We start from the raw sequence: 56,321 nt of genomic DNA, 5'->3' as shown, positions 1-56,321 counted from the left end.
GGCGGGTGCGGCAGACGCCGCGGTGAACTCGATATAAGCGGTGAACTCGGGGAATGCGAGGATGAGAGCATGGCTGCTGCTCCGGTCGTCACCACGCCGGAACCCGCGGGCGCGGGCGCGCGATTGTTCGGCCGCGACGCCGAACTCGCCGAGCTGGACCGGCTGCGTGAGGCTGCCCGGCACGGGGCGGGTTCGGGTCTGGTGCTCTTCGGCGATCCGGGAATCGGGAAGTCGGCACTGCTGGAGCAGGCACAGGCGCGGGCGTCCGGATTCCGGGTGCTGTCCTGCCGTGGCACGCACAGCGAATCCGTGCTCGCCTTCGCGGGCCTGCACGCGCTGCTGTGCCCGATCACCGATCGCATCGAGGCGTTGCCCGGACCGCAGGCGCGCGCCTTGCACGGCGCGCTCGGGCTGGACTCGCCATCGCTCGCCGACCGCTTCCTGGTCGGCGTCGCACTGCTCACCTTGCTGTCGGATCTGGCCGCCGAACAACCGGTGCTGGTGATCGCCGACGACGCGCAGTGGCTGGACGCCCAATCGGCGCACTGCCTGTATTTCGTCGCCCGCCGCTGTGCCGACGAATCCCTGCTGATGTTGTTCACCGCGCACGCCGATCCGGCGGGCGGACTCGCCGACCAGTTGCCCGCCCTGCACGTGCGCGGCCTCGACGACGACAGCGCGAGAATGCTGCTGCGACAGAGCAATCCCGGCATCAGTGCCCAGCGGATGGCCGACGTGTTGCGCCTGACACTCGGAAATCCGCTCGCGGTCCGGGAACTCGCGACCGCCGAGGACAGCGAGCTGGGCCCGTCGGCCCCGGGCCTGATTCAGGTCGGCCCGCGACTGCACCGGTCCATAGGCGCGCGCATCGCGGCCTTGGCCCCCGCCGCGCGGCTGCTGGTGCTCACCGTCGCGGCCGAGGAAAGCGGCGAAGCGTGGGTTATCCGGCGCGCGGCCGCCGATCTCGCGTTGCCGGACACGGCGTGGGACGAGGTACTGGACGCGGAGTTGATCCGGATGGCCCACGGCCGGATCATCATGCGCCACCCGATGATTCGCGCCGTCACCTATGAGCAGGCGACCGCGTCCGACCGGATCGCCGTGCACCGGGCACTGGCCGAGGTGCTGAGCGGCGCGGACGCCGACCGCTGGGCGTGGCATGTCGCCCGCGCCACCATCGGCCCCAGCGAGACCGTCGCGGCGCTGCTCGAGGAGCGCGCCGTCCTGGCCTGGGACCGAGGCGGCCCGCTGCCCGCCGCCAAGACGCTCGAGCAGGCGGCGATGCTGTCACCGGAGGACGAGGCGGCCGGACGCCGCCTGGCCGTGGCCGCCCGAGCCGCCTGGGAGGGCGGCGACGTGCCCGCCACCCGCGAATATCTCGCCGAGGCCACCGCCCGCACCGGCACCGCCGCGGTGGTGCGAGCCAGTGGCGGGCTGGCCGCGCGCATCGACTACGTCTTCGGCGATTCCGCGCAGGCGTCGGCCGGACTGCTGCGCGCCGCCGAGCTGACCGAACCCGCCACCGCCGACGAATTGCGTTATCTCGCAACGCGCGCAGCCTGGGAGAGCGGGGAACCGGGACTGGAGGAACTGCTGCTCGATCTGCCGCCCGCGCTGGAGACGGCGGCGTGGCGGGTGCCCTCGTCGACCATCGCGCTGGCGATGGGCCGCGCCGTATCGGTCGCCGAGGCGCAGCGGCGGGTGGTCTCGGTGTTGCGCGGGCGTGGCGATGTGGGCTGGTTGTCATCGATCCTGGCGCATTCGTCGGTGGTCGAGTTTGCCCGGGGCCAATGGGACGACGCGACCGCCGATGCCTCCGAGGCGCTGCGGCTCTCGCAGGACATGGGTGACATTCCGGCGTCTTCGGGGATAAGCCTGACCACCCTGGCCTGGTTGGCGGCCGCACGTGGCGACGAGGACGCCGCGGCCGCGCTGGGCGCGCGATCTCTCGGGTACGGGCAGGCCCGCAATTCCCGTATTCAGATCGCCCACGTGCATTGGCAGCTGGGCTTCAACGCGCTCAGCGCGGGCAAAGCCGATGCGGCACTGGGCTTTCTGAGTGCCCTCATCGATCCCGAGCAGTCGGTGCGCCACCCGGCCGTGGCGGCGCTGTCCGCCGCGGACGCGGTGGAGGCTGCGGTGCGTGCGGGGCGCGTCGAGGCCGCTCGCGCACACCTGGCGGTGCTCTCGCGGTGGGCGGCCCGGACCGCGGCACCGTGGGCGCTCGCCTCCGTCGCGGTGTCTCGGGCGCTGCTCGCCGAGGGCCCGGAGGCGGAGACACTGTTCCTGGACGCGCTCGCGGTGCCCGATGCCCCCGATCGGCCCTTCCCACACGCCCGGGTGCAACTGCTGTACGGGGAATGGCTGCGCCGGGCGCGCCGCCGCGCGGACGCGCGGGTGCAGTTGAACGCGGCCCGGGAGACCTTCCTGCGCCTCGGGGCGACGCCCTGGGAGCAGCGCGCCGACGGCGAACTGGCGCTGGCCGGGGATCGCCGCCGCGAGGCCGTCGGCCCGTCCGGCGACGAGCTGCTGACCGCACAGGAGCTGCGGATCGCGCGCCTGGCCGCCGACGGGCTCACCAATCGAGAGATCGCGGCTCAGTTGTTCATCAGCCCCCGCACCGTCGGACACCATCTGTCGCAGATCTTCCCCAAACTCGGACTGGCCTCGCGGGAAGATCTGGCCGCCATCGACTTCGAGCACGGCATGCGCCTCACCTGGTGACGGATTCGGCGACCTATATCTCCTGCGGCTTTCGCTCCTACCGTTCGTAGACGAACCGGTGCACCGGATCGGCCGTGCCGGGTCCGGCCGGTTCGTCACGACAATGAAGGAGAAGATCATGGCCCCGATCATCAATCTGGGTTCCGCCGCAATCAATCTCGCCGACACCATCTCCGGGATCGCCGCGAACGTCACCTATTTGCTGCAGGCATGGGGGATTCTGCCGCACTGAGCCGGCCTCGGCCCGCTCTCATCGAAAGGATGAATCCTTGTCTCTCGCAGGCGAACACGTCGCCGTACTCGGCGGCACCTCCGGCATCGGATTAGCGGTCGCCACCGCGGCCGCCGGCCTGGGCGCCGAGGTCACGGTGGTGTCCGGCAACCCCGACCGGGTCGAGCGCGCGGTAACCGCCACCTCGCACCGACTGCGGGGCGCGGTGGCGGACCTGACCGACGGGGCGCAAGTGCGCACCCTGTTCGAGGATCTGGGTGCGCTCGACCATCTGGCTTTCACCGCCGGCGACGCACTGCTGCAGGGCCGACTGGCGGACCTGGAGCCGGAGGCGATCCGAAAGTATTTCGAGCTGCGCTATTTCGGCCTGCTCACCGCGGTGCAGGCGGCCGCGCCGCGCTTCCGGTCGGCGGGCTCGCTCACCTTCGTCAGCGGTACCGTCGCCACGCGTCCGAGCCCCGGTACGGCGGTGCCCGCGAGCGTGGTCGGGGCGATCGAGGGACTGACCCGAGCGCTCGCGGTGGAACTGGCCCCATTGCGGGTCAACACGATCCAGCCCGGCATCGTGCGTTCGCCGCTGTGGGCGGGAATGACCGAGGCCGCGCGCGATCAGCTGTTCCGGGAGACCGCCGCCGCGAATCCGCTGCATCGGATCGCCGAGCCGTCCGATATCGCGCGCGGCTTCGTCTACTTCATGACGCAGCCGCACGCGACCGGCACGGTGCTGACGATCGACGGGGGCGGGTTGCTCACCTAGCCTGATTCGTGGTTTGCTCTGCACGTCCGATCAATACAGGGCGCACGAAAAATCTGCCGACGAAGGGTGTTTCGGGCAGCGCGTACCCACGGTGCGTGAATCCACTCATGGATCCGGTGCTGCTTCGTCTCGACACGAAGGCAGGAAACATGAGTTTGCGTGTCGTCATCATCGGTGCCGTCGGGGTCGGGTCGGCGGTGCGGCGCAGCCTGCTGCCGCACGCCCGTGTCGAGGACGCCGGGATGCGGCTGATCTACGGCAAGATCCCGCTGGACACCGCGCACCCGCTGCGCGAGCCGGCGCGCGAATTGATCGGCTCGGACCGGCATCCCGAGATCCACCGCATCCTCGGCCACTGGGACAGCACTGAGCCGGATGCGGTCGGCGGTGCACGATTCCGCGGCCGATCCGAGCCCCGCGGATCGGCCCTACCGTCTCCGGCAGGAGGTGATCGACATGCCGAATCGGCTCGACGGCAAGGTAGCCGTCATCACAGGTACCGGAAGTGGGATCGGGAAGGCGTCGGCGCTGCTGTTCGCCGCGGAGGGCGCGGCGGTCGTCGGGGCCGACACCCATGAAGCCCGCGGGGCGAGCGTGGCCGCGCAGGCGCGCGCGTTCGGCGGGCGCATGGAATCGCTGCAGCCGGTGGATCTTTCCCGTCCCGACGGGGCGCGACGGCTCACCGAGTTCGCGCTCGAGAAGTTCGGCCGGATCGATATTCTGTTCAACAACGCGGGTGTCGCCATCCCGGCCCCGGTGGGCGAGATGAGCTACGACTCGTTCGCCGCCGATATCCGCGGGGAGGTCGACATCGTCTTCCACCTCACCCGCGAGGTGTGGCCGCACTTCGTCGCCAATGGCGGTGGCGTCCTGCTGAATACGGCGTCGAGTCTGGCCCGCACCGGCGATCCGATATGGGGTGCGCTCGCACACTGTGCCGCCAAGGGGGCGGTGCTCGCCATGACTCGGCAATACGCGGTCGAGGGGGCCAAGGTGGGCATCCGCGCGAACACCGTCTCGCCCGGTCTGACCCGCACCGGGCAGACCGGCGGCCAGCTCGCGGCGGGCCTGTTCGACGACTATGTCGCGATGATCCCGATGGGCCGGGTCGGCGAGCCGGATGAGATCGCCACGGCGGCACTGTATCTGGTGTCCGACGAGGCCCGGTACGTGACAGGCGCCGACTACGCGGTCGACGGCGGACTGACAGCGGTGTAATCGCACGAACGGGGGCGGTAGGCTCGCCCGCCTACCGCCCCTGTTCGTATGTTCTCGATTCCGTGCGGAGCCGTCCGTTCGCCCGATCCGTCCGGCGGGAACCCGGTCGGCTCAGATCATTCCGAACAGCCGGGCCGCATTGCGATACCCGATGTCGTTGCGCACCGAACCGGGCAGATCGGCCTTGTCGAACCAGTCTGCGGCGTCGTCCATGCTCTCGTACGGGTAGTCGACGGAGAACATCACGCGATCCGCGCCGATCTCGTCGATGGCGTTGCGTAATGCCGGGGTGTGGAAATGACCGCTGGTGGTGAGGTAGAAGTTCGACCTGAAGTACTCGTCCACCGGGCGCTGGTGCGCCCCGAGGCCGCTGCCCTCACGCTGCATGTCCAGACGGTGACGCAGCCGGGGCAGCAACTGCGGCAGGCCTTCGCCGAGATGCCCGAGGATGATGGTCAGGTCCGGGTGCCGGTCGAACAGGCCGCTCATCATGAGACGCACTGCGTGGGTAGCGGTTTCGTGGGCGAATCCCCACGCCGAGCCGATCAGGCTTTCGTAGCCCTGATAGATGCGCCGCCCGCCACCGGGCAGCGGTTCCCGCGGATGCAGGTACACGGGGACGCCCAGCGTCGCTATCCGATCCCAGAAGACCAGTGTGCCTTCGTGATCGAGGTAGCGGGCGATCCGCTTGTCCCGGATCGTGGTGTACCCGTTGACGAGTATGCCTTTCATGCCCAGATCCCCGACGGCGCGTGCGGCCTCGTCGGCGGCGGCCCGCGGGTTCTGCAGGGCCACCGCCGCGAAGCCCGCGAACCGTTCCGGATGTTCGGCCAGGTAGAACTTGGCGATGAAATCATTGGTGTCCCTGGCCAATTCGACGGCGAGCTGTTCGTCCGCCACACCCTGCACCCCTGGCGAGGTGAGCGACACGATGGCGGTGCCGATACCGGCGCGATCCATATCGTCGAGCCGCTGCTCCACATCGAGCAGGCGCCGCTCCACATCGGCCATATAGGCGGGGCCGTTGCGCTCGGCCTCGCCCGTGGAATCCCACAGGCTGTCGTTCGACGGCGTCGAAAGATGTTCCTCGAGAGCGATCTTGCCTTCCATGCGTCCTCTCCGATCGGTCGTCACTGTGGCCGGTTGGACGGCGGCACCGGATGCACGAAATGCTTGAGCTCCATGAATTCCTCGAGCGCCCGGGTGCCGTTGAGCCGCCCGATTCCGCTCTGTTTGAACCCGCCCTCAGGGAACTGGTCGTTGACCACCGCCCAGGTATTGGTCCACACCGTGCCCGCGTCGAGTTGCCGGCCCACCCGCAGCGGGAGGTCGACATCGCGGGTCCACAGGCTCGCGGCCAGGCCGTATTCGGTGGCGTTGGCGCGGCGGACGGCATCGGTCTCGGAGTCGAAGATCTCGAAGGTGGCTACCGGTCCGAACACCTCCTGCTGCACGATCGGGGTGTCGAGATCTACTACCTCCACCAGACTCGGCCGGTAGTAGGCGCCGGCCGCCAGCTCCGGCTCGGCCGGGCGGCCACCGCGGACCACGATCTTCGCGTATTCCTTGGTGGCCGAGACGAATTCGTCGACCCGTTCGGCATTGGCGGCGTCGATCATGGGGCCGATCTCGCTGTCCGGGTCGTCGCCGGGGCCGATTCGCAGCGTGGTCAGCGCGGTGATCAGCCGACGGCGCAACTCGTCGGCGATGGGGCGTTGCGCGAGAATGCGACTGCCGGTCATACAGAACTGCCCATTGAAGGTCGTGATGGCCTTGACCAGAACCGGGACCGCGGCGTCGAGGTCCGCGTCGTCGAAGACGATCATCGGGGTCTTGCCGCCCAACTCCAAGGACATGGGCTTGAGCAACGGGGCCGCCGAGGCCATGATGGCCCGCCCGACCTTCGTGCTGCCGGTGTAGCTGATCACCGCCGTGTCCGGGTGCGAGATCATCAGCGGCGCACCGTCATTGCCGGATTCGGTGAACATGTTCATCACCCCGGGCGGCAGGCTCGGCGTGCCCGCGATGATCTCGTAGAACAGTCCGTTGGTCAGTGCGGTCTGCCCGGGCAGCTTCATCGCCACCGTACAGCCGGCCGCCAACGCGGGCGCGAACGAGCGGATCGCCAGCACCACCGGAGAGTTCCAGGGCGCGATCACCGCGGCCACCCCGATCGGCTGCCGCAGCGTCATCGAGTACATGCCTGGACCGACCTCGGCGGACTGGCCGTAGTCCGATAACGCCAGCGCGCCGTAATAGCGCAGCTTCGGGATCGACAGATCGATCTCGAAAGCCGCGTCCGCCAGTATCTTTCCGTTCTCGCGGGCCAGCAGCGTGATCAGTTCCTCGCGCGCCGCCTCGAGGCGATCGGCCATCTCGAACAGTGCGCGGGCGCGCAGTTGCCGATCATGAGCCCAGGCGGTGCCTGCGAAGGCCCGCCGCGCGGCCTCTATCGCGGCGGCGGCGGTCTCGGCATCGCCGTCGGCGTAGCTGCCCAGCACCGCGCCGTCGGCCGGCGCGGTGGAGGTGCCACGCCGGGGCGAGTCGACCCAGATGCCGTCGATGAAGTTCCGCGCGTGTGGCTTCTTGCGGTGATGTGCCGCACCGTTTTTCGATGTTCTGCCGGCGTCCGGTCGTTTGGCCGTAGCAGTTGCCTTCGCCATGTCTGGCTCCTTTCGGGGGTCGGGTGGACGGGGCTCAGAACGTGGTGGGCACGAACTTGAAGCCGAATTCGAAGCCCAGCCCGTAGCGCTGGCCGAGTTCGATGCCGAAGGCGGTCAACCGTTCCAGCAGTCGCGAATTCGCCAGCACGCCCGCGTCCAGTCCGCGCAGGCCCGTGCCGTCGAGCAGGTCCAGTACCGTTTTCCTGGCCGCCGTGTCGTCGCCGGCCACGAAGGTGTCCATCGGGAGGTCGTCGAGCACCCCCTCGGTCAGGACCGGGGCGGGGACGGTGTTGAACGCCTTGACGATTCGGCTGTCCGGCAGCGCCTTGGCCAGCTCTTCGGCCGCGCTGGTCGACGAGGGCAGGGTGAGCCCGGTGTAGGCCTCGTCCAGCGGATTGGCGATATCGATGACGATCTTGCCGCCGAGGCGCTGCCGGTGGGCATTGCCGATGTCGACGGTGCCCGGATACCAGACAGCCAGCACCACGATCTCGGCATCCAATGCGGTGTCCACATCGGTGGCGCGCACCACGCCTCGCACGCCCGCACCTACCTCGGCCGCCAGATCCCCTGCCTTGCCGGGGCTCTCGTCTCCGATCAGGACCGTATGACCCGCCGCGCCGAGCCGGGTCGCGATCGCCCGGCCCATATTGCCCGCGCCGATGATTCCGAATGTCGTCATGTCGAACCTCCGTGAACGAGGGGGGAATTACTGGGAGGGCACCGAACCTAGGCTCGGGTCACGGGAGTGACATCGGCTGCCGAATGGGTCGACGACTCCGCGCGCCGGACGGCGGGTCGATCGAACTAGGTCAGCGCGTCACAATTCGTCGGGGTCGGTGCACCGGCGAACGCGGTATTCATGAAATTCACCGCTTCGATGCCGAAAGGGGCCATGCCCGGAATGTGACCGAAGCCAGGGTATTCGGAGTACTGCACGCGATCGCCGCCCCGGCAGTATTTCGACGCAAGCGCCCGGACGTCGCCGGATATCGCGAGATCGTCGCCGTAGCCGTCGGTGTTGCCGACGCCGAGCAGCAGGGGCATTCGCGGAATCGACCCGCCCATCACCATGTCGTCGAACAGCTTCTGGAACAGCGGAATCTGCGTGTAGTCCTGATATTGCGGCAGCAGCAGCGCGGACAGGGTGGTCGGGTTCGGGAGGCCACCGTAGGTTTGGCAGAAGTCGGCGACGGTGTTCATCATCCGAATGCCCTCGGGTGACAGATAGGGCGTCAGGTCGACGTTCTCGGCATGCGCGAGCCCGAGCACCATGAGCGACACGGCATTGGCGAAGATCGGGCTCTTGATGATGTAGGGCATTTCGTTCCAGGAATTCACCGGCACCCCGCCCGCGGCGGCGGCGACGATGTTCAGTTCGGGAGCGTACTCCGCGGCCTGCTCCGCGGCGAATTCCGTCGGTATCGACGCACCGGAATAGCCGAGCAGGCCGACCGGAGTGCTCGCGGGGAGATTCAGGACCTGCTCGGCGGCGCGCACACCGTCGAGGGTGGCATCGCCGGATTCGCGGCCCGCCCCGAAATCGAATGTGGGGCCGAGATAATCGGAGATCACGAGCGTATACCCGGCGGCGAGCAATGAGGCGATGATCGGTGCCTCGATGATATTCGGTGAGGTGAGCATCCGGTGCGTCAGCAGATAGGACGCGTCGCACGGCCATCCGACCGAGTTGTAGATCAACTGATACGACACGAGTTTGACCGGTCCGCTCGCCTGCGGCGGCCGCACGATGGTCGTCACCGTCGCCGAGGGCTCGTCGCGCTCGTTCGTGGTCCGGTACAACGCCTGGGTTGCCTCCAGCGGAGCCGAGAAAGGTAGTGGCGCAAGGGATATCGAAGCCGGGCGGGTACGTAGCACCGTTCCCGGCGGTACGTCGGCCAAATTCCCGTCGTAATAGTAGAACTGGTCGTCCGGCATCGGTATCGGTGGTGTGGCGATACTGATGCCGCTGCCCGCCCCGATCACCACACCGGTGACGGCGGCGATTGCCACCAGCCGTTCGACGAGCACGCGTAACCGATCCATGTCCAGCCCTCCTGTGGGGACTTCGGATTTCATGAGTCCTGTGACGGTAGGGACCGCGCCACCGAGGGCATTAGGTCATCGGATCGGTCGGCCGAATGCTGTTTCCCCATTCGATGACCGATTGCAGCCGAACTACCTACATCTCGACCGATGCGGCGTTCGCAAGGGATTCATAGCGTCGTCTTCATGAAATCTTTCGACAACAATCGGATCCGGCCGCCGGCCACCACCCGGCCGCCGGAATCCGGTTCGCTCCGCTCCGCGCCCCGCCCACCCATGGCGTGGGCGGCGGCCGGTCCGCCGTCGCCGCACGGCATCCATCCACGCCCCGCTCCGCCCGTCCGGCCGGGGGGCGAACAGCCCGGGCGGCAGCGGGTGCTGCTGGCCGACGCCGAGCCGACGCGCCGGGAATCGATGGCGCGAACCCTGCGCGCGGCGGGTTTCGTGGTGCACACGGCCGCCGACGGTGCGGAGGCGCTGCGCGCGGTGACCGCCTATCACCCGACGGCCGCCATCCTGGATGTGGAGCTGCCGGTCCTCGACGGCGCGGCGGTCGTGATCGCCCTGCGCCAGACCGGCAACCGCATCCCGATCTGTACGGTCGGCCCGGCGGAGTCGGCCGAGCACGCGGTCGAGATGCTCGAGGCCGGCGCCGACGATCATGTGCTGCGCCCGGTCACCATGCCGGAGCTGGCTGTCCGGCTCAAGGCGTTGGTGCGGCGCGTCGAGAACGGAGCTCGCTCGGGGAGTCTGCTGCGCGTCGGAGAATTGGAGATCAATGTGCCCGGCCGCCGGGTTGCCTATGCGGGCGTGGAGATCACGCTCACCCGAACGGAATTCGATCTGCTCGTCCTGCTGGCCCGCGCCGTGGGCGTGGTGGTAACGCGCGAGCGTCTGCTCGAACAGGTGTGGGGCTACGACCTGAAAACCGGTTCCAGCGTTCTCGACGTATTCATTTGTTATCTCCGCCGCAAACTCGAGGCGGACGGCAGGCCCCGAATGCTGCACACCGTGCGCGGTGTCGGGTATGTCCTGCGCCCGTTCTGACCGTCGTGATTTCCCTTTCATCCGAACAATTCCCAGAGGAGTTCTCGATCGTGTTATCACATCCGATTCGCCCGGCCTCGGCGAGGCTGGCCGTGACCGCCGCGCTGTCGATGCTCGCGCCCTTCGCCGTGGCAGCCGGTCATCCGTCGGCGGCCGTCGACGCCTGGTCGGCCGGCACCGACCCGGCGATCGTGCGGGCCACCCCCGACGGCGATCGCCGCGTGCGGCTGCTGGTGCATTCCGCCGCCATGGCTGAGGACATCACCGTCGACGTGCAGCGCCCGGCCGATACCACGCGCCCCGCGCCCACGCTGTACCTGCTCAATGGCGCGGGTGGCGGTGAGGACGCCGCCACCTGGGAAGAGCAGACCGACGCGCTGGAGTTCCTGGCCGACAAGCACGTGAATGTCGTTGTCCCCGTGGGCGGCAAGTGGTCCTACTACACCGACTGGCGCAATGCGGACCCGGTGCTCGGCGTAAACAAGTGGCAGACCTTCCTCACTCGGGAACTGCCGCCGGTGATCGACCGAACCCTGCACGGCAACGGCGTCAACGCCATCGCCGGGTTGTCCGCCTCGGCGACTTCCGTTCTGCAACTGCCCATCTCGGCGCCCGGCCTCTATCGCGCTGCCGCGGCCTACAGCGGCTGCCCACAGATCAGCGACCCGATCGGGCGTGCTTTCGCGGTCACGGTGATCGGTTCGGGCGGCGGCACCGCCTCGAATATGTACGGGGAGGCAGGCGACCCGATGTGGGCGGCCAATGATCCCTATGTGCACGCGGATCAGCTGCGCGGCCTGAAGTTGTTCCTCTCCAGTGGAACCGGTGTGCCCGGCAGATACGACACGCTCGCGGATCCCAGGCTCGACCGCGAACTACTGACCCTGCTCGACCAGGAGGCGGTGGGCGGCACCCTCGAAGCCGCGGTCAACTGGTGCACCCACAACATGGCCGACCGGCTCGACGCGCTCGGCATCCCGGCGACCGTGGACTTCCAGCCCACCGGCACCCACTCGTGGGGGTACTGGCAGGACGAGCTGAAGAAGTCCTGGCCGGTACTGGCCGCCGGACTCGGGCTACCGGAGTAGTCCATGACGGTCACACTTCGAAAAACTGCCCGAATCGGTGTGCTCGCGACGCTCTTCGCGGGTCTGGCGCTCGGCGGCACCGCCGCCACGGCAGCGGCGCAACCGGTGGTGAACACCAGGCCCGACGGTGAGGTCGGAATCTCCGCTTCGCCCGGGCAGTGGTGGAAATGCGCCCTCTACCACGGATTGCCACCGCAGGTGACCGGGCTGCCGCCGGTGGTGAACTATCCATCCGGGCCGGCGGGCGAGCCCTACACCACTCCCGACGCCACCGCCCGATTCGCTTCGGGCACGGTCGTTCTCGTCGATTGCATCAGCACGGCGGCGCCCACCCTGTGGCTGCAACTCATCCGCACCGAATGAACGGAGAACCCCATGCTGTTGTTGCTGGCTGCCGTCACCTCGCCGCTGTGGCTACCGATCGCCCTCGTGGTGGCCCCGATCGTCGCGCTGGCGGGCGCGCTGCCCGGGTAATCCGATGAAGTGCCCGGATAGCCCGACGGAGTACCGAATCCGCCTGTCCTTCACGCGATCCGGTACGCATCGCGACTACCGCTGTTCCCGCGCCGACGCGGAGCGCTTCGTCGCCCGCTTCGGCGGCACGCCCGATCCTGTGGTGACCATCGCCCCGGGGCCCGCGCCGCATCTGCCACGGCTGCCCCGCGAACCACTCTGGGCATCCTGATCATGAAAGCCGACCGCGCGGACATCTTTCGATGCCCGCGCGGTCGGCGCTATCTATACGGCCGCTGAATCAGTACGGCTGAGTGAGCTGCTGGATCAGCAATGCGATGCCGCCGGCAGCCGCGGCGGCGGAACCCACCGCCGCCGAACCCATGACAGCCGAACCGATAGGACCGATGGAAGAACCCATATGCGTGATCACTCCTTGTGTGAATTGTTCTCGAACAATTCGACGCTAACCGGCCGGGGGTTCACGAGGCAACGATCTGAACTCGAATCTAATTGAAGGCCAATGTAATTGGAAGGTGTACTTGCCGGAGTCTTCGAACTGCCTTGCGTTACAGTTGTTTCGATGGATCATTGCCTGGATAGTTGTTAGTTTCGATGTTGTCGCCGAGAAGATATCCGGCGCACTGTAATTCACCCGATGATAGGAGAGCAACAGCATGCCTGGTTCGTCGATCGGATCCCTGGCCCTCGGTTCGGCCCTCGGTTCCGCCGCCTTGACCCTGGCGGACGTGGTCACCTCGATCCCCGCGAACATCGTCACGATGATGGGCCTCGGAGCCCACTGATCCGGCTCGCCCATTCGGCGACCGTTTCCATGGCCGCTCTCGGCGCCTATGGCTCTGCGACGGCCGCCGAATGCGGCGCATCGGCGTCCTCCCGGTCCGGGTTGTTACCCATGCGGCGACCGATAGCGACGGACCGACTGTGCCTATCGTTGATCGTGGACCCCGCGGATACCCGCGTCGTGGCGATCGTTCCACAACGAGAGGCGAGCACATGGTCGGTAGCAGGTCGATCCCGGCAGCGGTGCACGATGCGATTCCTGCGATTCCTGCGATTCCTGCGACCATGCGGGCAGTGGTGCTGGACGCCCCGGGGCCACCCGAGGCACTGCTGATCCGCGAACTGCCGGTGCCGCGTCCCACGGTCGGCCAGGTGCTCATTAGCGTCGGGGCGTTCGGGCTGAACCGCTCCGAATTGCATACCCGGCTCGGTCTGGCCGAAGGTGTCACCTTCCCTCGCGTTCCGGGTATCGAGGCAGTCGGCATCGTAGTCGACTGTCCTGGAGGTGAGTTGGCTCCCGGGACCCAGGTCGCCACCATGATGGGCGGCATGGGCCGCACCTTCGACGGCGGTTACGCGCAGTACACGTGCGTGCCAGTGGCACAGGCGATTTCGTTCCGCAGCGAACTGCCCTGGGCGACCCTGGGGGCGATCCCGGAAATGCTGCAGACCGCCTACGGCTCGCTCACCATCGGACTCGACGCGCGAGCGGGGCAGAGTCTGCTCATCCGCGGCGGCTCATCCTCGGTAGGTATGGCAGCCGCACTGCTGGCCCGGCGTCTCGGCATGACGGTGCTGTCCACCACCCGCACACCGACCAAGACCGAGGCCCTGCACGCAGTCGGTGTGCACCATGTGCTCATCGACGACGGATCGGTAGCCGAGCGGGTCCGCGAGCTGGTGCCGGAGGGAGTGGATAGTGCCCTCGAGCTGATCGGCACGCCGACCCTACCGGATACGCTGCGCGCCACCAGAATTCACGGCACGGTGTGCTTCACCGGCATGCTGTCCGGGCAATGGGTGGTAAAGGACTTCTACCCGATCGCCTACCTGCCACGCGGCGTGCGCCTCACCTCGTACCATGGAGAGTCCGCTGATCTGCCATCGGCGCTCCTCCAGGAATTCATCGACGCGGTCGCAGCCGGCGAAGTCAGCGTTCCCATCGACCGGATCTACCGCATCGACGCGATTCAGGAAGCGCACGCATTTCTCGAATCCGGACGGGCCGCGGGCAAACTCGTCGTCACAGTGTGACCGCGCCACGCACGACACACGGGTGGTCGCGGCTGAAACTCCTCCACGACCACCCGTGTGCGTAATGCCTGTGTCCGGAGGGGGACTTGAACCCCCACGCCCTAATACGGGCACTAGCACCTCAAGCTAGCGCGTCTGCCATTCCGCCACCCGGACCGGTGTTGCTAGGCAACCTTATTCGATAAAGGCGGGTTTATTGCAAACGTGCAGGACAGCGCGCTTGAAACACTAGTTACGGCTGCGTAGTTACGGTAGCGTACGGGGAGTTGGCGTTGGTTCGTCCCGGGAGAGGGCATCATGGTTCGATCGCTTCACCGTCGTACATCCGGAGATCCCTGCGTGGTGGTGGGGGCAGGGCCGGTCGGGCTTGCCGCGGCGGTCGCGCTGGCGCGGCGGGGGTTGCCTGTGCTGGTGCTGGAAAAGGAACCGCGGGAACGGGTTCGGGCGGGGAGCCGGGCCATTGTGCTCATGTATCCGACGTTGCGGCGGCTGGATCGGGTGGTGCCGGGGCTGGGGCGGGCGGTGTCGGAGGACGGGATCGGGGTTCGGGGGTATGACGCGTTCTATAACGGGCGCAGGGTTTTTCGACATCGGGTGGGGCAGGGGGCGGGGCGGGTGCTGCGCAGTGATCTGATGGCGACGAGCCTGCCGCAGCGGGTCACCGAGCAGCACCTGTACGACGCCTGTGTGCGGGAAGGGGTGCGATTCCGGTGGGGGGCAGGGGTTTCGGAGGTGCGGAGTCGGACCGATGGGGTGGAGGTCGAGCTCGAAACCGGGGAAATCCTCTGCGCCGCTTATGTTGTCGGCGCGGATGGGGCGCGGTCGATGGTGCGGCGGGGCATCGGCGTCGGGATGACGGGGCATACCGACGACACGCCGTTCATCATCGTGGATGTCCGGGAACTGCCGGCTGGGTCCACGCCTCTCGCGCCCGCGCATTTCAGGTATCGCGAACCGCGGTTGGGCGGGCGCAATGTCATGCACATGCCGTTTCGGGGCGGCATGCGAATCGACCTGCAGTGCAACGCCACCGACGACGCCGAGTATCTGGCCACACCGGACGGCATCCGCGAATGGACGTCCAGGGTCGTCGATCCCTGGTACGGCGAGCATGTCACCTGGGTGTCGACCTACCGATTCCATCAGGTGGTCGCTGACTCCTACACCGACGAGCATCGGCGGGTGCTGCTCGCGGGGGAAGCCGCGCACCTGTTCGCGCCCTGGGGCGGAAGGGGTTTGAACTCCGGGGTCATCGACGCCACCGACGCTGCCGACGCCATCGCCACGGCGCTCACCGCCCCCGATGCCGCGGCGGCCAGGTATGCGATCGAACGGTGCGCGGTCATTCGGCGGCGATGGGGCCTGCACAACCGCGACATCTCCTCGCGCGCACTGCGCATCATGCGCGCCACCACCCCGGCCATGCGCACCGGCCGGGATCTCGCCGCCCGTGTGGCCCCGATCTGCTGGCCCGCCGGCGCCTGGCTCGCCAACGGGCCGTTGCAGATCACCCCGCCCCGGCTCGGCTCGCTCGACGTGTACTGAGGAGCCACGCCCGTTCGACGGCGGTGGCCGGGATCCGGCCGTGCGCACTGCCGTAGCGTGTGACCGTGCCGAATGCCCGCCCCCGCCAACCTCGGATGGATCTGGAAGTCCGTCGCGAACAGGTGCTCGACGCCGCCCTGCGCCTGGTGGTGCGGGAGGGCTATGCCGCCACCACCATGGAGGCCGTCGCGCGGGCGGCGGAGTTGGCGAAACCCCGGGTGTACGCGGCGTATCCGGGGCGCGGGCCGCTACTGGTGGCGTTGCTCGAACGCGAACAGCAGCGGATGCTCGAACAGCTCGATATCGCCATGCCGCCCGCGGTGGAACGGGCCGGATTCACCGACACCCTGGCTCGGGCTGCCGCGAATCTGCTGGAGGCGGTGGCCGCGCATCCGGATTCGGCGCGGCTGCTGATCACACCCGCCGCCGACGCACCGGTGGAGGTTCGCGAATACACCTCGCGGACACGAGAATTCGCGCTCGCGAACCTGCGCGGGCTGATCGAGTGGGCGGCGGACCGGGCCGACGGGCCGGGCTCGCTGGATCCGGAGATCCTGGCGGTGTCGCTGCTGGCCGTCGGCGAGCAGCTCGTGCGCCTGGCACTCGCGGATCCGGAGGAGTACCCGGCCGACCGGTTGATCGGATTCGTCCAGCAGGCGATCACCCGGCTCGCCCCCGCCGAATGACCGACCCTGCACACAAGTCCACTCGCGCGGGGGCTCTCCACCGGCCTGGGTTCAGCGCTGCCCGGCCAGTGCCTCGTACACCGTGATCCACTGATCCGGATGCACATGGCAGACAAGGGTTCCCGGGCTGATGCCCGCCCTCGCCAGTGCGGCGTCCACGCCCCGGTACCGGGTGCGCAATGATGCGTCGACCGAGCCGCCCACGCCGGAGAAGCCCAGGTCCACCAGTTCCGTATAGGCCCGCCGGTCCTGGACCAGTGGCTCGGGCCTGCGGGTGATCCGCAGGATCGCCGAATCCACCGACGGGACCGGCCGGAAGCTGTTCCGGGCGATCTGCCCGGCCAGGCTCCAGTGCTGCCACGGCCAGCTCGCGGCCGTCACCAGGCTCCAGCGACCGTAGTCGCCGGTGCGTTTACGGGCGTATTCGAGTTGGGTGACCAGGGTCGCCGAGGTGAGGGCGGGGGCGGTGAGGCACCAGTCCACGATCCGCGCGGTGACGGAGAAGGGGATGTTGCCGACCACCGCGAAGGGTTCGCGCGGTGGTTTCGCCTTCAGGAAATCGCCTCGTACCACACGGATTCCGGGGAGATCACGGGTGCGGGCGGTCAGTTTCCCCGCCACCAGCGGGTCGATCTCGTAGGCCGACACCCGAGCCCCGCGGCCGGCGAGCGCGCGGGTGAGCGCGCCCTGTCCCGCACCGGGTTCGAGTACCTGATCCACGGGTCCGGCCGCCGCGACTATGCGTTCGATGGCCTGCTGGTCCACCAGAAAGTTCTGCGAGAGAACACGTCTGGCCTGATCACGTGGCGTCCGGCCGCCACTCGCCTTGACCTTGTTCTGGGTATGCGAGTAGTTCCGGTACGCCGAATCCTGCGCTAGAAATTTCGCCACAGCGGTTGCCCTTCCGGGTCTTCGAGAATGAACAGGTCTCGAAGGGCCCTGGGCGCGCCTGCGGACGCGAATGAAGCTGTCGGCTGCGTCCGCTAGCGGGCCAGAGCCCGATCACTGCGCACGCGCACGAACATGAAACAGGTACACGACATGCGGCCCACTCTAGAAATGACGCCGCCTGCGTCGCAACGTATTTACCGGTGGCTACAGCTGGTCGAGCATGCCGGGCTGGTAGCTCCCGGCCAGGGTGCGGACGATGACATTGAGCCGGTTGAACGCGTTGATCATGGCGATGGCGGTGACCAGCGCGGCCAGTTGCTCCTCGTCGAAGTGCTTGCGGGCCTGCTCCCAGGTCTCGTCGCTGACACCGTGCTGGGCGTCCGCGATCCGGGTGCCCTCCTCGGCGAGGGCGAGCGCGGCCCGCTCGGCCTCGGTGAACACGGTGGCCTCACGCCACGCGGCCACCAGGTTCAGGCGCACCGAGTCCTCGCCCGCGGCCTGCGCGTCCTTGGAGTGCATATCGGTGCAGAAGCCGCAGCCGTTGATCTGGCTGGCGCGGAGTTCCACCAGTTGCAGGATGGTCTGCGGTACGGCGGAGTCGTGAATCACCTTGCCCACGGCGATGATTCGCTTGAACGCCTTGCCGCCGAAATCGGTGGTCATGAGGTTGATACGGGATTCCATTGTGCTGTCCTCGGTTTCGAGTTCTGCCGTCGTGACGGCCGGACACGCATAGGACACCGGCCGGGCTCGGGTTGTGACAGGCGAGCGGAGTTTCGGTGGATCAACTCGCATCTATTACTGTTACAGTCTGCTACGTAATTAATTTATTGCCTGGTAGGGCACCATGAGAGGGACACGCATGAAGGTCACCGACGTCGAGCGGGGTGGACGGGCGAGCGGCGTCACAGCCCGCGTCGAAGGCGGCGTCGCCGTCCTGACATTGGATCGGCCGCAACGCCGCAACGCCTTCACCCGCGAGATGGGCCGCGCGCTGAGCACCCACTACCGCGCCTGCGACGCCGACGACACGATACGCGCCATCGTGCTGACCGGAACCCCACCGGCCTTCTGCGCGGGCGCCGACCTCTCCGGCGGCGACCGGACCTTCGACTCCCCCACCGCACCGGATTTCACCGCCACACCGGTCACACCCGCGGCCTTCGACCTGAGCAAACCGGTGATCGCGGCGGTCAACGGTCACGCGGTCGGAATCGGCCTCACCCTGGCCCTGCAGGCCGACATCCGCATCATGGCCGCCGACGCGACATACGCGGTCCCCCAGGTCCGTTTCGGCCTCGTCCCCGACGCCATGGCGCACTGGACCCTGCCCCGGCTGGCGGGCTGGTCGGCAGCCGCCGAGATCCTCCTGACCGGGCGAAAATTCAACGGCGACAGAGCGGTTCAGCTCGGACTCGCGAGCAGCGCACTGCCGGCCGAGCAGGTGCTGCCCGCAGCCCTGGAGATCGCGCACGATATCGCCGACAATGTGGCCCCGGCATCGGCGGCACTGTGCAAACAACTGCTATGGGCCACGGCCCGCGACAACCTGGACCCCGAGCAGGTCGCCGCCGCGGAAACCCGCCTGCACCACCGACTCATGGGCAGCCCCGATGCCATCGAAGGCATCCGAGCGCTGCGCGAAGGCCGACAGCCGCACTGGTCCGCGCGCGTATCCGACTACCGGGACACAACCCCTGCCGCCGCAGCGGCACCGGAAGCCACCGGCAGGCGGCCTACCAGCACGCCAGGGCGAAATCCGTGACGCCGTACCATGCACTCGTGACCGCCGAAACTCGCCCGCGGCCGGGCCGCCCCCGCGACAGCGACAAGGACCTCGCGGTGCTCGTCGCGGCACGGCAACTGCTGGCCGAGGAGGGGTACGGGAAGACCACGGTGGTGGCCATCGCGCGCCGAGCCGGGGTCAACAGTCCAGCGATCTATCGACGGTGGCCGACGCGGGAGGCGCTGCTCGAAGAGGCGGTGCACGGGCCGGGGCGGTACGAACTGCCCCAGCCGACCGGGGATCTGCGGGCGGATCTGCGCACCTGGGTGCAGATCTTCCTGGCCCGAGCGGCCAGTCCGGCAGCGCGGGCGGGAGTGCCCGGGCTGCTGGCGGATTCGCAGACCGAGGAGGCCAGGCAGCGGCTGCTCGCCATCGGCGCGCCGGTGCGCGAGGCCTTCGCCGCCATGCTGGACCGGGCCGCCGCGGGCGGCGCGATCCCGCACGCGGTCGACCCCGAGGTCATGTTCGAAATACTCTCCGGCACAACCACCTTTCACGCGCTCGCGCGGGGCGGGAACGATCAGGGCGAATTCGCGGATCGGCTGGCGGACGCGCTCTACGCGATGGCCGTGCACCCCGTGGCGTGAAGGCCGAGCCGAGGTAGTGCACCGAAAGAGTTCAGGTGCCGCGGCTTTCGTCGTTCCCACCGCGCAGCGCCGTGATGAGATCCGCTATGTGCCTGTCCTGCACGGTATATCCGGGGAAGTAGCAGCACACCCGGTCCGCGTAGCCGCCGAAGCGGTCGAGAATGGCTGCGGCACAGTGCTCGGGCGTCCCGTGCACAGCCAGCGTGGCCACCATCGAGTCGTCGATGAGATCCGTCATCGCCGGGTACTCGCCGCGTTTGGACAGGGCATTGAGTTCCGGTTGCAGGTCCGCCCAGCCCTCGACCTCCAGGACCGGGCGGTAGGCGGGGGTGGAACCGTAGAAGGCCAGCATGCCCCGGACACCGCGCGCGGCCTCGGCCAGTTCGTCGGGCGTCCGGCCCACGCCGACAATGACCTGCGGGTAGAGCCGCAGATCGGCGGGTTTGCGTCCGGCCCTGGACAAGCCCTCCTCGACGGCCGCGAGGGTGCGCTCACGAAAGTGCTTGGCGCTGTTGAACGGCATCACCAGCAGCCCGTCCGCGACCTCCGCCGCGGCGCGGGTCATGCGCGGCCCCAGGGCTCCCAGGCAGATCTCCGGCGGGCCATAGGGATTCGGCCCGGGGCTGAAGGTCGGAGGCATCAGGGTGTGCGAGCTGAACCGGCCTTGAAACCGCAACGGCGCGCGGCCCTCCCAGCTGTCGAAGATCGCTTTGACGGCCTGCACGGTCTCCCGCATGCGGGCCACCGGCTCGGACCAGGTTGCGCCGTACCGCTTTTCGATATGGGCGCGCACCTGTGATCCCAGCCCGAGCCGGAACCGGCCGCCACTGAGCGTCTGGAGGTCGTAGGCCAGGTGCGCCAGGTGTACGGGGCTACGCGGCAGCGCCACAGCGATATTCGTCATGAGATCGGCCGGCACGGCCTGCGCCGCCAGGGCCAGGGGCAGGAACACATCGTTCGGCCCTTCGAAGGTGAACAACCCGTCCGCGCCCAGCGCCACCAGTTCCCGCGCTCGCGCGGCCGTGTCCACGAGCGGCCCGTCCAGCCGCAGATCGACCTTCATCGGCCGATTGTCCCTTCGCGCACCGGGCATTGCGCCGCGGTTCGGTAATCCACCCGGAATTCCTTGATGCCATTGAGCCAGCCCGAGCGCAACCGGCGCGGCTCACCGAGCGCCGTGAGGTCGGGCAGGTGATCGGCGATGGCGTTGAAGATCAGATCGACCTCGAGCCGGGCCAGATTCGCGCCCACGCAGAAGTGCGCGCCGGTGCCGCCGAAGGACAGGTGCGGGTTGGGGTCCCGGCGGATATCGAAGGTCTGCGGGTGGTCGAAGACCTCCTCGTCGAAGTTCGCGGAACGGTACATGAGCACCACCCGCTGCCCCTTCGCGATCCGCACCCCGCCGAGTTCGGTGTCCACGAGCGCGGTGCGCTGGAAGGCGGTCACCGGCGTCGCCCACCGGATGATCTCGTCGGCCGCGGTAGCGGGCCGCTCGCGCTTGAAAAGCTCCCACTGGTCCGGGTGTTCGAGGAAGGCGAGCATTCCGTGGGTGATGGCGTTGCGCGTGGTCTCGTTGCCCGCGACGGCCAGCAGGATCACGAAGAATCCGAACTCCTCGGAGCTCAACGCCTCGCCGTCCACATCGGCGTTGACCAGTTCGGTGACGATATCCGTTGCGGGACAGGCTTTCCGCTCCTCGGCCAGCCGCCAGGCGTACCCGAGCATCTCGGTGGCGGCCGCGACCGGATCGACGTGCGCGTACTCCGGATCGTCGTATCCGGTCATCTCATTGGACCACCGGAACACCTCGGCCCGATCCGACTGCGGCACCCCGATCAGCTCCGCGATGGCCTGTAGCGGCAGCTCGCACGCCACCTGGGTGACGAAATCCCCGGTCCCGGCCCGCGCCGCGGCCTCGACGATCAGCTTCGCGCGGGCGGAAAGCTCTGCCCGCAAGCCATTGACCACGCGCGGCGTGAAACCCTTCGAGATGAGCCGCCGCATCCGCGTATGCTCCGGCGCATCCATATTGATCAGCGAAAATCGCTGCAGTTCAACCTGTTCCCGGGAAATATCGTCCTGATACCGGGGAATGGCGGTGTTCGCGAAACTGGAGAATTCCGCACTGCGCCGCGAAACCTCCTTCACATCGGCATGTTTGCTGACCACCCAGAACCCGTCGTCCGGAAATCCCCCCACCTCCGGCGACTGCGGATTCCACCACACCGGCGCCACGGCCCGCAGCTCCGCGAGTTCGGCCACCGGCACCCGCCGTGCCCACATCTCCGGATCCGTCGCGTCGAACCCCTCCGGCAGCACGGGCCGAGCCTCGCGAGCGTTGACCACCGATCCTCCTCGACACCACCGCATAGGTATTTACCTGCGGATAAATACGTAACATACTATTGCGTAATAGAATACAGAGGAGGCTGTTCCCGCGTGGGCACGAATCGAACGAACGGCCTACCGCTCAGCCGCGCGCCGGCTCACAACGCGAAGGTGAACACCGCCGCCACCACCGCGGTCGCCAATTCCACCACGGCACCCAGCACATCACCGTTGAGGCCACCGAACCGGCGCACACAGTGCCGTACCAGCCGCGCGGACACGGCCAAGGCCCCCACGACGGCAATCGGCCCCAACCACCAGTGACCGGTTGCGAAAACCGCTGCGACCAAGGCGATCCCGCCCCAGCCGTACCCCGCCACCGGCGATTGGGTGCCCGCGACGAGCGCGCCGAACCCCGCGCCGGGCGCGGCTTCGATCCCCCGACGGCAGGCCAGCACCACCGCGATCCGCCCCGCCACAACGGCGAGAACGACCGCGAGCCAATGTCCGGCCCCCGCCAGCGCGGCGAACGAAATCGCCTGCACCGCAATCGCGAACACCAGCGCCGCCACCCCGAACGGCCCGGCCCCACCGCTCTTCATGATCTCGCGGGCCCGCTCCGGCGGACCGTAGCTGCCCAGCCCGTCCATGGTGTCGGCGAGCCCGTCGATATGCATTCCCCGCGTGATCAACGCCAGCCCCGCCACCGCCACGAACCCGGCCAGCAGCCAGGAAGCGCCCAGCGCGCCGAGGGCCCACAGCAGTCCGGCCGCCCCGGCACCGACAAGCGCGCCGACCACGGGAGCCCAGGCGATCGCCCGACCGGCCGACCCGCGATCCACCTGCTCCGGACCCCGCACCGGCAGCACCGTCAGCCACGAGAGCGCCAGCCGCAAGCCGTTCACGAGCGGTCACCGGCACCGTGCGGTCGGGGCCCGGCGGCGGCCCGGCCGAATGCAGGGCGCACCGACGACGCGCGGCGCCGGACACCGGGGTCGGCTGCCTCCGGAAAGAGGTCAGGCACTGGCGGTTTCGGTGGCGTCGGCGGTGCTGACCCCGGCTTCGGCGAAGGTCGCCATCTCGGCGAGGGTGGCGACGGCGGCACGGAGCACCGGCAGTGCGGTGAGCGCGCCGGAGCCTTCGCCGAGGCGCATGGTCATATCGAGCAGGGGTTCCAGTTGGAGGCGCTCGAGGGCGATCTTGTGGGACGGTTCGCTGGAGCGATGGCCGGCGACCCACCAGGCGCGTGCGCCGGGGGCCAGCTGATCGGCGACCAGGGCGGCCGCGGTGACCACGACGCCGTCCAGGATCACCGGCGTGCGACGGGTAGCGGCCTGGGCGAGGAAGCCCGCCATGGCGGCGAGATCCGCACCGGATGCGGTGCGCAGCAGAGCAACCGGATCCCGCAGCACGGGACGGGCCCGCCACATCGCGTCCCGGATGGCAGCCGTCTTGCGAATCCAGCCCGCGTCGTCGACCCCGGTGCCGCGGCCGACCGCGATCACCGGTTCCGTATCGGTCAGACCGGCGATGAGCACCGTGGCCGGGGTGGTGTTGCCGATCCCCATATCCCCGGCGACGAGAAGGTCCGCGCCCGAATCGATTTCCTGATCGGCGATGGCGACACCGGCCGCCAGCGATGCCTGCACCTCCTCCTCGGTCAGCGCGTCCTCGCGATCGATGGACCCACTGGAGCGCCGCACCTTGAACCGCGAGATCTCCGGCGCGGTATCCGCGTCGACGGCGATGTCCTCCACCCGCACGGTCGCATCCGCCAGCCGCGCAAGCACATTCACCGCCGCGCCGCCGCTGCGGAAGTTGGCGACCATCTGCGCGGTCACCTCGCTCGGGTAGGCCGACACCCCGTGCCGAGCCACCCCGTGATCCCCCGCGAACACCACCACGCGCGCCCGCTCGAACTGCTTGGGCGGGCACTGCCCCTGGCACGCCGCCACCCAATTCCCCAGCGCCTCCAGCCGTCCCAGCGCACCCGCGGGCTTGGTCAGCCGCGTCTGCCGCTCCTCCGCGGCCGCCCGCACCCCGATATCCGGCCCGGCCACCGGCCCGAACTCCACCGGCCGCGCCAACACCTTCCGCAGCTCCGGACCCGAATCCGCCACCGCCGCAGCCGCACTCACACCGTTCACCAGCTCGGCACCGGCCACGGCATCGGCCCCGCCGAGCGACACGGACGCCCCGGCAGCGGTCTCCGCCGAACCAGGTGCATCCGTCGACGTGCCCGAGAGACTCTGGGCCGCAACGCTGTCTGCGGACGTGCCCGCGACGGCCGTGGCCGACCCGGTGAGCGCGGCGGCTATACCGATGGCATGCGCCGAGTTCGACAACGCGGCGGCTGTGCCGATGGCCTCCGCCGAGTTCGACAACGCGGCGGCCGAGGCGGTGGCGCGATCGGGCTTCACGCGGATGGGCTGCCCGGCGACGAGCAGGTACACCTCGTCGCACACCTGGGCCAGGCGCTGGTTCAGGCTGCCGAGTTCGTCGCGGAACAGGCGGCCGGAGCGGGTCGCGGGGATGACCCCGAGACCGACCTCGGGGCTCACGATCACCAGGCGGTCCTGGTAGGCGGCCACCGCGCCGACCAGCGCGTCCAGGTCGGGGGCGACGGCGCCGCGCGGGGATTCCCACGCCGCACGGGCATCGATGCGGGCCGTGAGCCAGGTGCCGAGGTCGTCGATCAGGGTCGCGGGAGCGGCCGTGGCCTCCCCGTCGGCGAAGGTCGCGTTGGCCGGAACTGCCGCGTCATCCCCTGCGGCGGCTGCAGCCAGGGCCGCCACCGCATCACCTTCGATGACGGTCCAGTTGGCGGGCCGCCGGGCCTGATGCGCCGCAATGCGTTCGGCGAAATCGTCGTCGGCCGGGTCCGGAACGGCGGTAGCGACGTATCGCACCGCCTCGGAGGCAACCAGCTGTTCCGCGAAAGCCGACTTCCCGGACCGGGCTCCACCGAGCACCAGCGTCCGCAGCGGCCGATCGGATGTTTGAGCAGTGTGCGACACGTCAGCACGGTATCAACCGCGCGCCCGCAGCAGCCGACAGGCACGACTCTCCCGCCAGGGATCACACCCCCGCGCCCACCGGTCCGCGCGGACGCGACGCTACTGGTTCTGCACCGCCAGCCGCCCGGCCAGGGCGACGAAGGACGCACCGAAGACGCGCCGCATCCAGGTCACCACGGCGGGCCGGGAGATGACGTGGTTGCGGACGGCCGCCGCGAAGGCGCCGTACACCGCGAAGACCACGAAGGTCGCCAGCATGAACAGGGCGCTCAGCTCCAGCATGCGGACGGTGGCGTTCGCGGAGTTCGCCGGAATGAACTGCGGGAGGAAGGCGAAGAAGAAGATCGTCAGCTTGGGGTTGAGGACATTGACCAGGACGGCGGACAGGATCACGCGGCCCGCCGACGGCGCACCCGCTTCGCTCTCCTCCGGAACGGCCAGAGCGCCCTTGTCCCGCAGCGTGTTCCACGCCATGTACAGCAGGTAGGCGACGCCGAGATATTTCAGGGTCTGGAAGGCGACGGCGCTCGTATTCAGCACCGCCGCAAGGCCGGTGATGGCCGCCACCATATGGGGAACGATGCCCAGGGTGCATCCGAAGGCCGCGATCACGCTGGCTCGCACACCTCGCGACAATCCGGCGGCGAGGGTGAACAGCACCCCGGTGCCCGGCGTCGCCACGATGACGAGCGTCGTCAGCAGAAATTCGATGCTCATCCCCCGCACAGTAACCGAGCGAATCGCTCGGCGACAGGCACTCTTTCAGGACCCTGCGGAACCCACGACCGCCCCCGCACAGCGCCGGTCGGCGGTCAGGACACCGTCGCCTTCTCGTCGACGCGGGCGCCGAATCGCCGCCGATATTCGGTGGGCGCGATGCCGACCAACTTCTGGAAGTGGTGCCGCAGCAGCGTGCCCGACCCGAATCCACAGCGGTGCGACAGCGTCTCCAGATCCATATCGGTGGCTTCCAGCAGCTGCTTGGCCAGCAGGATCCGCTGACCTGTCAGCCATTTCACCGGGGTGGTGCCGGTTTCGGCGGCGAAGCGCCGCGCGAAGGTGCGGGTGGACATGGCCGATCGCGCGGCCAGCGATTCGACGGTGTGCGGCAGTTCGAGGTTCTCGCCCATCCAGTGCAGCGTCTCGCTGAGACTGTCGGAACTGCAGTCCACGACCGGTCTTTCGATGAACTGCCGCTGTCCGCCGTCGCGCTGCGGCGGCACCACCATGCGGCGCGCGATGGCATTGGCGACATCGGAGCCCAGCTCACGTCGCACCAGATGCAGGCAGGCGTCGATACCCGCGGCCGTGCCCGCGCTGGTGATCAGGTTCCCCTCGTCGACGAACAGCACGTCCGGGTCGACGGTGGCCTCCGGATAGCGTTGCGCCAGCTGCTCGACATAGCGCCAGTGCGTGGTGCATTTGCGGCCGTCCAGGAGTCCGGCCTCGCCGGCGAGGAAGGCCCCCGAACACACGGTGAGCACGGTCGCCCCGCGTGCGGAGGCTTCCCGTACGGCGTCGATCACCCTCGGGTCGATGTTCTGCATGGCCGCGAACGGGAAGGCCGGGATGGCGACGAGATCCGCGTCGAGCAGTTCCTCGAGGCCGTACTCGGGGGTGACGGTAATGCCCGGTGAGCTGGTGCTGAGCGGTTTGCCGGGCGCGACGCCGCAGACCCGGAAGTCGAAGCCGGGTAGCCCGTCCATGGTGCGATCCAGGCCGAAAACCTCGCAGACCACGCCGAATTCGAACATGGCGAGCCGGTCGTTGAGTACGACGGCGACCTTCGAGAGCATGTTCCCACCATACCTGGCCGGATATTTACGAACAATGTCAGAACTGCCACTGTTGGCAGTAACTGCTCTATAGAAAACTTACTGCCATGCAAGCGCTCCACGCAATCACCGCCGCAGGAACCGTCATGAGTGCCCTCGGCTACCTCACCTACGTCGGCATGGCGTGGGACGCAACCGAATCCACCGACGAGGGAGAGCAGCAGATATGACCGCCGTAGTCCCCACCCACGAATTCCGCTCCACCAGCACCGATCACACGAGCCAGAAGACCGCAGCCATGTTCAAGCGCCTCTTCACCCTGTTCGCGGCGGCCGGCCGCGCCGTCCCCTTCCACCGCGAATCCCGCTGGGAACTCTCGGGTTCCACCAATTTCGCCGACCGCGACCGCGAACGCGCGGTCAACGACATCCGCGCCATCGCCAGCATGCGAGAGCACGGATGAGCGGCGCGCGACTCCCACGAATCCGATCCGCCGGTCGCCGCCCGCAGGCGGCCGGCGCGAATCGGACCGCGAATTAGATGCTGTCGCCGGGCTTGACGCGGGGCTTGGGGGCGCGCATGCGGCGCACCTGCGAGGCGCGCACGAAGGCGTACCAGCCCAGCGACATCGGCCGGTCCTTGGCCTCGGGGAAGCGTTCCCGCACCCGGTTGTTCACGATCCGGCCGAGCACGAAGCCCTCGATGATCATGAACAGCATCATCACCAGCATGCCCAGCGTGACGATCGCCTGCAGGGCGGGCGAGAGGATCATGCTGACGATCAACACCAGCGCCAGCGGCATGAACAGGCCGAGCAGATTGCGGCGCGCGTCCACGATGTCCCGCACGTACCCCTTGACCGGACCCTTGTCGCGCGGCAGCAGGTACTGCTCGTCACCGGCGAGCATGCGCGCACGGCGATCCTGCATATCGCTGCGCCGCTGCGCGGACGCGGCCTTGCGCTCGGCCTTGGAACCGCGCAGCGCCTTGCGCCGGGCACGCGCCTCCTTGGCGGTGGTCGGCGGCGGCGCGACCGGCCCGCGACGGCGGGCTTCGGCCTCTCGGCGCTTCGGGGTGGGCCGACCCTTACCGGCGGTCGCGGGCCGCTCCGCGACCGTCGCCGCACCACCGGCATCGACGGCGGAGGTGTCGGAGGAGGGGGTGGTCTCGCCACGGCGGAGGAACTTCACGCCGACCAGGCTATTCGATGACGTGTCCGCCGGAAAAACCTGGTCCGTACCTTTAGCGTGGCAATCGTCGCAATATCCATCACAATCCCTGCCCGTGCGGCAGTAATCTCGCCGCGTAGGATTGGGAATAGCCGCCCGCGAAGTGGCGTTGACAGCCCACGAGCCGTGCGCTGAATTCACGGGTTGACCATTGGTCCTTTAGGAGAGTTCATGACTGTGCAGAACGAGACCACCACTCACGGTGTGACTCTGTCCGACGCCGCCGCCTCCAAGGCGAAGGCTCTGCTGGATCAGGAAGGCCGCGACGATCTCGCGCTGCGCATCGCCGTGCAGCCGGGCGGTTGCGCCGGCCTGCGCTACCAGCTCTTCTTCGACGACCGCATCCTGGACGGCGACCTCAAGGTCGAGTTCGGCGGCGTCAAGCTGGTCGTCGACCGCATGAGCGCCCCCTACGTGCAGGGCGCCCAGATCGACTTCGTCGACACCATCGAGAAGCAGGGCTTCACCATCGACAACCCGAACGCCACCGGCTCCTGCGCCTGCGGCGACAGCTTCAACTGACCTGAACCGCACAGCGCGGAACCTCGGCCGAGGTTCCGCGTTGTCGTGTGTCCAGGCCACCCCGAGACACCTGAGCTGAGTCCGGTGCAGCACCGAGCCACGCAAGTCTCGAGGGGTTAGGCACCGCCCCGCGAGCCCCCACGGTTTCGGCACCGAGCCCGCAAGTCTCGAGGGGGTTCGGGGGCGAAGCCCCTGAGAGCCTTCCGAGAGTTGGAATAACCCGTCTCGGACAGTATTTTTAGGGTGTGGGCCGATCGGTCCGCTCCTCCCCACCACCGGCCCCGCGTCCGCCGCCGACACAGGTGTGCGCAGCGCATGTCACCGAAGGATTGACGCTCGTGACCATCGCCGTGTCCGCCTCCATCGCGACCGACCACCTCATGCGATTCCCGGGGAAGTTCTCCGACGTCCTGCTCGCCGATCAGCTCCAGCACGTCTCCCTCAGCTTCCTCGTCGACGATCTGGTGATCCGCCGCGGTGGCGTCGCCGGCAACATCGCCTACGCCATGGGCCTGCTCGGCCAGCGCCCGCTGCTGGTCGGCGCGGTCGGCCCCGACTTCGGCGAATACCGCCAGTGGCTGGAATCCAACGGCGTCGACTGCTCGGCCGTGAAGATCTCCACCGAGGCGCACACCGCCCGCTTCGTGTGCACCACCGACGAGGCCATGGCGCAGATCGCGTCCTTCTACCCGGGCGCCATGAGCGAGGCCCGCGAGATCGATATCGCGGAACTGGCTGCGGCCCGCGAACTTTCGCTGGTGCTGGTGGGCGCGAACGATCCCGACGCCATGGTGCGCCACACCGAGCAGTGCCGCGCGGCCGGAATCCCCTTCGCCGCTGACCCTTCTCAGCAGCTGGCGCGCCTGGACGGCGAGCAGGCGCTCTCGCTCATCGACGGTGCGGCCTACCTGTTCACCAATGAGTACGAGTGGGGCCTGCTGCTGTCGAAGACCGGCCTGAGCGAGGCGGAAGTCGGTGAGCGCGTGGGCATTCGCGTCACCACCCTCGGCTCGAAGGGCGCGAAGATCGTCGACCGCGACGGCACCGAACTGCATGTGGACGTGGTGCCCGACACCGCGAAGGTGGATCCGACCGGTGTCGGCGACGGCTTCCGCGCGGGCTTCCTCACCGGCCACACCGCGGGCCTGTCGCTGGAGCGTTCGGCGCAGCTGGGCTCGCTGATCGCCGTGCACATCCTGGAGACCGTCGGCACCCAGGAGTGGACCCTCGACCGGGATGTCGCGCTCAAGCGCCTGCGTGAGGCGTACGGCGCGGAGGCGGCAGCCGACATCGAGTCGATTCTCGGCTGAAACCTGCCGGACTCTTTCATACCGCACGCTGATCATGCGATCGGCGTGCGGTTTTCTCTGCGCGGTTGATGCGCGCTGTCTGTGTTGGTTGTTTTTCGAAGGACCTGATGATGGTGGTGCGGGTCGGCATTGTCGACTTGATCTCGCGCTCGCCCGAGAGCATGACGCGGCGGGTATTCACGGAAGCGGTGGTGGCTGGGGCTGCGCTGATCGCTGATCGTGCCGATTTCCAATTGGAGACAACGGTTTTCGGGATCGACCCGATGGGGCCGCTGGATGATGTGGACTGGCGTGGGCTGCGCGATATGGACGCGCTCGTCGTCAGCGGGAGTGAACCGACCACCTCGGATATCGCGGACGAACCGCTGGTGGCGCTGATCGCGAGCATCCTGCGCGAATGCGGCGCGGCGACCTCGCTGCTGTTCTCCTGCCAATCCGCGCACGCCGCACTGCATGTGCTCCACGGGCTGCGGCGGGAGCGGCTGGCCGTGCGCTGCCACGGCACGTTCCTGCACCAGGTGAGTGGTGCGGGTGATCTGGTGGCCGGGCTGCCGGACGAGGTGTTCGTGCCGCATTCCCGATGGAATGTCATGACGTCCGCGGATCTGCGCGCGGCCGGGGTGCCGATTCTGCTGGATTCCACGGAGTCCGAATGGCATCTGGCGGCCAGCGCCGACGGGTTGAACCAGGTGTTCCTGCAGGGGCATCCGGAGTATCTCCACGACACCATGGCGCGTGAGTACCGGCGTGAGCTGCGGCGGTGGCTGGCCGATCAGACCCGGCCGTTCCCGGAGATCCCACTGGCGTACTTCCCGTTCGAGACGCATCAGTACCTCATGCATCACGCGGCGCTGGTGCGCAGTCAGGGTGATCCGGCGCTGCTGGACGATTTCCCGCTGCCGTCGAGCTATGCGGAGCTGACCAGCGACTGGTCCGGGCATTCGCGGTTGTTCTTCGCGAATTGGCTGCGCGCCATCCACGATCGGCTGGGCGCGAAGACGCTGCAGGTCGCCTAGTCGGCTACTGCTCGAGCGACCGCTCACCATAAGCTGGTTGCCATGGCCACGGACCGTTTGTATTTTCGTCAGCTGCTCGCCGGAAGGGACTGGGCAGTCGGCGACCCCATCGCCACACAGATGCGGAACTTCGCGTACCTGATCGGTGACCGCGACAGCGGCGAATGCGTGGTGGTGGATCCGGCGTATGCGGCCGGGGACCTGGTGGACCTCGCCGAAGCCGACGGTATGCGCCTGACCGGCGTCCTCGCCACCCACCACCACCCCGACCACGTCGGCGGCACCATGATGGGATTCACCCTGCGCGGGGTGAAGGAACTGCTCGAGCGCACCGACGTGGCAGTGCACGTGAACAAGGAAGAGCTGCCGTGGGTCGCGAACGTCACCGGCATCGCGCCCAGTGAACTCACCGGGCACGAGCACGGCGACAAGGTCGCGGTCGGCGACTTCGAGATCGAACTCCTGCACACGCCGGGCCACACCCCGGGCAGCCAGTGCTTCCTGTTCCAGGACCGGTTGATCGCGGGCGACACCCTGTTCGTCGACGGCTGCGGTCGCACCGACTTCCCCGGCGGCGACTCCGACGCCATGTTCCGCAGCCTGCGGTATCTGGCTGGGCTGCAAGGGGATCCGGTGGTGTACCCCGGCCACTGGTACTCCGATGAGCCGAGCGCCACGCTGTCGCATATCAAGGACAAGAACTACGTCATGCGGCCGCAGACGTTGGAGCAGTGGCATATGTTCATGCCCGGCTGAGGGCCGTTACTCGGGAGACACGCCGCAGCTGTGCAATCCCGGTCCAAGGCTCGGCAGACCCCATCAACCAAACGCGCCCGCCCCGAATCCGTTCGGGGCGGGCGCATTTCATGTTTCCGAGCCTAAGCCAGGGTGCGCAGCCAGCCGTGGCTGTCGGCGAAGGTGCCGCGCTGAATGCCGGTGAGGGTGTCGCGCAGCGCCATGGTGACCTCACCCGGCTCGCCATTGCCGATGGTGAATTCGCCTGTGGCGGAACGCACCGAGCCGACCGGGATCACCACGGCCGCGGTGCCGCAGCCGAAAACCTCGGTGATCTCCCCGGATTCGACGCCGCTACGCCACTCCTCCACCGAAACCTTGCGCTCCTCAACCGGATACCCGGCATCGGCGGCCAGCGTGATAAGCGAATCACGGGTGATACCCGGCAGCAGGGAGCCGGACAGCTCCGGCGTCACCAGGCGGGCGTCCGAGCCGCTGCCGTAGACGAAGAACAGGTTGTTGGTGCCCATCTCCTCGACGTACTTGTGCTCGCAGGCGTCCAGCCACACCACCTGGTCGCAGCCCTTCTCGGCAGCCTGCTGCTGGGCGAGCAGCGAGGCGGCGTAGTTGCCCGCCACCTTCGCCTCACCGGTGCCGCCGGGAGCCGCGCGCACGAATTCGGTCGACAGCCACACCCGCACCGGCTTCAGCCCGCGCGGGAAATACGCGCCCGCCGGGGAGGCCAGCAGCAGGTACTTGTAGGCACCCGCGGGCTTCACGCCCAGGCCGACCTCGGTGGAGAACATGAACGGCCGCAGGTACAGCGACTCCTCGCCACCGGCCTTGGGCACCCATTCGCCGTCGACCTCGAGCAGCTGGCGAATCGACTCGATGAACAGGTCGGCGGGCAGTTCGGCCATGGCCATCCGCTTGGCCGACCGCTGGAACCGCGCCGCATTGGCATCCACCCGGAAGGTGGCGATGCTGCCGTCGGCCTGCCGGTACGCCTTCAGACCCTCGAAGATCGCCTGCCCGTAGTGGAAAACCATGGTCGCCGGATCCATGGCGAGCGGCGCGAACGGCTCGACCTTGGCATTGCCCCACTGCCCGTCGGCGTAATCGATGGACACCATGTGGTCGGTGAAGAACCGCCCGAACCCGGGCTCCGCGAGAATCTCCTGCCGCCGCTGCGCCGGCACGGGCGCGGGATGCGTGACACGGGTGAACTGCGCGGCGACTGTCATGACCGGGAGTCTAATTTGCCCGTCCGAGCGCGTGGGACGCTCCCCCGACTTGGCCGGAGAGCCACACTGGAACCGGACCCGCGTAACCCCTCCGGCGAAGGGCGGCGAATGAATATCGAACCCCTGCGGGCGCGACTCGAAGCCCTCCAGCGCACCCTGCGCCGGTACACCCGGCCGATCCCGATGAAGCAGGGCAACCGGTTCCGCCGCTGGCTGCCGCCGCGACGGTGAGCGGGTATCGACGCTCACGCCGCCCAGCACAATGCTCACCCTTGGGCCGCTCAGCACAGTGCGCGCTGCCGCGGGATCACGCGATCCCGCGGCAGTGGGCGGCGCGTCGCGACAGGCTAGGACGCCGTACGGGCCTCGACGAACGGCGGGCGGATGACCTCGCAGCGCAGGCGGCGGCCACGGACATCGACCTCGACCTCGTCACCGGGCTTGATATCCGCGTCGGTGTTGAGCAGGGCCAGCGCGATGCCGACCTTGAGGCTGGGCGAGAACGTGCCCGAGGTGGTCTCGCCGACGGTGTCGTCACCGCGCAGGACGGCCTGGCCCTGACGCAGAACACCGCGGTCGACCGCCTTGAGACCCAGCAGGATTCGCTTGGGCCCTTCGGCCTTCTCCTGCTCCAGCGCGGCCTTGCCCCAGAACTCGGGCTTCTTCCAGCCGACCGCCCAGCCGGTGCGGGCTTCCAGGGGCGAGATGTCCACGGACAGTTCGTGTCCGTGCAGCGGGTAGCCCATTTCGGTGCGGAGGGTGTCGCGCGCGCCGAGCCCGGCGGGCTGGCCGTCGGCGGCCTTCACCTGGTCGAGGATGGCGCGGAAGACGGCCTCGGCGTCGTCCCAGCGGGGCAGCAGTTCGTAGCCGTGCTCGCCGGTGTACCCGGTGCGGCAGACGCGGACCGGGCGGCCGTCCCATTCGGCGTCGACGTAGGCCATGTACTCCATATCGGTGGGAAGACCCAGTGCCGCAAGCACATCCGCCGACTTGGGGCCCTGCACGGCGAATACCGCGTAACCCCGGTGCTCATCGGTGATGGTGATGCCCTCGGGGGCGGCCTTGACCAGTTCGGCCACCACGCTGGCGGTGTTCGCGGCGTTGGGCACGAGGAAGATCTCGTCATCGGAGACGTAGTAGGCGATGAGGTCGTCGATGACGCCGCCCTCGGGGGTGCAGCACAGTGTGTACTGCGCCTTGCCCGGCCGGATCCGGCCCAGGTCGTTGCTCAGCGCCGAGTTCACGAACGCCGCGGCGCCCGGCCCCTTGACGGTGGCTTTGCCGAGGTGGCTGACGTCGAAGACGCCGACGGTGGTCCGCACGGCGGTGTGCTCGCCGACGGTGCCCGCGTAGGAGACCGGCATCTCCCAGCCTCCGAACGGCGCGAAGGTGGCGCCGAGCTCGACATGAACAGCGTGGATGGGTCCCTGCAGCAGCTTCTCGTCGGTCACCCGCACGAGCTTATCGCCCGCGGCGCGCATTCCACGCCGAGGGCGATGACCGCTATCCGATTCCGGATAATCGCTCGCTGATCGACAGCAGCGTGGACCGCAATCCGGCGACCTCGATGCGCGCCGCCGACTCGGATCGCTCGAAGGCGAGCTGCTCGATCCGGGTCAGATTGTCGGCATTGCCGTCGGCGACGTTCAAGGTGGTGACCACCCGGGTGAGGTTCCAGTCGGCCCGGCGGTACTGCGCGACGGCTTCATTCCGCAGTCCGGCATGACGGCTCTGCAGGGCGGTCTCCGCGGCGATGGCCGACAGCGACGCCTCCTCCAGATGCTTCCCGACCGCCACGAAATACTCGCAGTGATCGAGGAAGGCCCGGTGCGTGTATCCGAATCTCATTGTGCCCCCGCCGAATTACGCGGCCGCGCGACCAGTCTGGTGCCGATATGTCGGCGATCCGCTCTGCCCGCCGACCCGGCCGATCTCCGCACGCTGCGCGAGAACCTTTCCGCTCCAGCGCATTCGGTACGGCTGTGGACTAGCGGCACGGTCGGCATATCCAGACACCCTTCTGAAACTGATTGGTTCCAGAAAGGGAATTTACATTCACATGAGTGGACCGTGTGGCGAAATCACGCCAGTGGAGGCGTGACTCACACCGGCATCGAGCAACGCCACCAACTGCCGCTCGTCGAGCACCTCGATAAGGTGACCCCGCCCGCACAGTTCCGCCACTCGACGCGCCTTGGTGGTATGGAATCCCGCGGGATCATATCCGGTGAAACCGTCGCCGATCACCAGGCAGGTGGTGCGCCTGGTCACGTTCTTCGCCGGTGTCGCACCATGTTTCGCGATCGCGTCCCAGGCTTCCTGCCGGGTCATCGACGCCAGCTCACCGGTGAACACCACCACCCGCCCGTCCAGCGGATGCCCCGGATCCCTGCCGATGACCTCGGGCATGACGAGCTCGTCCCGGGGAGAGATCGCACGTCGCGACCGCCCCGAGTCGTATCGCCGTTGCGGCCGAGCGGATTCACCCGACGGCTCCCGCGCCACCCGAGTACGCCGCACCGGCCGCAACTCCCCGGTCCGCTCGAGCTCGGCCAGTGAGGAAACACCCGCCCGCCCCGCCAACGCCACCACGATGTCGGCCGCCGCCGCGGCATCCGCACCGGCTTCGTGATGGGCGACCAATTCCACCCCGAGCGCCTCCGCCACACTCGGCAGCCGATAGCTCTCCAGATCCAGATGCCGCTGCGCCAGGGCCAGACTGCAACTGAAATCCCAACGCGGCGACTCGATTCCACTGTGCTCACACGCCTGCCGGAGCGCGCCGCTGTCGAATCCAGCGTTGTGCGCCACCACCGGCAATCCGGCCACCACCTCCAGCACGCCCGGCCACCGCTGCGCGAATCGCGGATGTTCGGCCACCATCTCCGGCCGAATCCCGTGCACCCGGACATTGTGCCGCGCAAAGAAATCAACCGCCTCCGGCGGCCGGCACAACCACGACCACGTACTCACCCGCAACCCGTCCCGCACCACCGAAACCCCGATGGCACAGATACTTCCGCGCGAGGAATTGGCCGTCTCCACATCGACGGCGGCGAAAGTGAGTCCGGGTATGGTCACCGCACAACCAGCGGCAGCGGCCGCGCGGCCCGCCCACCGTGCTCGGCCAGGAACCCGCGCGCCACCCGCAGCGATTCGAAATCGGCCCAGGCATCGGCCAGCTCAGCGATCCCGTGCGCCAAAACCAATGTCGGCCGCACGATCTCGGCCGCCGCCGGAAACTCCCGCCGCAACTCCCCCGGATGCACCACGTCCGGCCACTGCGGCCGAATCAGCTTGCCGCCCACCGCCTCCCGATGCGAACTGAACAGTCGGTCCGCATCCGCGATCTCGGCCTCCACCGCCGCCACCGTGCCATCCACATCCACAACCCCCTCCGCCACAACCCCTCCCGGCACCTCACCCGCCCCACTCCGCACGACAATCCGCTGCCCCGCCACCAGCGTGGCCACAGCCGCGTCCTCCCCCCTCTCCAACACCCAAGCGCCCGATAGCCGCGAAAGCCCGATCGGCTGACCGACATTCACATGCCAGACCACGAGGCGACCCTCCACCTCGTCCAGCACAACCACCAAAGACAGAACAGCCTGCTCCGGGATGCTCATGACACTCCGTGTACTTGCGGACGGGTTTGCATCGGTCACCGTAGACCACCCCACCGACAAGTAGACCCGGAACCCAGGTGTCGATCACTGTTTTTCGACTGTGCGGCAGTATTTTTCGGGCCTGTTCTCGCGGTCCGCGCCGGAACTGCTCAGTGAGCCTTGATGGTATTGATCTGCATGGCCAGTTCGATGACCCGTTTGTCGTTTTCGCCGTATCGCACCGCCATCTGACTGTGCAGCCGCTTGAGCCGAGTCAGGGCCGCACGATTGTCGCCGGTGTGCACGTGGCAGGTGGCGAGCTGGCGTTGGCAGTACATGACCTGATCGTCGTAGGGTCCGCGCTCGGCGGTGAGATCGTCGATGAGGGCCCGGTACAGGTCGCCGGCGCCGGAATAGTCGGCGCTCTCGAAGCGCAGGTCCGCAAGTCTCATCCGGGCTTCGACGACATCGGCGTCACGCGAACCCTGCAGTGGCACAGCGATATCCACGACCGTCTTCAGTTCATGAATGGCTGGCTGGTAGCGCGAGTCGTCAGCGAGGTCACGGGCATTGCGCATGGCGCGCTGGAGGTCGCCGCGGCTGAAATCGATTGTGCGAGCACCGTTCGACTCCGCGGGGCGGTGCAGTTTGTGGGTGGGCGCCGCGATCGTCGGGGCAGTGCGGCTGGAGATGGCCGCGCCGACGGCCTGGGCGTACATCTGTGCCGGACTACGGGTGTCGTTGATCTCGGGTAGCTCGGTGAGACCGGTCGCGTGGCGCATCAGGACGGTGTGCACCGTAGCGGCGTCCTCAGGGCGCTGCGCGGGACTCTTGGCGAGCATGCCCATGATGAGACAGGCAATCTCGACGGCCATATCCGGGCGCTCGCGCTGGATGTCGGGCGGCGTCTGGTGAACCTGGTTCTGCCACACCGCGAATGCGGAACTGCCGGTCATCACGCGGTCGCCGGTGAGCAGCTCGTGCAGCACCAGGCCGAGGGAGTACAGGTCGGTCTGCGGCACCACCGTGCGGCCCTCCACCTGCTCCGGGGCCATGAAGGCGGGCGTGCCGAGGGTATGGCCGGTATTGGTGTAGCGGGTCATATCGGCATCAGGGGCAACGGCAAGGCCGAAATCCAGCACCTTCACCGTGCCGTCGGCACACAACATGAGATTGGAGGGCTTCAGATCTCGGTGATAGATCCGATTGCGATGGGTGGCGGCGAGTACGGCCGCCGCCTGCGCACCCAGGGTGGCGACGACTCCGATGGGCAGCGGACCGTGCCGTTCGAGCAGCGTGTCGAGAGTGATACCATCGACGAACTCCATGACGAGGTAGGGCCGATCCGGCTGTCCACGAACGATTCCCGCGTCATGAATGACGGGCATGCCGGGATGGCTGATGCTCGCCATCAGCTCGGCCTCCCGGATGAAGCGTTTCGTCCAATCCGGATCGTCGTCCAGGCTCGGGTTGGTGAACTTCACCGCGATCCGGCGTTTCAGATGCTGGTCGAAACCCTCGTGCACCTGGCCCATCCCGCCCGAGCCGATCTTGCCGAGCACCTCGTAGCGGCCATCGACGACCTGCGGTTGCACCGGCCCTACCTCCGTGAGTCCAGAAAAGCTGACATGCCAACCTACTCGGGGGCAGCGGCCGGCCGAAGCCGCCCCTGCGCCAACCCGCCGAACCCGAGCCGCACCAGTTCGGCGACGCTCGTTCGCCGGCGTTCCCAGGCAGATTCGAGCTCATTGAGTTGCTCGAACGCGAGTCCGTAGCGGCGCTGTTCGGCGAGGGTGCGGCGGGGCACCGCGACCCGGTACAGGTCGATGGGTTGGCCGTCGGCGGCCTCGACAGCGGCGCGCAGCACGCCCGCGAGGAAGTGCGGATCGAGAGCCTTCGAATTGACGCGCACCACTTGGATATTTGGTCCGAGCAGCACCCCGTCATCGACACAGACCCGGGCGGCCGGCGCGGAACCACCGACGACCGCGACATCCCCCTTGCGCACCAGCACCGTGCCAGGGGCGCCGGCCGAACCCCAGCGCGACGGCGCGCGGCCGAGGCGGACATCCTTCGCTATCAGCAAGGGGGTATCGCCTTCGGTGGAGACGACGGCGTGCGGCGACTCGTGAATACTCACGGCTTCGGCCTCAAGCAGATCCTCGAGCGAGACCGTGTCCGGTGCAGTGGAGTCCGGCTGCAACTCGGGGACCGTCCAGTCCTGTACGCGTAGTTGCGCGTACAGCGTCGGGTATTCACCCAGCGGGGCACGAAACCCCTTCTGGTCAGCAATATCCCGCATCACGATCCGTGGACTCCCCCCAAGATCAACACCCGCATAGTCTCTGCGGTCGGCAGCAACGGTAGCAGCCCAGCGCGAAAAGGAACGGGCGAACCGCTGCGCAATACGACAGCTCTGCTCATCGACCGCTACCCTCCTCGAATTCCTCGCTCGGAGCCAATGCACCAGCGGTCAATCCGGTGGTCACCGATTCCGCCACATCCTCGGCCGCGTAGGTGGCGCGGCGTGCGGCGGTGCGCAATTGGAAGAGGAGACGGAATATCTCGCCGTAGCGTTGTTGCTCGGCCAGTGAAAGCACCGGGACGCGCAACCTGCTCGGGTCGAATCGGACCGTGGATGTTCTTGTCGCGGAAACATTTTCGGCGCCGGTGAGGAATCCGGCGAGGAACCAGGGATCGAGGCGATCCAGGTCGGCCCGCAAGGCGTGAATATGCGGCCCGATCACCGCTCCCACATCCTCCGATTCCGCGACACGCGCACTGCGCCCCCCGGTTCGATCGCTTCGCACGGCGGGAATCAGAACGTCGCCTATCCGGACCTCTTCGACTTGCGCCGGCGCGGATGTGGACATAACACCGGATGCCGGACTACCGGTCGCCACATCGGGTGCTGTGATGACTCTGCGCCGATCGCCCAGGGCCGGTTTCTCCGATGCGGGCGGCTGGCTGCGAATCCATTGCAGCTGACCGTGATTCTGTAGCTCCGCGATGGTGACGAAGCGCCACGACTGCCCTGCCGATTCCGCCCAGCCGGTCAATGCGCCCGTACCCTCGGCCAATTCCTTTGCAGCACTGGTGAGTCTGCCGATGGCGTTGTCGACCTGCGTGGAAAGCGCGCCGGAATCCAACGAGGACCGTACGTATTTGGCCGGGGTGAGATCCACTTCGTCGTCGAGCACCTCGATGAGGCGCACCGTCGCCGCTTCACCGGATTCTGCCGCGGTGTCCGGATTCTCACCGTCGAAGGCCCACCACGCACGAGTGACGGCCGCGGTCACCGCATCCCAATCGATGCGGTCCTCACCGTCGCCGCCGGGGATTCCGGTCGTGTCGACGAACAGCAGATTCTCCGGAACCGGTGCGGCGGGTTGCGGCTCCCTCAGCACCCACAGTTGCAAGCCAACGTGCCATGGTTGCGCGGCGCCGGGAGCCAACCCGATGACAGCTCGAAGTACCCCGCGCCGCACCAGATTCGCGCGAATCTTGCGGCCGGAGGGACGTGTGGCCACGGCCGGCGGCAGTAGCAGTACGGCAGTGCCACCCGGCCGCAGGTGCGCCACTGTGTGCTGCACCCAGGCGAGTTCGGATTCACCCCGTGGCGGCGGGCCGTACTTCCATCGGGTGTCCATCGCCATTTCGGCTGAGCCCCAGTCACGTTGACCGTAGGGGGGATTGCTGAGCACAGCATCGACCTGAAGCGCGGGGAAGGCGTCCGCGGTGAGACTGTCACCATCGCGCACCGCCGGCTCGGCCGCCGTTCCGGCTTCCAGCAGGAGCCGTGTGCGCTGCACCTGCAGCGGCAGTACATCCTGGCCGTACAGCTCGGTAGCTCCATGCGCGGCCGCCGCGAGCAGAAGCGAGCCGCTGCCACAGGCGGGGTCCAGCGCACTGCGCAGCTCGAGTGATCCCGGTGAGACCACCAGCGACGCCATCAGCCTCGCCAAGCGCTCGGGAGTGATGTACACACCCGTGGCCGAACTGTCCTCGAGTGCCCGATCCGCCAGCGCGTCGACAGCGATGCGCGGACCGTCGGCTGCCGTTGATCGCTCCAGCGCCCGGATCGCGGCAGCCGCGAATTCGGCCGGAGCATCGTCGGAGACCCAGCCGCCACCGGCCCACCGCAACGACTCCATGAACCGCATCACCGCACCGGGAGTGGCCTGCAGACGCACCAGCGTCCGCAGTTCATTGCTCGGCGACTCGGCCGCGTCGAACCCGTGCCCGGACAACCATTCCTGCACTTCATGCAGGTCGAAGAGCGGTCGCGCCTCATTGCTCCCATCAACGGCTTTCGGAAAGTCGGCGTGCCGTCGCCGCCAGTTGCTGACGGTGGCGCGCGTGACGCCGGCGAGCCGCGAGATCTCCGCGGCACTGACCGTAGACGCGGGTTTGGACATACCCCTCCTCTCGTGTACGTCTCCCCACCATGATCGATGGGTGAGCAAAAATCAATCTCGGAAATCCCGTTGACACCGCTTTCACAGACTCTTACGGTTTTACATCAACGGGCAGCAGCCCAGCCGAAACCGATAGCCCGAACTCAGGGGGTAGACATGACCGGGCACCGCCAGCAGCGTGGACATCGCCGCCTGCACCGCACGGGATGCACCGCGCTGCCCGCCCGCCACGGCGACGACCTGAAGAAGCGCCGCGCACCGATCCCGGTCACCCGCTGCCCCGCCGGCAAACTGCGTTACTACGTCCACACCGACGCCGAGGTCGCCTTGACCGGCATGAACCGCGGCAATTCTGCTCGCCGAGAACAGCGTTCGTATCAGTGCCCGCTCTGCGACGGCTGGCATCTGACCAGCTGGTCCCTCGCGAAGTTCGCCTCCCGGGCGACGGCCACGCAGGGGGTGACCGTCGCCCGGGGCACCCTCGCGGTCCCGGCGACCACCGTCGGCCTCCGACCCCAGCTCGACTTCGGCACGATCACCGTCGAAATGCGAGCCGTCCCCACCCCGGCAGAGGTTGCGCACCGAACCGTTCCGATCCGCCGCGCCGAACTCGCCCGTAGCCGCGCAGTGAATCCGCCTGTGCAGCAGCACATCCGGACGGGCATCCGCTCACGACTACACGCTCTGCTCGTCCGGACCATCCGGCGCCTCCGCCGAGCCTGACCCCAGCTCCCCACCCCCATACGACGGCACCTCGTGTACCGCCGCGATCCTCACTTACTGCCCGCAGTACGACCTCTGACCCAACCTGCCCCGCAGGCGGCCCGTCCCACACCGGCCGCCTACCCGGCCACGCCCAAATCCACTCACACCCAAAGGAACCCGATGACCTACCAGCCCGGCCCCCAGCAGTACCCCACCCCGCCGATCCCGCCCCAGTACCAGCCGCCCGCCCCCAAGAAGTCCAACGCCCTCAAGATCATCCTGATCGTCTTCGCCGGCATCATCATCCTCTGCGGCGGCTGCACCGCCCTGCTCAGCAAGTCCAACACCGCATCCCAGAGCAACAATTCCGAAACCTCCTCCCCCGCAGGCAATTCCCCCGACAACAACTCCCCCGCCGAACAGACGATCCCCGGCCTCAACACCCCCGTCCGCGACGGCAGGTTCGAGTTCGTAGTCACCGCAGTCCAGTCCGGTATCCCGGAAGTAGGCGACAACCCCTACCTCGCCAAGAAGGCCCAGGGCGCCTTCACCATCATCTCCCTCACAGTCACCAACACCTCCGACAAGCCCTACGGCTTCTCCCCCGGCAGCCAGGATCTCTACGACACCAAGAACCGCAAGTTCAGCAACGACGCCACCGCCGCCATGAACCTCCAGGCCGACACCAGCCTCTACGCCGACCTCAACCCCGGCAACACCATCACCGCCCAGATCGTCTACGACCTCCCCGCCGACTCCACCCCCGACTACATCAAGCTCCACGACTCCATGTTCTCCGGCGGCGTCAAGGTCTCCCTGCGCTGACATCATGGTCATCCACCGCAGGCAACGACGACGTGGTCGGCACACACCAGCTAAACAAAGGTCAGGTCATGGTCACGCTGGGGTCACCGCCCATGTCGGCGACTCCAACGCCTCCTCTGCACAAGCATAGGATCCGAGTCGAGCAACAGCACTCAACTTGAGATGTACTGCAGTGCAGTACATCTCGACTGCTCGACCTTGCCATCAGGATCAGAGAGTTCGCCGGATTTGTCGGCACATCGGGCTACTGTGTAGCCATGACATCAACCCGGGGCTTCTACAAGGCCATCAAGAGTCCGCGACCATACGATGCAGCCGAGGTCGCACGTTGGTTCCAGTCGGTCTCGATGGAGCGAGTGAACGCAATCGGTACGGCGATGGAAAAATATATTTCAATAAACCTCCCCCAATCAGTGCGGAGCAAATCAAGACTTAGCGACTATCGAACGAGCCCATATGTCCTAATGGCCACAGCTGGCGCGCTCAGGCTTGAAGATTTGCGCGAGCTATCAAAATTCCTCGTTGACATCAAGCTCTACATGGGGCTTGAAACTTCCTTCGGAAAATCAATTGAAAAAGTAGTCATGGGACAATATCCAGAAGGCTCTTGCTTGGGGAATCAATGGCAAGAACCGACCGAGAAGGTGGAGGAGTTCGCAGCCCTGGCAGGATTGTCAAACGAGGAAAAATCTGCTCGGCGAGTGGACTCAGTTTGGCGCGAGATTGACTCCAGCTGCGTAGCAGGAAACCGCCGCCATCTACTCACGATCAAGAGCGGCACGTCAACTATCAATGACACCCAAGTAGGTGGCATGTATACGGCAATTCGCGACAATCATAAGGAGTGGTTGAGAACCAGTGTTGAGCGGTTTGAAGTACACGGGATTGATGTGGTTATTGGACTAACCTACGGCACAGATAGCGCAACCAACAACAAAGAGAACCAGATACTGGCAAAGCTGATGAGCGCCGGATTCAAGGAGATGGACAGGCTTACCCATCCAGGAGTCCTCACAAATGAAGAAGGCACCGTACGAGTATATCGCGCGATTGGAATAGACTACTGGGCATATGTTGCCAATCCGGCAAATCCAGCCGAAACCGAACATGCTTTTCTTGAGGTACTGCTCGGTCTAGCCGTAGCCTTGCGCCGCGCGCATGAAAAGTCTGACATAGGAGCTGCGCTCAACGAGCGTTTGGATCTACTTAGCAGTGCGATTAGCGACCTCAAATTTCCAGAGGGCGATGATCTTCCCCGGTGGATTACCGCCGACCTGGGAATGTCGGAGCTAACATGGTTGGCGGCGGCAATCAGCGCATTCTTCGACGGACGCTAGATCCTAAAAGAGGGTACTCTGCACGCTCCGACGCCGTGCGGAGTATTCAGCAGAACCGCCTGTTCCATCCCAAACAAAAGCTTGGCCGTCCTTCCACCATTGCCGTGTTCGAACATGTGACCGCAAGTAGACTTGGCGATATGGCGGCGTATCGATCGTTGCGCCGCCATCTGGACCGTCGAATGCTTCAGAAATAACCTGACCCGCCACCTTCCCCAACCGTGCAGGGACTGCATTTCCAACCTGTTTCATTTGCTGCTGCGGAGATCCCGAAAAGGTCCAACCGACTGGAAACTCTTGAATTCTCGCACTCTCACCAACGGAGAGTACCCTGACCTCATCCGGGTGGCACATACTTGTGCTCGAATGATTTGGAAGAGTGGTGATTGTAGGGCAAGGAAGATCCCAAGAAAGTCTCCTCCACCACCCAGAACGGCCACCTTTGGCAAAATAGGCGCGGCCCATCGATTCACGGGCAACCTCATCCGGCAACATTCTCCAGTTTCCACCTGAAGGAACTTGCGCAAGATAGCCCTTCTTCCTCGGACTGAAATCCATTAGAACTGGATTGCTTTCCGAGAATCCATTCAATGCATCGAGAAGAGTGGCGAAAGGCTGACGATCGGGAGCCAGCTCAGTAGGCCCGTGAGTTGGTTCGGGAAAATCTATTATCTGCCCCCTCCGATTCCCCAGAAACAATACTCGTTCCCGCAATTGCGGCGCGCCATAATTGACAGCATTAACTTCAAATGAGTCGACTCGATATGCGCCCGAGTCTATCTTCAGCAAGTCCGCGATCCAACTCTGGATCACCGACCCTGGAAGCTCTTCTTCGGTTAGCGCTGGCCCACCTTTATCCGGACGGTCAGCAATAGGGCGATGCCTTAGAGCTGCCGACAGCAATCCGCGCACGTTCTCCATAAGAAAATACTTCGGCTTAAGGGCATCTACAAACCTCAAGAAATCCCAGAGGAGAAGGCCGCGCGGATCCTCCACAGTGCCACGTCGCCCCGCTGTGCTAAATGACTGACATGGCGGGCCGCCGACCAGCAAGTCGAGCTCACCCGGCTTCAGCCCTACGCGGTCCATGAGATCGAATGGGTCATACTGGGAGAGATCCTTATTTAGAACCTGAGTCTTTCTAGTTCCAAACAAGCCAGCGTCGCGATTTCGCTGAAGTGTCTCACAGAACTGCGGGTCAAGCTCGGCGCATGCAAGTAGATCGAAACGCCCGACCTCGTGTAGTCCTACGTCGAGCCCGCCGGCACCGGAGAACAGAGACACCATCTTCAAACGTTTGTTCGGAGGCACGCGGGCAATCATAGGGCACGTCGCCGACAGAGAGGCAGCGGCTCGCCACACGGACACCTTGGACCAGAAGATGCTGAATGTACCATTCCCTTCGGCGAGGACAGAGCACTGTCAAGCCACCGCTACCGCAGAGGGTCGACGCTGGTGCCCGCATTGGTCGACTCGCCCGAGTTGTCGACAGGGCGCACTACGATTTATAATCCCTACGGCCACCGAAGGATGCCGCACACGACGACGCTACGGTACGAGCTTCCGCTCGGAGTATGGCTGCGGAGACTGCGTCGATGAACGTGCCTGCTCTCTTGAGCACATCTCCACCACCTTCAGGTGAAGTAGACCCAGCCCTCAGTGGTGAAGCCGAACAGGGCATGTCCGCTACTAGGCGGCGAGGAAGCCGAACCTGCTCCATGTGGCCGTGTCACATCCGGCTGCGCCGCGCACGCTGGTGTGGGGAGAAACGGAACCCGCTTTGCTCGCCGTTTAACCACAGCAGGGAGGGTACTGCGCACCATACGCGCGTTCCAGAAGAGGTTCCTCGATCAGCAGGTCTGCGAATACGCGCAGACCCGGACCCTGCTGCATTCCGCACGAACGCCGACTACCTCTGGCACACCATCCGCGATCAGAACGGGTCGAATTCGCCTGACCTGACGGCGGCCACGAACGCATCCCAACCGCCGGGCTCGAAGATCAGCGCCGGGCCGGTGGGATCCTTGGAGTCACGCACACCGACCCTGCCGTCGCGCAGGTGCGCGGCCTCCACGCAGGCTTCGCCGCCTTGGCTCCGGCTGCTCTTGAACCAGCGCGCACCCAGCAGATCGCTCATGTTTCGAACTCCTTCGCGACACATCTCAAAAGATGTTTGCTATCAGCCTCATTCAACGCGAGGAGGCTGATCTTCGTATAGGCATCACGGTAGCGCGATACGTCGGTCTCGCTGTCGTAGTACAGCCGGGTGCCGTAGGACTCCACATAGATGGTGGTGGGCTCGATGGGATCGCCGGTCCCTGGGTCACGAGGGAACTCCAGGATTACGAACGGTCCGACATGACCGCCCACGGGAAACCCGACGTTGAAGGGGACTACGCGAACCGTGACGTTCAGCGGTGTGTCCGCGAGGCTACGAAGCTGCGCGGCCATGATTCTGGGTGATCCCGCTACCCGCCGCAGCGCCGCCTCATCCAGCAGTAGATCCACACGCACGGGAGCGAGCCGCCGTGTGATCGCGGTCTGCCGTTGCATCCGAATCTGCACCCGCTGCTCCAGCTCCATCACCGAATCCGAGCTGAAGAACACCCGGTCCAGCGCTCGCGCGTAGTCGGCGGTCTGAACTATTCCGGGAACCGTGTCGGGCTGGTACATCGTCACCCGCTCGGCTGCCAGTTCCAGGGACATGTACGTCTCGAAATCCGCTGGAATCAAGTCCTCGTATCGACGCCACCAGTGGGATTCGTCAACTGGTTTGCTTCGTCGGTCGGCTTGCAGGGCAAGGTCTTTCAGTTGGTCGGTCCGGCTGTCCGGCACGCCGTACAACCTGCAGAGCGCTTCGATGTCCAGCTGCCGAATGCGCGGGTTCTCCCCCTTCTCCATCCGCTGCAGCGTCCCCGCTCCACGTTCGATCATTCGAGCCGCGTCGACGATGGACAGTCCTGCGGCCTGCCGCAGCTCCCGCAGCTGGCGACCGAGCTGGCGACGGGGAATCGTCGTCGGGTTCTTGCCACTCATCGCGAATCCTCCCGAATTTGGGTGGCGCACACGCCTGATCGTGGGTGGTTGCTTCGAGAATTCTGGATTCCATGGTCCGCGTTCTGTGGACGTCGTGCAGGGAAAATGGGCCGATTTCATCGGGTGGCCCAAATTCGCTGAGCGGCTGCGCCCCTCAGCGGTCTACTGACCCCAGCGCGCGCGATCCTCACTCCCCTCCCGCACAGACCAACCACACGGAGGCTGAAATGCCTTGGGACATCTGGGCACTGCTCGCGATCATCACCCTCTGCGGACTCGTCATCGCCTGGTCCGCCTGGGGCTTCCACCACGAGGCGCACGCCACCGACTCCGACACCGTCCGCCTCACGCTCTGCGACAGCGGCCGGCTCGACCTCCCCCGTCACCACCCCACCGGCCGCCACCGCGCCCGTCGGCCGAATCCGCACGCCTACAACCGAACCCACATCACTCACCACCCGAACAGCACCCCATGCCCTCGCCTACACCGCCGAGAATCAGGAGTTCGCGCATGACCCCCGCCGAGGTGGCCATCCTCACGGCCCTCTACCCCGACCACACCCGTACCGTCGCCCAGCTCCAGCACGAGGCCGCCCTGACCAGCTGCCGCACCCGCGACGCCCTGGCCCGGCTACGGGCCCGCGGACTCGTCCTCGCCGCCCATCCGCGAAGCAGCTGGCGCATCAGCCCGCGCGGGCGCGTCGCACTCGCGACCAAAGGCAAGAGATTCGCCAACTGAGTGCGGTGGCGAGTGCTGGCCCGAGACCGCTCCTGCCAGCAGGTGCGCGAGAACGCGGGCCAGTCGTCCGCGTTGTCCAGGCTGATACGGTTCCGAACATGAGCACGGGGGAAACGATCGGGATCGGGCGGCACTATCGGTCGTGCCCGATCAGGTTCGGGAAGTCGGAACCTATGTCTATGAGCTGGCCGAGGCACTTCGTAACGCACTCGATGCGCTGGGGATTGTGATCGGGTTCCTGCTGATGCCCGGCGCGGCGGACGCATCCACCACTGCCTCGCTGCTCGCCAGTGCGCTGTCGTGGCTGGTCGGGTTGGCGGTGGTGATCCTGCTGTGGAATCGGCAGTCGGGGGCGTACTTCAAGCCTGTTGTGATGGCACCGCCGTATCCGGGGCAGTACCCCCAGCAGTTCGGGGGCTGACCTCTGCGGTAGCCGAGACCGATTGCCTACCAATCGGATTCGGTAGCGAAACACTACTGCGGTTTACCGCAGCACTTCTTGTATTTGCTTCCCGAGCCGCACCAGCACGGTTCGTTGCGCCCCGGCGGCCAGGTGATGGCGGCACCGGTGCGGAGCAGTTCAGCGGCGTAGGTGGCGCGAGTGTGGGAGTCGGCCGGATCGGCATGGTGGGCGGCGGCGTACTCGACGAGCCCGGATACGGAGGCGGACGCGATCTTTGCGGGCGTACCCGTGGCGGCATGGATGCGGAGGGCGTCGGCGACATCGGCGCGGTGCTGGTCATGGTTGGGCCAGCGCTCGCGCAACGTGGGCCAGTGGGTCAGAGCGAGGTCGAATTCGGTTGGCGGGAAATAGAATATGGAGAGCTGAGGTGGAGTCGGATCGCCCGACACTGTTCGTTGCGACTCCTGGGCGGCGCTCGCCGCCCAGCTGTCGTCGATATCCTCCGGCAGTCCCGATATGCGGCGCACCCGGGCTCGGCCGTGCGCTAGACGGTATTCGTCCGGCGCCGAACGGATTTCGCCGGAGGCCAGGCGCAGGCGTGCCAGGCCGGCGTCGAACCATTGCAGCGCCCGGTCCAGTTCGCCGCGCTCCTCGTACTGTTCGCCGACCACCTCGTAGACCGCGGGATCTGCTGAGCCCTCGGCGAATACGGTGTTCAGGAGTTGGTCGCCCTCTTCTTCCGCACCGAACTCGATCAGAAAGGTCGCGTACCACACACGAGCGTCGCCGGTCACCGGTCCGCCGTCCGCGATGGAGGCGCGGTACAGGCGTCGCGCCCGGTCCGGGTCGCCCGCCATTGCCCAGTGGGCGGCTGCCTCGTTGAGGAGCTGTGCTCGCTCCTGTGGATTCGCCTCGGCGTCCCGCTCGTACTCCAGTGCCAACTCTCGCGGTGACGGCGTATCCGCCAGTAGGTCGGCGAGCTCGGCGCGCAGGCTCGACTGTTCGGCCAGGAGTTCGGCATGGACTCGTTGCAGACGTTCGTACTCCCGTCGCGACGGGTCGGGAATGTCTTTGGCCATGGTTGTTCTCCGACTCGTCGAAACTGCAACACGGGCACCGGCATGGTAGTACCGCGGCGAAAGTCGACTGGAACAGGACTTCGAGCTAGGAATACTGGAAAACCATGGGCAACACTGGCATAAGCTGGGTTGCCGGACTAACGTGTGCGCCGTGAGTGATTCGGCGGATGCGCTGGAGGAGCGGATTTCCGCGTTGCGCGGTGCGGTGCGACGCGCCGTCTCGGGTGGGGATCGCGCTGCGGCGCGGCAGCTGCGAGTGCAATTGCGGCAGGCGGAAAAAGATTGGGAGGCGGCGGTTCTCGGCGGCGGGGGTGACACCGGGGAGAACGAGGGGGCGACGCCCGCAGTTCCGGTTCGTGAGCATGTGCATCGGGCATTGACGCTGCTGTCCGTCCCGGCTGCGCCGCGACTGATTCTGAGTGTGCACGAAGGGTTCTTTTCGGGGGAACTGGTGGCTGCGCGGCTGACCAGTTTGCGGCGGGATGAGGAGCGGTCGTTCAAGGGCGCGCCGTTCGCTCGGCCGTATTACGTGTGCTCGGCGCTGACCGTGGATCTGCTCGCGCCGGCTCGGGGGTTGATGGCCTTGAGTACGTGGCCGATGGAGCGCCGGATCGTGGGGCCGCTCAGTGCCCGGGTTGATCTGTTAACGGGGGTTATCCGGTTGGCGGAACATATTTCGGTGGTCGGGAAGGTCGGGCCGTCGGGCCATCGGGTGCTGCGGCAGCTTTCTTCCACCATTCCAGGAGTTCGGAGCAGCGGACTCGAGGTTGATACCGATGCTGTGATCGAGGCGGCGCGGAATGAGCTTTCGGTGCATCGCGACGCGGATGTCGGACAGCGGTGGGAAGCTGCACAGCGAGCGGTGGCGCAGCTGACGGATCCGGCGGCGCAATTGTTCGGCACACGGTTCGGGATGACTCAGCGACAGAGGGCAGGAGGCTCCGCGGGATGAACGATCTGTCGGCTCGGCTGGAGGAATTGCGTGGTGGCGCACCGGCTTGTCGGCACAACGCGCGGACCATCGCGGCGTTGACCAGTAATCCGGGGTGTTCGCGGCGGGCGGTGCTGGATGCGGCCGCGGTCGACAAGGCGGCTGTGGCGCAGGGGCTGGGGTTTCCGGCGCAGTTCGGTCAGTCGCAGTTCGCCATTACTCGAGGGAATGCGTTCGAGGCGATGGTGAAGGCCAACGGGTGTGCGGAATTGGTGGCGCTGCTGCGGGACAGGCTGGGGCTGACCATTCCGGAGGTCGCGTATGACGATTTGAACTCGGTGGGTGAGAACACCGGGAACAACGTGCGGTATCAGCGGACTCGGCAGTTGGTTGGGCGGGCGTTGAAGACCGGTGAGGGCACGATGTTCGATCATCCGATGCTGCGGCTGGAGATCGCCGGGGCGCCCGCGTTCTTGGAGCCCGATCTGGTAGCGGTGCAGATCGAGGGGCAGTTCCATATCGTCGAGATCAAAGCGTTCTCGGTGATCGACGGGCAGGCCGATCCAGCGCAGGTCGCGGCGGCGGCGCGGCAGTCGGCGGTGTATGTGCGGGCGCTGCGGGATATGGTCGAAGAGCTGGGTGGGACGCCGGATCGGGTGTCGCACAATGTGATTCTGGTGTGCACCAAGGACTTCACCAACCGGCCCACCGCCGAGATGGTGGACGTACGCAAGCAGCTGGCGGTGATCACACGGCAGCTGTCGCGGTTGACCTCGATCAAGGACCTTATCGAGATCATGCCCGCTGGAATGACTTTCGCGCTCGGCGAAGATCTCGGGAAGGCCGTCGAGGCGGTGCCGGGGCGGTATGCGCCCGAATGCATGCAGAGTTGCGAGCTGGCGTTCTTCTGCCGCAACGAATCCCGGGCCTGCGGGTCGGTGGACATGCTGGGGCGGGGCGTATGTGACGACCTCGGCGGGATCGACAGCATCGGGATGGTGCTCGCGCTCGCAGACGGGTCGATGCCGGCGGGGCCGGAACACGCTGATATCGCGCGGGTGCTGCGGTTCGCGCATCAGCTGCGGCAGGAGGTCGCCGGGTGAGTGTGCTGACCGCACTGGCGCGGTTGGAGGCCACACGGGCGGGGCGGGCGCAGCGGATTGCCGATGTGCGGCACTGCCATTCGGTGGAACGGCCGATGGTGATGATTCCGCTGCGGATGGCCGGGGAGACGGCCGCGCCGCTGGCTGTGATGCTGGGATTCTCGGAGTTCGAGCCGCAGCTGCTGTTCGTACCGCAGCCTCGCGACCGGGTGCTGCAGTTGCGGTTCGCGGCGGAGCTGGCCGAGGTTGTGCTGCCGTATCTTTCGTCGTTCACCGCGGAGACCGAGGAGATCGCCGGCAAGGACGGGGAGAGTTACCAGCGGTGCTTGGACGCGCCTCAGTTCTGGGTGCCCAATCCGGGCGGGATCGCGCTGCTGCAGAAGCTGGGCCGCCGACTACGGTTTCTGAAGCCGGACGGGCCCAATCCACTGCCGGAGAGCGTGCCGCTGCTCGGGCGGTGGTTGACGTACTTCGGGGATCGGGCCGAACATCCGGGCTCCGCAATGCTTCTGGCGATGACGACCGTGCTGTCGGGGCATTGGGCCTCCGGGCAGTCGTCGCTGGAGGACGGGAATCTGGCGGCGCTGCTCGGGTGGATCGATCCGCCGGAAGGACTCACGGGGCAGCAGGCGGCTGCCGTGGCCGAGGATCCGCTGCGGTCGCCGCCGGCGGGGCCCGCCACCGACCCGGGATACGACAATGAGGAACTCGCGCCGTTGATTTCGGCGTTCAACGATGCTGTCGACGAGAAGGCGATCGATACCGCGCTCGAACGACTCGAACAGTCGGTGCGCAGCCAGTTGGAGCCGACCTGGCGGCTCATGTGGCGGGGGCTCGGATTGTTGAACGCGCTGCCCGAAGGAGCGAGTGTCGCCAAACGCTGGGACCGGGATCGCGGCAGTTTCTCGCGGTTCATGGACAGCATCGAGGAGGGCGTGCCGCAGGCTCGCCGCGATCACGCGGTCAGTGCCGTGCGGCGGTTGCTCGATCGCGAGCAGGCGCTCGACGCGCTCGAAGCCCAACGGGCGTATGACGATCCGCGGGTGATGGCGGAACGGCGGCTGACCGGGGAGGCGTTTCGCGGGGTCGTCGTACAGAGTGACCCGACTCGGCTCGACACCAGCGGCAAGCGGCCTACGCTGCGGCCGCGCATCGTGGTCGAGACCAGCGATCCGTTCAATGCCGAACCCGGAAGCAAGCTGTGCCGCGTCGAACGGCCCAACCAGAAGGGCACGGTGGTGTCCATCGAGGACGGGACCATCGTGCTCGAGCTATCCGGTGGGATGGGGCGCAAACTCGTCCCGGAGGAGGGGTCCGTTCCGGAGGCAGGTGTGCAGGTCTGCTTCGCCGGATTCGGTGACGACTATCAGGCGCCGCCCAAACTGCCTGCGCGAGAAGAGACTCCGTGGACCCACGGCGGACCCCCGCCGGAATGGACGCCGGAAACCGACGAGGTACGGGAGGAATGGTCGTGAACACCGCCGATCAGGTTGTCAACAATGTTCTCGCCGACCTCGACCGGAACAGCGACCGCGCTGTCGTCGTCGACTCCCCGCCCGGGGCAGGGAAATCCACGCTCGTGGTGCGCGCCGCCCGGCACCTCACCCGCGACGGCGATCAGCGGATCATCGTGGCACAGACCAACGAACAGGTCGACGACCTCATCGACCGGCTCGCCGGCGAAGACCCCGAGTTGCTGATCGGCCGGGTGTCCGCCGGGAGCTACGACCCCAGCGAGCGCATCCTCGCGCACGCGAACGTCAAGATCGCCAAGTCCCCCACCGATCTCGCCGACCGGGCCATCCTCATCGGCACCGCCGCCAAATGGGCGACCGTGCAGGAAGGCAACTGGTCCTGGGCCATCGTCGACGAGGCGTATCAGATGCGCTCGGACATGCTGCTGCGCATCTCCAGCCGCTTCGACCGGGCGCTGTTCGTGGGCGACCCCGGACAACTCGACCCCTTCGCGACGGTCGACACCGCGCGCTGGGCCGGGCTGTCCTGGGATCCGACCATGAGCGCCGTCAGCGTGCTGCTCGCCCACAACAGCGATATCCCCATCCATCGACTACCGGTCTCCTGGCGACTGCCCGCCTCCGCGGCCTCCGTCGTCTCCGATGCCTTCTACCCCTTCACCGGTTTCCGCGCCGGGACCGAACCCGCCCAGCGCAGACTGGAATTCGCCACCACCGGCGGCTGGGGCGGGCCCCTGGACAGCGCGCTGGACGAGGCCGCCCTCACCGGCTGGGCCTGGTACGAACTGCCCGCCCGCCACACCATCCGCACAGACAGTGAGGCGGTGGCGGCCATCGCGGCCCTGACCGTACGGCTGCTGGAACGTGGCGCGACAGCCCACTCCGAGCGCGGCACCAACCCGGTGACCGCCGAGCGCATCGCCGTGGGCGTCGCCCACCGCGACCAAGCGGCCGCCATCCGCGCGGCCCTCCAAGGCACCCCGGCGGCCACGGTCACGGTGGACACCGCCAACCGCCTCCAGGGCCGCGAATATGACGTAACCGTTGTGCTGCACCCTCTTTCGGGCCGCCGCGACGCCACCGCATTCCACTTGGAAACAGGCCGGCTATGCGTGCTGACCTCCCGCCACCGGCACGCCTGCATAGTCGTCGGCCGGGCCGGAATCCCCGAACTCCTCGACGCCCACCCCTCCACGGAACCGGTTCACCTCGGTGTTCCGGTCAAATTCCCGGACGGCTGGGAGGCCAACCAATCCGTTCTGGCGCACCTCGCCGAGCATCGGATAGCCGCAGCCAGTCATCGGAATTGACCGATCCCGTTGCCGCACAGCGAAGTCCACGGCTAACCCGGCGCATGACCGACAGGTAGTGCCAACTTTGCTGTGCCGCAGCAGCTTTCACAGTCGGCTCGAAATCTCCGGCGTAACGTAGAAACCCTCCCAGCCACACGTGGTCGGCGGTAGGACATGGCGCAGGAGACGAGATCGCCGGAGCGGCAACGCGCTCGCGTACTGATCACGGTCAAGACGTACCCGAACCCTTCCGAATCGCATGGCGAAATCGTGTGTGTCGCCGGGGTACGACTCGACAGCGAACCCAAATCATGGATTCGGCTCTACCCCATGCGGTTCCGGACCATCGATGCCGATCTTCGCTTCAGGAAGTACGACATCATCGAGATCGAGATTCGTAAGCGCGACGGCCGCGACCTCAGGATCGAGTCCTATCAGCCCGACCAGCACACACTGCGGGTCGTCGACCACGTGAACTCGGATGGAAGGCAGTGGAGCCGACGTCGCGCATTGATCGGATCGCTCATGGGCGCGACCAGCACCTGTGAGCTGATACGCGCGAATCCGCCTGGGCAGATGGGGTTTCCGGCCCCCTCCCTGGGCATGATCAAACCACGCGTCGACGCGGTCCAGATCGACCCCGGGCCTGCGTGGACGCCGAACCAGAGATCCAAGGCCATGGCGGCGAGTGCGCCGCCGCTGTTCGGCGTCGAGATACCGATGCTCGAGCCGATGCCATTCCGGCTCACCTATCGGTATCGCTGCGCCGACACCACCTGCCGCGGGCATGTACAGCAATGCCTGGACTGGGAGCTCGGCGCGGCAGGCCGTCAGCTGTTGAAGCAGTACGAGCCTGCCGAGGCCGAAACACGATTACGCGAATCCTGGGAGCGGATGATGACCGACCCCAGGCTCGACCTGCACTTCTTCGTGGGAAATCAAGCACTGCGCCGGCGCTCGTTCGAAGTGCTCGGAACCTGGTATCCACGTTCGCCGTCCGAGACCACGACCGACCAGCTGCCCCTGTTCTGAGCTGAAATCACAGGTGGCTGACGGTGATTCGCCGATCATGCACGCGGACCGCATCCGCGACCATCTCACGATGACAGGTGGAGTGGTCGCGCTCGAAGCACAGCAGGGCTACCGTGCCCTGCTCGGCCAACTCGCGCAGACGATGGAGCGCTTCCCCGGCAGCGTCGCTATTCAGCACCTCGGCGAAACGGGCTCTTCCGGCACGGGCGCAATCGCGGAACAGCGCACGGTTGTCGCGGGGATTGCCCAATTCCTTCAGATGCTCGTAGCGCACGCCGGCTTCCTCGAGCGCCAGCGAGAGCTTCGTCTTCGACATACCTGGTTTGCGAGAGATCGGGGTCAACCTGACATCCACCACGGTCGCGACCTTCTCCCGTAGCAGCATCTCGATGAGCTCCTCGGCGCGGCGTCCTTCGTAACCGACGCTGACCAGGCGATTCATCACATCGGGAGATACGTGCTCGGCTGGGGTCACAGGCCTATCCTTCCACGGACGTGACGGCGGGCATTCGGTATCCGATGGGGTGCTGTGCATCCGGCTCGAGTGGGGAGGAGAGGCAGGGTGGTGAGGCGGGCGGCCAGAAGACGGGCCATTGCTCGGTAGTGGGCATCGTTCGCGTCGGCGAGGGCCGGGGCGGGGGCCTGGACTTGGTGGTCGCAGGCGGCTCGCATGGAGAGGGCGAATTCGAGTTGTTCGCGGAAGGTTTGGGCGGGCAGGGGTTTGGCTACCATCGCGGGGGTGCAGGCGCGGAGCTCGTCCAGGAGGACGCCTACTCGGTCGGTGTCGGCGAGGCTGATGTCGAGGGCTTTGCCGGTGTTGAGGTGGTCTATCTGGGTGACGATGACGTGGGAGCGGGCGGCTCGGTGGAAGGCCGCGATCAGGAAGGCTATGTCGTGGTCGGGTTCGCTGATGTGGGTGCAGCCCGAGACGGTGATGGGGGCGGACAGTTCGGTCAGCCAGTCGGAGATGGGGGCGCCGGCGGCGAGGAGGCGGTCGGCCGCGGATGCGGCGGCCATGGAGACTTCGCCGGTTGTCAGGGTGGAGAGGGCTCGCAGGATTGCCAGGGCCTTCGCCGAGGCGGTGGAGGCGATACCGGGAATGACGATGCCGAGGACGTTCTGGTCGAAATCGGAGGGGGTCCGGCTTTCGAGGGCTGTGCCGAGGGACTCCAGGAGGAAGGTGGCGAGGAGTTCGGCGTCGAGCGGGTCGGCAGTCGGCTCGAAACCTGCGACGGCGGAGGCGAACTTGCGGCGCAGTCGGGCGAGATCCGAATGGTGCGTGTTCATGGCGGTGAGCTTGTCAGGCTTGGTTCAGCTCGAATAGGGAAAGCTCGTTCTCGCGCACGACACGCCGTATCGCCGTTTGCGGATGTAATTAGGTTTG

At 66.9% G+C, this 56,321-nt stretch carries 57 protein-coding genes and 1 tRNA gene; 30 read left to right on the top strand and 28 right to left on the bottom strand.

Annotated elements, in window-relative coordinates; genetic code table 11:
- Positions 1-69 precede the first annotated feature (69 nt).
- The 3 genes from JK358_RS36635 to JK358_RS36625 all read left to right on the top strand — a co-directional run bounded on the left by JK358_RS36635 (position 70) and on the right by JK358_RS36625 (position 4,931).
- Positions 70-2,724, top strand: coding sequence for a helix-turn-helix transcriptional regulator (locus tag JK358_RS36635; RefSeq protein WP_201957892.1), 2,655 nt, complete (start codon positions 70-72; stop codon positions 2,722-2,724).
- 269 nt (positions 2,725-2,993) lie between these two features.
- The gene (locus tag JK358_RS36630; protein ID WP_201957884.1) at positions 2,994-3,713 is read left to right on the top strand and encodes an SDR family oxidoreductase; all 720 of its coding nucleotides are present in this window, start codon (positions 2,994-2,996) and stop codon (positions 3,711-3,713) included.
- A 456-nt stretch (positions 3,714-4,169) separates the two neighbouring features.
- Entirely contained in the window at positions 4,170-4,931 is a 762-nt protein-coding gene (locus JK358_RS36625) for an SDR family NAD(P)-dependent oxidoreductase (RefSeq protein WP_201957882.1), read from the top strand.
- Between the two features lie 111 nt (positions 4,932-5,042).
- Here JK358_RS36625 and JK358_RS36620 read toward each other — a convergent pair whose 3' ends face one another.
- From JK358_RS36620 to JK358_RS36605, 4 genes are all read right to left on the bottom strand, one after another.
- Positions 5,043-6,041: an amidohydrolase family protein gene (locus JK358_RS36620; protein WP_201957880.1), complete on the bottom strand. Its 999-nt coding sequence runs from the start codon at positions 6,039-6,041 to the stop codon at positions 5,043-5,045.
- A 20-nt stretch (positions 6,042-6,061) separates the two neighbouring features.
- Positions 6,062-7,594 (bottom strand): aldehyde dehydrogenase family protein, encoded by a 1,533-nt coding sequence (locus tag JK358_RS36615; RefSeq protein ID WP_201957878.1) that lies wholly within the window; start codon positions 7,592-7,594, stop codon positions 6,062-6,064.
- A gap of 34 nt (positions 7,595-7,628) precedes the next feature.
- Positions 7,629-8,276, bottom strand: coding sequence for an NADPH-dependent F420 reductase (locus JK358_RS36610; protein WP_201957877.1), 648 nt, complete (start codon positions 8,274-8,276; stop codon positions 7,629-7,631).
- Between the two features lie 125 nt (positions 8,277-8,401).
- A complete protein-coding gene (locus tag JK358_RS36605; RefSeq protein WP_201957875.1) occupies positions 8,402-9,640 on the bottom strand; it encodes a lipase family protein in 1,239 nt (412 codons plus the stop codon).
- Between the two features lie 186 nt (positions 9,641-9,826).
- Between JK358_RS36605 and JK358_RS36600 the strand changes: the two genes are divergently transcribed.
- The 5 genes from JK358_RS36600 to JK358_RS36585 all read left to right on the top strand — a co-directional run bounded on the left by JK358_RS36600 (position 9,827) and on the right by JK358_RS36585 (position 14,286).
- Positions 9,827-10,687, top strand: a complete 861-nt coding sequence (locus tag JK358_RS36600) for a response regulator transcription factor (RefSeq protein ID WP_269811984.1) — start codon at positions 9,827-9,829, stop codon at positions 10,685-10,687.
- Between the two features lie 110 nt (positions 10,688-10,797).
- On the top strand, positions 10,798-11,775 hold the full coding sequence (locus JK358_RS36595; RefSeq protein WP_201957939.1) for an alpha/beta hydrolase: 978 nt from the start codon (positions 10,798-10,800) through the stop codon (positions 11,773-11,775).
- Positions 11,776-11,778: 3 nt separating this feature from the next.
- Positions 11,779-12,138, top strand: a complete 360-nt coding sequence (locus tag JK358_RS36590) for a hypothetical protein (protein ID WP_201957867.1) — start codon at positions 11,779-11,781, stop codon at positions 12,136-12,138.
- A gap of 767 nt (positions 12,139-12,905) precedes the next feature.
- Positions 12,906-13,034, top strand: coding sequence for a hypothetical protein (locus JK358_RS40230; protein WP_269811983.1), 129 nt, complete (start codon positions 12,906-12,908; stop codon positions 13,032-13,034).
- A gap of 283 nt (positions 13,035-13,317) precedes the next feature.
- Positions 13,318-14,286 (top strand): zinc-binding alcohol dehydrogenase family protein, encoded by a 969-nt coding sequence (locus JK358_RS36585; protein ID WP_232852514.1) that lies wholly within the window; start codon positions 13,318-13,320, stop codon positions 14,284-14,286.
- A 71-nt stretch (positions 14,287-14,357) separates the two neighbouring features.
- Here JK358_RS36585 and JK358_RS36580 read toward each other — a convergent pair.
- Positions 14,358-14,442, bottom strand: a tRNA-Leu gene (locus tag JK358_RS36580).
- 183 nt (positions 14,443-14,625) lie between these two features.
- Here JK358_RS36580 and JK358_RS36575 point away from each other — a divergent pair.
- On the top strand, positions 14,626-15,831 hold the full coding sequence (locus JK358_RS36575; protein WP_201957866.1) for an FAD-dependent monooxygenase: 1,206 nt from the start codon (positions 14,626-14,628) through the stop codon (positions 15,829-15,831).
- Positions 15,832-15,896: 65 nt separating this feature from the next.
- The gene (locus JK358_RS36570; protein WP_201957864.1) at positions 15,897-16,517 is read left to right on the top strand and encodes a TetR/AcrR family transcriptional regulator; all 621 of its coding nucleotides are present in this window, start codon (positions 15,897-15,899) and stop codon (positions 16,515-16,517) included.
- Between the two features lie 51 nt (positions 16,518-16,568).
- Here JK358_RS36570 and erm read toward each other — a convergent pair whose 3' ends face one another.
- Complete coding sequence (erm, locus tag JK358_RS36565) at positions 16,569-17,285, bottom strand: 23S ribosomal RNA methyltransferase Erm (protein WP_232852529.1); 717 nt, start codon at positions 17,283-17,285, stop codon at positions 16,569-16,571.
- A gap of 327 nt (positions 17,286-17,612) precedes the next feature.
- Entirely contained in the window at positions 17,613-18,092 is a 480-nt protein-coding gene (locus tag JK358_RS36560) for a carboxymuconolactone decarboxylase family protein (protein WP_201957860.1), read from the bottom strand.
- Between the two features lie 178 nt (positions 18,093-18,270).
- Between JK358_RS36560 and JK358_RS36555 the strand changes: the two genes are divergently transcribed.
- Positions 18,271-19,173, top strand: a complete 903-nt coding sequence (locus tag JK358_RS36555) for an enoyl-CoA hydratase/isomerase family protein (protein ID WP_201957858.1) — start codon at positions 18,271-18,273, stop codon at positions 19,171-19,173.
- Positions 19,174-19,190: 17 nt separating this feature from the next.
- Positions 19,191-19,781: a TetR/AcrR family transcriptional regulator gene (locus tag JK358_RS36550; protein WP_307817907.1), complete on the top strand. Its 591-nt coding sequence runs from the start codon at positions 19,191-19,193 to the stop codon at positions 19,779-19,781.
- 31 nt (positions 19,782-19,812) lie between these two features.
- Here JK358_RS36550 and JK358_RS36545 read toward each other — a convergent pair whose 3' ends face one another.
- From JK358_RS36545 to JK358_RS36520, 6 genes are all read right to left on the bottom strand, one after another.
- On the bottom strand, positions 19,813-20,844 hold the full coding sequence (locus JK358_RS36545) for a TIGR03617 family F420-dependent LLM class oxidoreductase (RefSeq protein WP_201957856.1): 1,032 nt from the start codon (positions 20,842-20,844) through the stop codon (positions 19,813-19,815).
- Positions 20,841-22,064, bottom strand: a complete 1,224-nt coding sequence (locus tag JK358_RS36540; RefSeq protein WP_232852527.1) for a cytochrome P450 — start codon at positions 22,062-22,064, stop codon at positions 20,841-20,843. The genes JK358_RS36545 and JK358_RS36540 overlap by 4 nt, the downstream gene beginning before the upstream one ends.
- A gap of 203 nt (positions 22,065-22,267) precedes the next feature.
- Entirely contained in the window at positions 22,268-23,014 is a 747-nt protein-coding gene (locus JK358_RS36535; protein ID WP_201957851.1) for an adenosylcobinamide-GDP ribazoletransferase, read from the bottom strand.
- 111 nt (positions 23,015-23,125) lie between these two features.
- On the bottom strand, positions 23,126-25,126 hold the full coding sequence (gene cobT / locus JK358_RS36530; RefSeq protein WP_307817906.1) for a nicotinate-nucleotide--dimethylbenzimidazole phosphoribosyltransferase: 2,001 nt from the start codon (positions 25,124-25,126) through the stop codon (positions 23,126-23,128).
- Positions 25,127-25,225: 99 nt separating this feature from the next.
- Positions 25,226-25,843, bottom strand: a complete 618-nt coding sequence (locus tag JK358_RS36525) for a LysE family translocator (RefSeq protein ID WP_201957849.1) — start codon at positions 25,841-25,843, stop codon at positions 25,226-25,228.
- Positions 25,844-25,938: 95 nt separating this feature from the next.
- Positions 25,939-26,922, bottom strand: a complete 984-nt coding sequence (locus JK358_RS36520; RefSeq protein ID WP_201957847.1) for a helix-turn-helix domain-containing protein — start codon at positions 26,920-26,922, stop codon at positions 25,939-25,941.
- Between the two features lie 86 nt (positions 26,923-27,008).
- Between JK358_RS36520 and JK358_RS40225 the strand changes: the two genes are divergently transcribed.
- On the top strand, positions 27,009-27,131 hold the full coding sequence (locus JK358_RS40225) for a hypothetical protein (protein ID WP_269811982.1): 123 nt from the start codon (positions 27,009-27,011) through the stop codon (positions 27,129-27,131).
- A complete protein-coding gene (locus JK358_RS36515; RefSeq protein WP_201957845.1) occupies positions 27,128-27,364 on the top strand; it encodes a hypothetical protein in 237 nt (78 codons plus the stop codon). The genes JK358_RS40225 and JK358_RS36515 overlap by 4 nt, the downstream gene beginning before the upstream one ends.
- 73 nt (positions 27,365-27,437) lie before the next feature.
- Here JK358_RS36515 and JK358_RS36510 read toward each other — a convergent pair whose 3' ends face one another.
- Entirely contained in the window at positions 27,438-28,091 is a 654-nt protein-coding gene (locus JK358_RS36510; RefSeq protein ID WP_201957844.1) for a DUF3043 domain-containing protein, read from the bottom strand.
- Between the two features lie 210 nt (positions 28,092-28,301).
- Between JK358_RS36510 and erpA the strand changes: the two genes are divergently transcribed.
- The 4 genes from erpA (at position 28,302) to JK358_RS36490 (ending at position 31,734) form a co-directional block, all read left to right on the top strand.
- Positions 28,302-28,652: an iron-sulfur cluster insertion protein ErpA gene (gene erpA / locus JK358_RS36505; protein ID WP_201957842.1), complete on the top strand. Its 351-nt coding sequence runs from the start codon at positions 28,302-28,304 to the stop codon at positions 28,650-28,652.
- A 338-nt stretch (positions 28,653-28,990) separates the two neighbouring features.
- Complete coding sequence (locus JK358_RS36500; RefSeq protein ID WP_201957833.1) at positions 28,991-29,962, top strand: carbohydrate kinase family protein; 972 nt, start codon at positions 28,991-28,993, stop codon at positions 29,960-29,962.
- 110 nt (positions 29,963-30,072) lie between these two features.
- Positions 30,073-30,978, top strand: coding sequence for a homoserine O-acetyltransferase/O-succinyltransferase family protein (locus JK358_RS36495; protein ID WP_201957831.1), 906 nt, complete (start codon positions 30,073-30,075; stop codon positions 30,976-30,978).
- A 42-nt stretch (positions 30,979-31,020) separates the two neighbouring features.
- Entirely contained in the window at positions 31,021-31,734 is a 714-nt protein-coding gene (locus JK358_RS36490) for an MBL fold metallo-hydrolase (protein WP_201957829.1), read from the top strand.
- A gap of 122 nt (positions 31,735-31,856) precedes the next feature.
- On the opposite strand, the gene JK358_RS36485 is transcribed toward JK358_RS36490, so the two are convergent.
- A complete protein-coding gene (locus tag JK358_RS36485; RefSeq protein ID WP_201957827.1) occupies positions 31,857-32,957 on the bottom strand; it encodes a branched-chain amino acid aminotransferase in 1,101 nt (366 codons plus the stop codon).
- A gap of 108 nt (positions 32,958-33,065) precedes the next feature.
- Between JK358_RS36485 and JK358_RS40220 the strand changes: the two genes are divergently transcribed.
- Positions 33,066-33,188 (top strand): hypothetical protein, encoded by a 123-nt coding sequence (locus JK358_RS40220; protein WP_269811981.1) that lies wholly within the window; start codon positions 33,066-33,068, stop codon positions 33,186-33,188.
- 116 nt (positions 33,189-33,304) lie between these two features.
- On the opposite strand, the gene gcvT is transcribed toward JK358_RS40220, so the two are convergent.
- From gcvT to JK358_RS36450, 7 genes are all read right to left on the bottom strand, one after another.
- A complete protein-coding gene (gene gcvT, locus JK358_RS36480; protein WP_201957825.1) occupies positions 33,305-34,408 on the bottom strand; it encodes a glycine cleavage system aminomethyltransferase GcvT in 1,104 nt (367 codons plus the stop codon).
- Positions 34,409-34,460: 52 nt separating this feature from the next.
- Positions 34,461-34,805, bottom strand: a complete 345-nt coding sequence (locus tag JK358_RS36475; protein WP_201957818.1) for a hypothetical protein — start codon at positions 34,803-34,805, stop codon at positions 34,461-34,463.
- Positions 34,806-35,012: 207 nt separating this feature from the next.
- Positions 35,013-36,038 (bottom strand): exonuclease domain-containing protein, encoded by a 1,026-nt coding sequence (locus JK358_RS36470; RefSeq protein ID WP_201957816.1) that lies wholly within the window; start codon positions 36,036-36,038, stop codon positions 35,013-35,015.
- Positions 36,035-36,583, bottom strand: a complete 549-nt coding sequence (locus JK358_RS36465) for a hypothetical protein (protein ID WP_201957814.1) — start codon at positions 36,581-36,583, stop codon at positions 36,035-36,037. Before JK358_RS36465 ends, JK358_RS36470 begins: the two co-directional genes overlap by 4 nt.
- A 149-nt stretch (positions 36,584-36,732) precedes the next feature.
- Positions 36,733-38,157: a serine/threonine-protein kinase gene (locus JK358_RS36460; RefSeq protein ID WP_201957812.1), complete on the bottom strand. Its 1,425-nt coding sequence runs from the start codon at positions 38,155-38,157 to the stop codon at positions 36,733-36,735.
- A 41-nt stretch (positions 38,158-38,198) separates the two neighbouring features.
- A complete protein-coding gene (locus tag JK358_RS36455) occupies positions 38,199-38,867 on the bottom strand; it encodes a hypothetical protein (RefSeq protein WP_201957804.1) in 669 nt (222 codons plus the stop codon).
- A gap of 115 nt (positions 38,868-38,982) precedes the next feature.
- The gene (locus JK358_RS36450; protein WP_201957802.1) at positions 38,983-40,980 is read right to left on the bottom strand and encodes an N-6 DNA methylase; all 1,998 of its coding nucleotides are present in this window, start codon (positions 40,978-40,980) and stop codon (positions 38,983-38,985) included.
- Between the two features lie 156 nt (positions 40,981-41,136).
- On the opposite strand from JK358_RS36450, the gene JK358_RS36445 reads away from it, so the two are divergent.
- From JK358_RS36445 to JK358_RS36435, 3 genes are all read left to right on the top strand, one after another.
- Positions 41,137-41,703, top strand: a complete 567-nt coding sequence (locus JK358_RS36445) for a hypothetical protein (RefSeq protein ID WP_201957789.1) — start codon at positions 41,137-41,139, stop codon at positions 41,701-41,703.
- A gap of 162 nt (positions 41,704-41,865) precedes the next feature.
- Positions 41,866-42,510: a DUF4352 domain-containing protein gene (locus tag JK358_RS36440; RefSeq protein WP_201957788.1), complete on the top strand. Its 645-nt coding sequence runs from the start codon at positions 41,866-41,868 to the stop codon at positions 42,508-42,510.
- 257 nt (positions 42,511-42,767) lie between these two features.
- Positions 42,768-43,847, top strand: a complete 1,080-nt coding sequence (locus JK358_RS36435; RefSeq protein WP_201957787.1) for a PDDEXK family nuclease — start codon at positions 42,768-42,770, stop codon at positions 43,845-43,847.
- Positions 43,848-43,850: 3 nt separating this feature from the next.
- On the opposite strand, the gene JK358_RS36430 is transcribed toward JK358_RS36435, so the two are convergent.
- The 3 genes from JK358_RS36430 to JK358_RS36420 form a co-directional block, all read right to left on the bottom strand.
- Positions 43,851-45,158 (bottom strand): DNA cytosine methyltransferase, encoded by a 1,308-nt coding sequence (locus tag JK358_RS36430; RefSeq protein WP_201957786.1) that lies wholly within the window; start codon positions 45,156-45,158, stop codon positions 43,851-43,853.
- 622 nt (positions 45,159-45,780) lie between these two features.
- Entirely contained in the window at positions 45,781-45,984 is a 204-nt protein-coding gene (locus JK358_RS36425) for a DUF397 domain-containing protein (protein WP_201957785.1), read from the bottom strand.
- Positions 45,981-46,883 (bottom strand): helix-turn-helix domain-containing protein, encoded by a 903-nt coding sequence (locus JK358_RS36420; protein WP_201957784.1) that lies wholly within the window; start codon positions 46,881-46,883, stop codon positions 45,981-45,983. Before JK358_RS36420 ends, JK358_RS36425 begins: the two co-directional genes overlap by 4 nt.
- A 227-nt stretch (positions 46,884-47,110) precedes the next feature.
- Here JK358_RS36420 and JK358_RS36415 point away from each other — a divergent pair, with 227 nt between their 5' ends.
- The 3 genes from JK358_RS36415 to JK358_RS39710 all read left to right on the top strand — a co-directional run bounded on the left by JK358_RS36415 (position 47,111) and on the right by JK358_RS39710 (position 48,043).
- Positions 47,111-47,398: a hypothetical protein gene (locus JK358_RS36415; RefSeq protein ID WP_201957782.1), complete on the top strand. Its 288-nt coding sequence runs from the start codon at positions 47,111-47,113 to the stop codon at positions 47,396-47,398.
- Positions 47,395-47,622, top strand: coding sequence for a hypothetical protein (locus tag JK358_RS36410; protein WP_201957780.1), 228 nt, complete (start codon positions 47,395-47,397; stop codon positions 47,620-47,622). The genes JK358_RS36415 and JK358_RS36410 overlap by 4 nt, the downstream gene beginning before the upstream one ends.
- Before the next feature lie 142 nt (positions 47,623-47,764).
- Positions 47,765-48,043 carry a hypothetical protein gene (locus JK358_RS39710; RefSeq protein ID WP_307817905.1) on the top strand — a complete coding sequence of 93 codons (279 nt, stop codon included), beginning with the start codon at positions 47,765-47,767 and terminating at the stop codon, positions 48,041-48,043.
- A gap of 53 nt (positions 48,044-48,096) precedes the next feature.
- Here the strand turns inward: JK358_RS39710 and JK358_RS36400 are convergent, their stop codons facing one another.
- Complete coding sequence (locus JK358_RS36400; protein WP_201957778.1) at positions 48,097-49,104, bottom strand: SEC-C domain-containing protein; 1,008 nt, start codon at positions 49,102-49,104, stop codon at positions 48,097-48,099.
- 151 nt (positions 49,105-49,255) lie between these two features.
- Between JK358_RS36400 and JK358_RS36395 the strand changes: the two genes are divergently transcribed.
- From JK358_RS36395 to JK358_RS36375, 5 genes are all read left to right on the top strand, one after another.
- Positions 49,256-50,056 carry a hypothetical protein gene (locus tag JK358_RS36395; RefSeq protein WP_201957776.1) on the top strand — a complete coding sequence of 267 codons (801 nt, stop codon included), beginning with the start codon at positions 49,256-49,258 and terminating at the stop codon, positions 50,054-50,056.
- Positions 50,053-51,138: a hypothetical protein gene (locus tag JK358_RS36390; RefSeq protein WP_201957774.1), complete on the top strand. Its 1,086-nt coding sequence runs from the start codon at positions 50,053-50,055 to the stop codon at positions 51,136-51,138. The genes JK358_RS36395 and JK358_RS36390 overlap by 4 nt, the downstream gene beginning before the upstream one ends.
- On the top strand, positions 51,135-52,613 hold the full coding sequence (locus tag JK358_RS36385; RefSeq protein WP_201957772.1) for a hypothetical protein: 1,479 nt from the start codon (positions 51,135-51,137) through the stop codon (positions 52,611-52,613). Before JK358_RS36390 ends, JK358_RS36385 begins: the two co-directional genes overlap by 4 nt.
- Positions 52,610-53,923 carry an AAA domain-containing protein gene (locus JK358_RS36380; RefSeq protein ID WP_201957770.1) on the top strand — a complete coding sequence of 438 codons (1,314 nt, stop codon included), beginning with the start codon at positions 52,610-52,612 and terminating at the stop codon, positions 53,921-53,923. Before JK358_RS36385 ends, JK358_RS36380 begins: the two co-directional genes overlap by 4 nt.
- A gap of 156 nt (positions 53,924-54,079) precedes the next feature.
- Complete coding sequence (locus JK358_RS36375) at positions 54,080-54,937, top strand: DUF8757 domain-containing protein (protein ID WP_504739730.1); 858 nt, start codon at positions 54,080-54,082, stop codon at positions 54,935-54,937.
- Between the two features lie 7 nt (positions 54,938-54,944).
- Here JK358_RS36375 and JK358_RS36370 read toward each other — a convergent pair whose 3' ends face one another.
- Both JK358_RS36370 and JK358_RS36365 read right to left on the bottom strand, forming a co-directional pair.
- On the bottom strand, positions 54,945-55,412 hold the full coding sequence (locus tag JK358_RS36370) for a DUF488 domain-containing protein (RefSeq protein ID WP_307817904.1): 468 nt from the start codon (positions 55,410-55,412) through the stop codon (positions 54,945-54,947).
- Positions 55,409-56,224 carry a hypothetical protein gene (locus JK358_RS36365; protein WP_201957766.1) on the bottom strand — a complete coding sequence of 272 codons (816 nt, stop codon included), beginning with the start codon at positions 56,222-56,224 and terminating at the stop codon, positions 55,409-55,411. Before JK358_RS36365 ends, JK358_RS36370 begins: the two co-directional genes overlap by 4 nt.
- Positions 56,225-56,321: the final 97 nt, after the last annotated feature.

Source organism: Nocardia acididurans, from assembly GCF_016741815.1.
GTDB classification, from domain to species: Bacteria; Actinomycetota; Actinomycetes; order Mycobacteriales; family Mycobacteriaceae; genus Nocardia; species Nocardia acididurans.
Note: the sequence above shows the minus strand (reverse complement) of the source record. Positions and strands in the feature narration are given on the sequence as shown.

Excerpts from the sequence above, each read along its gene's own strand:
- JK358_RS36420 (WP_201957784.1), bottom strand. The coding sequence starts at position 46,883 with ATGAGTGGCAAGAACCCGACGACGATTCCCCGTCGCCAGCTCGGTCGC.
- JK358_RS36490 (WP_201957829.1), top strand. The coding sequence starts at position 31,021 with ATGGCCACGGACCGTTTGTATTTTCGTCAGCTGCTCGCCGGAAGGGAC.
- JK358_RS36545 (WP_201957856.1), bottom strand. The coding sequence starts at position 20,844 with ATGAAGGTCGATCTGCGGCTGGACGGGCCGCTCGTGGACACGGCCGCG.
- erpA (WP_201957842.1), top strand. The coding sequence starts at position 28,302 with ATGACTGTGCAGAACGAGACCACCACTCACGGTGTGACTCTGTCCGAC.
- JK358_RS36440 (WP_201957788.1), top strand. The coding sequence starts at position 41,866 with ATGACCTACCAGCCCGGCCCCCAGCAGTACCCCACCCCGCCGATCCCG.
- JK358_RS36615 (WP_201957878.1), bottom strand. The coding sequence starts at position 7,594 with ATGGCGAAGGCAACTGCTACGGCCAAACGACCGGACGCCGGCAGAACA.
- JK358_RS36590 (WP_201957867.1), top strand. The coding sequence starts at position 11,779 with ATGACGGTCACACTTCGAAAAACTGCCCGAATCGGTGTGCTCGCGACG.
- JK358_RS36435 (WP_201957787.1), top strand. The coding sequence starts at position 42,768 with ATGACATCAACCCGGGGCTTCTACAAGGCCATCAAGAGTCCGCGACCA.
- JK358_RS36495 (WP_201957831.1), top strand. The coding sequence starts at position 30,073 with ATGGTGGTGCGGGTCGGCATTGTCGACTTGATCTCGCGCTCGCCCGAG.
- JK358_RS36520 (WP_201957847.1), bottom strand. The coding sequence starts at position 26,922 with ATGCTCTCGAAGGTCGCCGTCGTACTCAACGACCGGCTCGCCATGTTC.
- JK358_RS36525 (WP_201957849.1), bottom strand. The coding sequence starts at position 25,843 with ATGAGCATCGAATTTCTGCTGACGACGCTCGTCATCGTGGCGACGCCG.
- JK358_RS36375 (WP_504739730.1), top strand. The coding sequence starts at position 54,080 with ATGGCGCAGGAGACGAGATCGCCGGAGCGGCAACGCGCTCGCGTACTG.
- JK358_RS36600 (WP_269811984.1), top strand. The coding sequence starts at position 9,827 with ATGAAATCTTTCGACAACAATCGGATCCGGCCGCCGGCCACCACCCGG.
- JK358_RS36400 (WP_201957778.1), bottom strand. The coding sequence starts at position 49,104 with ATGGCCAAAGACATTCCCGACCCGTCGCGACGGGAGTACGAACGTCTG.
- JK358_RS36485 (WP_201957827.1), bottom strand. The coding sequence starts at position 32,957 with ATGACAGTCGCCGCGCAGTTCACCCGTGTCACGCATCCCGCGCCCGTG.
- JK358_RS36445 (WP_201957789.1), top strand. The coding sequence starts at position 41,137 with ATGACCGGGCACCGCCAGCAGCGTGGACATCGCCGCCTGCACCGCACG.
- JK358_RS36475 (WP_201957818.1), bottom strand. The coding sequence starts at position 34,805 with ATGAGATTCGGATACACGCACCGGGCCTTCCTCGATCACTGCGAGTAT.
- JK358_RS36390 (WP_201957774.1), top strand. The coding sequence starts at position 50,053 with ATGAACGATCTGTCGGCTCGGCTGGAGGAATTGCGTGGTGGCGCACCG.
- JK358_RS40225 (WP_269811982.1), top strand. The coding sequence starts at position 27,009 with ATGCAAGCGCTCCACGCAATCACCGCCGCAGGAACCGTCATGAGTGCC.
- JK358_RS36560 (WP_201957860.1), bottom strand. The coding sequence starts at position 18,092 with ATGGAATCCCGTATCAACCTCATGACCACCGATTTCGGCGGCAAGGCG.
- JK358_RS36585 (WP_232852514.1), top strand. The coding sequence starts at position 13,318 with ATGCGGGCAGTGGTGCTGGACGCCCCGGGGCCACCCGAGGCACTGCTG.
- JK358_RS40220 (WP_269811981.1), top strand. The coding sequence starts at position 33,066 with ATGAATATCGAACCCCTGCGGGCGCGACTCGAAGCCCTCCAGCGCACC.
- JK358_RS36595 (WP_201957939.1), top strand. The coding sequence starts at position 10,798 with ATGCTCGCGCCCTTCGCCGTGGCAGCCGGTCATCCGTCGGCGGCCGTC.
- JK358_RS36465 (WP_201957814.1), bottom strand. The coding sequence starts at position 36,583 with ATGAGCATCCCGGAGCAGGCTGTTCTGTCTTTGGTGGTTGTGCTGGAC.
- JK358_RS36635 (WP_201957892.1), top strand. The coding sequence starts at position 70 with ATGGCTGCTGCTCCGGTCGTCACCACGCCGGAACCCGCGGGCGCGGGC.
- JK358_RS36620 (WP_201957880.1), bottom strand. The coding sequence starts at position 6,041 with ATGGAAGGCAAGATCGCTCTCGAGGAACATCTTTCGACGCCGTCGAAC.
- JK358_RS36555 (WP_201957858.1), top strand. The coding sequence starts at position 18,271 with ATGAAGGTCACCGACGTCGAGCGGGGTGGACGGGCGAGCGGCGTCACA.
- JK358_RS36605 (WP_201957875.1), bottom strand. The coding sequence starts at position 9,640 with ATGGATCGGTTACGCGTGCTCGTCGAACGGCTGGTGGCAATCGCCGCC.
- JK358_RS36450 (WP_201957802.1), bottom strand. The coding sequence starts at position 40,980 with ATGTCCAAACCCGCGTCTACGGTCAGTGCCGCGGAGATCTCGCGGCTC.
- JK358_RS40230 (WP_269811983.1), top strand. The coding sequence starts at position 12,906 with ATGCCTGGTTCGTCGATCGGATCCCTGGCCCTCGGTTCGGCCCTCGGT.
- JK358_RS36415 (WP_201957782.1), top strand. The coding sequence starts at position 47,111 with ATGCCTTGGGACATCTGGGCACTGCTCGCGATCATCACCCTCTGCGGA.
- JK358_RS36540 (WP_232852527.1), bottom strand. The coding sequence starts at position 22,064 with ATGTGGGCACGGCGGGTGCCGGTGGCCGAACTCGCGGAGCTGCGGGCC.
- JK358_RS36410 (WP_201957780.1), top strand. The coding sequence starts at position 47,395 with ATGACCCCCGCCGAGGTGGCCATCCTCACGGCCCTCTACCCCGACCAC.
- JK358_RS36365 (WP_201957766.1), bottom strand. The coding sequence starts at position 56,224 with ATGAACACGCACCATTCGGATCTCGCCCGACTGCGCCGCAAGTTCGCC.
- JK358_RS36610 (WP_201957877.1), bottom strand. The coding sequence starts at position 8,276 with ATGACGACATTCGGAATCATCGGCGCGGGCAATATGGGCCGGGCGATC.
- JK358_RS36425 (WP_201957785.1), bottom strand. The coding sequence starts at position 45,984 with ATGAGCGATCTGCTGGGTGCGCGCTGGTTCAAGAGCAGCCGGAGCCAA.
- JK358_RS36625 (WP_201957882.1), top strand. The coding sequence starts at position 4,170 with ATGCCGAATCGGCTCGACGGCAAGGTAGCCGTCATCACAGGTACCGGA.
- JK358_RS36515 (WP_201957845.1), top strand. The coding sequence starts at position 27,128 with ATGACCGCCGTAGTCCCCACCCACGAATTCCGCTCCACCAGCACCGAT.